Annotated in this window: 56 protein-coding genes and 2 pseudogenes (2 of these 58 cut by a window edge); 28 read left to right on the plus strand and 30 right to left on the minus strand. The window is 62.8% G+C overall.

What is annotated here, in order from left to right; all coding sequences use genetic code 11:
- The 4 genes from ABIB06_RS23970 to ABIB06_RS23985 all read left to right on the plus strand — a co-directional run.
- Window positions 1–726, plus strand: partial view of a hypothetical protein gene (locus tag ABIB06_RS23970; protein ID WP_354125656.1) — the 3' portion only. 15 nt of this gene lie to the left of the window's left edge; 726 of the gene's 741 nt are visible here — the last part of the coding sequence; the start codon falls outside the window, past its left edge; its stop codon occupies window positions 724–726.
- A gap of 436 nt (window positions 727–1,162) precedes the next feature.
- On the plus strand, window positions 1,163–1,444 hold the full coding sequence (locus ABIB06_RS23975) for a hypothetical protein (protein ID WP_354125657.1): 282 nt from the start codon (window positions 1,163–1,165) through the stop codon (window positions 1,442–1,444).
- Complete coding sequence (locus ABIB06_RS23980; protein ID WP_354125658.1) at window positions 1,444–2,175, plus strand: hypothetical protein; 732 nt, start codon at window positions 1,444–1,446, stop codon at window positions 2,173–2,175. The genes ABIB06_RS23975 and ABIB06_RS23980 overlap by 1 nt, the downstream gene beginning before the upstream one ends.
- Window positions 2,176–2,444: 269 nt before the next feature.
- Window positions 2,445–3,371, plus strand: a complete 927-nt coding sequence (locus ABIB06_RS23985) for an ankyrin repeat domain-containing protein (RefSeq protein ID WP_354125659.1) — start codon at window positions 2,445–2,447, stop codon at window positions 3,369–3,371.
- A gap of 32 nt (window positions 3,372–3,403) precedes the next feature.
- On the opposite strand, the gene ABIB06_RS23990 is transcribed toward ABIB06_RS23985, so the two are convergent.
- Both ABIB06_RS23990 and ABIB06_RS23995 read right to left on the minus strand, forming a co-directional pair.
- A complete protein-coding gene (locus tag ABIB06_RS23990) occupies window positions 3,404–5,287 on the minus strand; it encodes an acyltransferase family protein (protein ID WP_354125660.1) in 1,884 nt (627 codons plus the stop codon).
- A 99-nt stretch (window positions 5,288–5,386) separates the two neighbouring features.
- Window positions 5,387–6,352 (minus strand): site-specific integrase, encoded by a 966-nt coding sequence (locus ABIB06_RS23995; protein WP_354125661.1) that lies wholly within the window; start codon window positions 6,350–6,352, stop codon window positions 5,387–5,389.
- Window positions 6,353–6,647: 295 nt separating this feature from the next.
- Here ABIB06_RS23995 and ABIB06_RS24000 point away from each other — a divergent pair, with 295 nt between their 5' ends.
- A complete protein-coding gene (locus ABIB06_RS24000) occupies window positions 6,648–6,797 on the plus strand; it encodes a ribbon-helix-helix domain-containing protein (protein ID WP_354125676.1) in 150 nt (49 codons plus the stop codon).
- A gap of 679 nt (window positions 6,798–7,476) precedes the next feature.
- Here ABIB06_RS24000 and ABIB06_RS24005 read toward each other — a convergent pair.
- From ABIB06_RS24005 to ABIB06_RS24070, 14 genes are all read right to left on the minus strand, one after another.
- On the minus strand, window positions 7,477–7,743 hold the full coding sequence (locus ABIB06_RS24005) for a helix-turn-helix domain-containing protein (RefSeq protein ID WP_354125662.1): 267 nt from the start codon (window positions 7,741–7,743) through the stop codon (window positions 7,477–7,479).
- Window positions 7,744–7,756: 13 nt separating this feature from the next.
- Window positions 7,757–8,203 carry a hypothetical protein gene (locus ABIB06_RS24010; RefSeq protein WP_354125663.1) on the minus strand — a complete coding sequence of 149 codons (447 nt, stop codon included), beginning with the start codon at window positions 8,201–8,203 and terminating at the stop codon, window positions 7,757–7,759.
- A 9-nt stretch (window positions 8,204–8,212) separates the two neighbouring features.
- A complete protein-coding gene (locus ABIB06_RS24015) occupies window positions 8,213–8,416 on the minus strand; it encodes a hypothetical protein (RefSeq protein WP_354125664.1) in 204 nt (67 codons plus the stop codon).
- Window positions 8,417–8,482: 66 nt separating this feature from the next.
- Window positions 8,483–9,589, minus strand: coding sequence for a hypothetical protein (locus ABIB06_RS24020; RefSeq protein ID WP_354125665.1), 1,107 nt, complete (start codon window positions 9,587–9,589; stop codon window positions 8,483–8,485).
- 69 nt (window positions 9,590–9,658) lie between these two features.
- A complete protein-coding gene (locus tag ABIB06_RS24025; RefSeq protein WP_354125666.1) occupies window positions 9,659–10,006 on the minus strand; it encodes a hypothetical protein in 348 nt (115 codons plus the stop codon).
- Window positions 10,003–10,644, minus strand: a complete 642-nt coding sequence (locus ABIB06_RS24030; RefSeq protein WP_354125667.1) for a hypothetical protein — start codon at window positions 10,642–10,644, stop codon at window positions 10,003–10,005. Before ABIB06_RS24030 ends, ABIB06_RS24025 begins: the two co-directional genes overlap by 4 nt.
- Complete coding sequence (locus tag ABIB06_RS24035; RefSeq protein WP_354125668.1) at window positions 10,641–13,502, minus strand: DUF927 domain-containing protein; 2,862 nt, start codon at window positions 13,500–13,502, stop codon at window positions 10,641–10,643. Before ABIB06_RS24035 ends, ABIB06_RS24030 begins: the two co-directional genes overlap by 4 nt.
- Before the next feature lie 2 nt (window positions 13,503–13,504).
- Window positions 13,505–13,735 (minus strand): hypothetical protein, encoded by a 231-nt coding sequence (locus ABIB06_RS24040; protein WP_354125669.1) that lies wholly within the window; start codon window positions 13,733–13,735, stop codon window positions 13,505–13,507.
- The gene (locus tag ABIB06_RS24045) at window positions 13,732–14,013 is read right to left on the minus strand and encodes a winged helix domain-containing protein (protein WP_354125670.1); all 282 of its coding nucleotides are present in this window, start codon (window positions 14,011–14,013) and stop codon (window positions 13,732–13,734) included. Before ABIB06_RS24045 ends, ABIB06_RS24040 begins: the two co-directional genes overlap by 4 nt.
- A 272-nt stretch (window positions 14,014–14,285) precedes the next feature.
- Complete coding sequence (locus tag ABIB06_RS24050) at window positions 14,286–14,531, minus strand: hypothetical protein (RefSeq protein ID WP_354125671.1); 246 nt, start codon at window positions 14,529–14,531, stop codon at window positions 14,286–14,288.
- Window positions 14,532–14,647: 116 nt separating this feature from the next.
- Window positions 14,648–15,340, minus strand: a complete 693-nt coding sequence (locus ABIB06_RS24055) for a hypothetical protein (RefSeq protein ID WP_354125672.1) — start codon at window positions 15,338–15,340, stop codon at window positions 14,648–14,650.
- Between the two features lie 71 nt (window positions 15,341–15,411).
- Window positions 15,412–16,662 carry a tyrosine-type recombinase/integrase gene (locus ABIB06_RS24060; RefSeq protein WP_354125673.1) on the minus strand — a complete coding sequence of 417 codons (1,251 nt, stop codon included), beginning with the start codon at window positions 16,660–16,662 and terminating at the stop codon, window positions 15,412–15,414.
- A gap of 6 nt (window positions 16,663–16,668) precedes the next feature.
- Window positions 16,669–16,875 (minus strand): hypothetical protein, encoded by a 207-nt coding sequence (locus ABIB06_RS24065; protein WP_354125674.1) that lies wholly within the window; start codon window positions 16,873–16,875, stop codon window positions 16,669–16,671.
- 456 nt (window positions 16,876–17,331) lie between these two features.
- Window positions 17,332–18,228, minus strand: coding sequence for a LysR family transcriptional regulator (locus ABIB06_RS24070; protein WP_354051179.1), 897 nt, complete (start codon window positions 18,226–18,228; stop codon window positions 17,332–17,334).
- Between the two features lie 269 nt (window positions 18,229–18,497).
- On the opposite strand from ABIB06_RS24070, the gene ABIB06_RS24075 reads away from it, so the two are divergent.
- The 4 genes and pseudogenes from ABIB06_RS24075 to ABIB06_RS38925 form a co-directional block, all read left to right on the plus strand.
- Window positions 18,498–19,232: an SDR family NAD(P)-dependent oxidoreductase gene (locus ABIB06_RS24075; protein ID WP_354051181.1), complete on the plus strand. Its 735-nt coding sequence runs from the start codon at window positions 18,498–18,500 to the stop codon at window positions 19,230–19,232.
- 50 nt (window positions 19,233–19,282) lie between these two features.
- On the plus strand, window positions 19,283–20,035 hold the full coding sequence (locus tag ABIB06_RS24080) for an SDR family NAD(P)-dependent oxidoreductase (protein ID WP_354051183.1): 753 nt from the start codon (window positions 19,283–19,285) through the stop codon (window positions 20,033–20,035).
- Between the two features lie 32 nt (window positions 20,036–20,067).
- On the plus strand, window positions 20,068–20,667 hold the full coding sequence (locus ABIB06_RS24085) for an NADPH-dependent F420 reductase (RefSeq protein ID WP_354051184.1): 600 nt from the start codon (window positions 20,068–20,070) through the stop codon (window positions 20,665–20,667).
- A 135-nt stretch (window positions 20,668–20,802) separates the two neighbouring features.
- Window positions 20,803–20,880 (plus strand): annotated as a pseudogene (locus ABIB06_RS38925) (class I SAM-dependent methyltransferase); the annotation flags it as partial.
- Between the two features lie 372 nt (window positions 20,881–21,252).
- Here ABIB06_RS38925 and ABIB06_RS24090 read toward each other — a convergent pair.
- Together ABIB06_RS24090 and ABIB06_RS24095 are read right to left on the minus strand one after the other, a co-directional pair.
- A complete protein-coding gene (locus ABIB06_RS24090; protein WP_354051186.1) occupies window positions 21,253–22,275 on the minus strand; it encodes an LLM class flavin-dependent oxidoreductase in 1,023 nt (340 codons plus the stop codon).
- Window positions 22,276–22,401: 126 nt separating this feature from the next.
- Window positions 22,402–22,866 (minus strand): hypothetical protein, encoded by a 465-nt coding sequence (locus ABIB06_RS24095; protein ID WP_354051188.1) that lies wholly within the window; start codon window positions 22,864–22,866, stop codon window positions 22,402–22,404.
- Between the two features lie 460 nt (window positions 22,867–23,326).
- Between ABIB06_RS24095 and ABIB06_RS24100 the strand changes: the two genes are divergently transcribed.
- Window positions 23,327–24,061, plus strand: coding sequence for an outer membrane protein (locus ABIB06_RS24100; RefSeq protein WP_247351408.1), 735 nt, complete (start codon window positions 23,327–23,329; stop codon window positions 24,059–24,061).
- 584 nt (window positions 24,062–24,645) lie between these two features.
- Here ABIB06_RS24100 and ABIB06_RS24105 read toward each other — a convergent pair.
- The 3 genes and pseudogenes from ABIB06_RS24105 to ABIB06_RS24115 all read right to left on the minus strand — a co-directional run.
- Window positions 24,646–25,311 carry a class I SAM-dependent methyltransferase gene (locus ABIB06_RS24105; RefSeq protein ID WP_354051190.1) on the minus strand — a complete coding sequence of 222 codons (666 nt, stop codon included), beginning with the start codon at window positions 25,309–25,311 and terminating at the stop codon, window positions 24,646–24,648.
- Window positions 25,312–25,356: 45 nt separating this feature from the next.
- Entirely contained in the window at window positions 25,357–25,815 is a 459-nt protein-coding gene (locus ABIB06_RS24110) for an Rrf2 family transcriptional regulator (RefSeq protein WP_354051192.1), read from the minus strand.
- A 349-nt stretch (window positions 25,816–26,164) separates the two neighbouring features.
- A pseudogene (locus ABIB06_RS24115) lies at window positions 26,165–27,070 on the minus strand (DUF3362 domain-containing protein); the annotation flags it as partial.
- Window positions 27,071–27,213: 143 nt separating this feature from the next.
- On the opposite strand from ABIB06_RS24115, the gene ABIB06_RS24120 reads away from it, so the two are divergent.
- Entirely contained in the window at window positions 27,214–27,378 is a 165-nt protein-coding gene (locus ABIB06_RS24120; protein WP_247445316.1) for a hypothetical protein, read from the plus strand.
- Between the two features lie 6 nt (window positions 27,379–27,384).
- Here ABIB06_RS24120 and ABIB06_RS24125 read toward each other — a convergent pair whose 3' ends face one another.
- Both ABIB06_RS24125 and ABIB06_RS24130 read right to left on the minus strand, forming a co-directional pair.
- Window positions 27,385–28,050, minus strand: a complete 666-nt coding sequence (locus ABIB06_RS24125) for a GntR family transcriptional regulator (RefSeq protein ID WP_354051195.1) — start codon at window positions 28,048–28,050, stop codon at window positions 27,385–27,387.
- Between the two features lie 8 nt (window positions 28,051–28,058).
- Window positions 28,059–29,471: an FAD-binding oxidoreductase gene (locus ABIB06_RS24130; protein ID WP_354051196.1), complete on the minus strand. Its 1,413-nt coding sequence runs from the start codon at window positions 29,469–29,471 to the stop codon at window positions 28,059–28,061.
- Between the two features lie 180 nt (window positions 29,472–29,651).
- Between ABIB06_RS24130 and ABIB06_RS24135 the strand changes: the two genes are divergently transcribed.
- Complete coding sequence (locus ABIB06_RS24135; protein WP_354051197.1) at window positions 29,652–30,536, plus strand: dihydrodipicolinate synthase family protein; 885 nt, start codon at window positions 29,652–29,654, stop codon at window positions 30,534–30,536.
- Window positions 30,533–30,910: a PepSY domain-containing protein gene (locus tag ABIB06_RS24140; RefSeq protein WP_354051199.1), complete on the plus strand. Its 378-nt coding sequence runs from the start codon at window positions 30,533–30,535 to the stop codon at window positions 30,908–30,910. The genes ABIB06_RS24135 and ABIB06_RS24140 overlap by 4 nt, the downstream gene beginning before the upstream one ends.
- Window positions 30,911–31,017: 107 nt before the next feature.
- Here ABIB06_RS24140 and ABIB06_RS24145 read toward each other — a convergent pair whose 3' ends face one another.
- On the minus strand, window positions 31,018–31,512 hold the full coding sequence (locus tag ABIB06_RS24145; RefSeq protein WP_354051201.1) for a hypothetical protein: 495 nt from the start codon (window positions 31,510–31,512) through the stop codon (window positions 31,018–31,020).
- Between the two features lie 195 nt (window positions 31,513–31,707).
- On the opposite strand from ABIB06_RS24145, the gene ABIB06_RS24150 reads away from it, so the two are divergent.
- From ABIB06_RS24150 to ABIB06_RS24170, 5 genes are all read left to right on the plus strand, one after another.
- A complete protein-coding gene (locus ABIB06_RS24150; RefSeq protein WP_354125675.1) occupies window positions 31,708–32,940 on the plus strand; it encodes a rhodanese-like domain-containing protein in 1,233 nt (410 codons plus the stop codon).
- 258 nt (window positions 32,941–33,198) lie between these two features.
- Window positions 33,199–34,443, plus strand: a complete 1,245-nt coding sequence (gene serA, locus ABIB06_RS24155) for a phosphoglycerate dehydrogenase (RefSeq protein ID WP_354051203.1) — start codon at window positions 33,199–33,201, stop codon at window positions 34,441–34,443.
- Window positions 34,444–34,570: 127 nt separating this feature from the next.
- Complete coding sequence (locus ABIB06_RS24160) at window positions 34,571–35,590, plus strand: patatin-like phospholipase family protein (RefSeq protein ID WP_354069319.1); 1,020 nt, start codon at window positions 34,571–34,573, stop codon at window positions 35,588–35,590.
- A gap of 3 nt (window positions 35,591–35,593) precedes the next feature.
- Window positions 35,594–37,048 carry a GntP family permease gene (locus tag ABIB06_RS24165; RefSeq protein ID WP_354051206.1) on the plus strand — a complete coding sequence of 485 codons (1,455 nt, stop codon included), beginning with the start codon at window positions 35,594–35,596 and terminating at the stop codon, window positions 37,046–37,048.
- Window positions 37,049–37,137: 89 nt separating this feature from the next.
- Entirely contained in the window at window positions 37,138–38,799 is a 1,662-nt protein-coding gene (locus ABIB06_RS24170; RefSeq protein WP_354051208.1) for a tannase/feruloyl esterase family alpha/beta hydrolase, read from the plus strand.
- Window positions 38,800–38,832: 33 nt separating this feature from the next.
- On the opposite strand, the gene ABIB06_RS24175 is transcribed toward ABIB06_RS24170, so the two are convergent.
- From ABIB06_RS24175 to ABIB06_RS24185, 3 genes are all read right to left on the minus strand, one after another.
- Window positions 38,833–40,539: an ATP-dependent Clp protease adaptor ClpS gene (locus ABIB06_RS24175; RefSeq protein ID WP_354051210.1), complete on the minus strand. Its 1,707-nt coding sequence runs from the start codon at window positions 40,537–40,539 to the stop codon at window positions 38,833–38,835.
- Window positions 40,540–40,647: 108 nt separating this feature from the next.
- Window positions 40,648–42,261, minus strand: a complete 1,614-nt coding sequence (locus ABIB06_RS24180) for a DHA2 family efflux MFS transporter permease subunit (RefSeq protein ID WP_354051212.1) — start codon at window positions 42,259–42,261, stop codon at window positions 40,648–40,650.
- The gene (locus tag ABIB06_RS24185; RefSeq protein ID WP_354051214.1) at window positions 42,209–43,456 is read right to left on the minus strand and encodes an HlyD family secretion protein; all 1,248 of its coding nucleotides are present in this window, start codon (window positions 43,454–43,456) and stop codon (window positions 42,209–42,211) included. Before ABIB06_RS24185 ends, ABIB06_RS24180 begins: the two co-directional genes overlap by 53 nt.
- A gap of 141 nt (window positions 43,457–43,597) precedes the next feature.
- Between ABIB06_RS24185 and ABIB06_RS24190 the strand changes: the two genes are divergently transcribed.
- The 7 genes from ABIB06_RS24190 to ABIB06_RS24220 all read left to right on the plus strand — a co-directional run bounded on the left by ABIB06_RS24190 (window position 43,598) and on the right by ABIB06_RS24220 (window position 51,060).
- Window positions 43,598–44,206 (plus strand): TetR/AcrR family transcriptional regulator, encoded by a 609-nt coding sequence (locus tag ABIB06_RS24190; RefSeq protein WP_345946905.1) that lies wholly within the window; start codon window positions 43,598–43,600, stop codon window positions 44,204–44,206.
- Between the two features lie 44 nt (window positions 44,207–44,250).
- Window positions 44,251–44,691, plus strand: coding sequence for a MarR family winged helix-turn-helix transcriptional regulator (locus ABIB06_RS24195; RefSeq protein WP_354051216.1), 441 nt, complete (start codon window positions 44,251–44,253; stop codon window positions 44,689–44,691).
- 11 nt (window positions 44,692–44,702) lie between these two features.
- Window positions 44,703–45,476 carry an enoyl-CoA hydratase gene (locus tag ABIB06_RS24200; protein WP_354051218.1) on the plus strand — a complete coding sequence of 258 codons (774 nt, stop codon included), beginning with the start codon at window positions 44,703–44,705 and terminating at the stop codon, window positions 45,474–45,476.
- Window positions 45,477–45,610: 134 nt separating this feature from the next.
- Window positions 45,611–47,692 carry a methyl-accepting chemotaxis protein gene (locus tag ABIB06_RS24205; protein ID WP_354051220.1) on the plus strand — a complete coding sequence of 694 codons (2,082 nt, stop codon included), beginning with the start codon at window positions 45,611–45,613 and terminating at the stop codon, window positions 47,690–47,692.
- A gap of 124 nt (window positions 47,693–47,816) precedes the next feature.
- Window positions 47,817–48,758: a dihydrodipicolinate synthase family protein gene (locus tag ABIB06_RS24210; RefSeq protein WP_354051222.1), complete on the plus strand. Its 942-nt coding sequence runs from the start codon at window positions 47,817–47,819 to the stop codon at window positions 48,756–48,758.
- A gap of 230 nt (window positions 48,759–48,988) precedes the next feature.
- Window positions 48,989–50,389 (plus strand): selenium-binding protein SBP56-related protein, encoded by a 1,401-nt coding sequence (locus ABIB06_RS24215; protein ID WP_247351367.1) that lies wholly within the window; start codon window positions 48,989–48,991, stop codon window positions 50,387–50,389.
- Between the two features lie 77 nt (window positions 50,390–50,466).
- Window positions 50,467–51,060 (plus strand): hypothetical protein, encoded by a 594-nt coding sequence (locus ABIB06_RS24220; protein ID WP_354051285.1) that lies wholly within the window; start codon window positions 50,467–50,469, stop codon window positions 51,058–51,060.
- Here the strand turns inward: ABIB06_RS24220 and ABIB06_RS24225 are convergent.
- From ABIB06_RS24225 to ABIB06_RS24235, 3 genes are read right to left on the minus strand one after another with little or no spacing between them, the layout of a single operon-like run.
- On the minus strand, window positions 51,038–51,763 hold the full coding sequence (locus ABIB06_RS24225; RefSeq protein WP_354051224.1) for a DUF1045 domain-containing protein: 726 nt from the start codon (window positions 51,761–51,763) through the stop codon (window positions 51,038–51,040). The two genes, ABIB06_RS24220 and ABIB06_RS24225, sit on opposite strands and share 23 nt — an antisense overlap.
- 18 nt (window positions 51,764–51,781) lie before the next feature.
- A complete protein-coding gene (locus ABIB06_RS24230; RefSeq protein ID WP_354069321.1) occupies window positions 51,782–52,975 on the minus strand; it encodes an alpha-D-ribose 1-methylphosphonate 5-triphosphate diphosphatase in 1,194 nt (397 codons plus the stop codon).
- A complete protein-coding gene (locus ABIB06_RS24235) occupies window positions 52,972–53,646 on the minus strand; it encodes a transferase hexapeptide repeat family protein (RefSeq protein WP_354051228.1) in 675 nt (224 codons plus the stop codon). The genes ABIB06_RS24230 and ABIB06_RS24235 overlap by 4 nt, the downstream gene beginning before the upstream one ends.
- 183 nt (window positions 53,647–53,829) lie before the next feature.
- On the opposite strand from ABIB06_RS24235, the gene phnC reads away from it, so the two are divergent.
- The 3 genes from phnC to phnE all read left to right on the plus strand — a co-directional run.
- A complete protein-coding gene (gene phnC, locus ABIB06_RS24240) occupies window positions 53,830–54,639 on the plus strand; it encodes a phosphonate ABC transporter ATP-binding protein (protein ID WP_354051230.1) in 810 nt (269 codons plus the stop codon).
- Window positions 54,640–54,700: 61 nt separating this feature from the next.
- Window positions 54,701–55,636, plus strand: a complete 936-nt coding sequence (phnD, locus tag ABIB06_RS24245) for a phosphonate ABC transporter substrate-binding protein (RefSeq protein ID WP_354051231.1) — start codon at window positions 54,701–54,703, stop codon at window positions 55,634–55,636.
- Between the two features lie 75 nt (window positions 55,637–55,711).
- A protein-coding gene (gene phnE / locus ABIB06_RS24250) for a phosphonate ABC transporter, permease protein PhnE (protein WP_354051233.1) crosses the window boundary here: on the plus strand, window positions 55,712–55,887 show its 5' end (the start). Its footprint extends 709 nt past the window's final position; only the first 176 of its 885 coding nucleotides appear in the window; its start codon is at window positions 55,712–55,714; its stop codon lies beyond the right edge, outside the window.

Below are 55,887 nucleotides of genomic sequence, written 5' to 3' on the forward strand. Positions count from 1 at the left end.
TTAGCTCTTTTCAGAATCGCCAAGGCCTCCACCGTCGCCGCAGCCGTCGCAGCGCCGCCCGTGATTGCGGTTCTCCAGCCGAAAGTCGCGGAAGATCCTGCACTGGTGCGCCTCGGCCAGAAAGTCATGAGGTTGGATACCGTCTGCCAACACCGTAAGCGCGCCAAAGAAGCGGCCCGAAAAGCTTATGATGCCACCGCGCCGGAGTTGCCAGCCGCTCTCTTGGTGACGAGTTACAGCGAGGACTTCGTGCAGTGGGAGCGCGAAACCGACCCTGACGGCGAACCGGTTTACCCTGAGGGCCATTTCCCGCAGCGCCGCTACCACACCAGCAGCTATCTGGCCCAGGAGTTGAGAAGCTGGGTCGATGTCGAGGGCCTCGATGATGAAGAGCGCGGAATGGAGCTCGAAATCTTCGAGTATCTGCAGGATCGATTGCCGATAGCTGATCGGTATGAGCGTGGCATCGAGTCAGCGCTGGAGCGGTCAGACTATCGCAAGGCCTCCGGTGCGCACTTCCTCGCCTGCCACGCGCTCGAAAAACTCGTTGGCCGCATTGCCAAGCTTTCGGCTCTGACGCCGGAAGGTATCACGATCAAGGCGCAGGCCTATGACGCGTGGATTAGGTCTGGAGATGAGCGGGCAAGGCAGTTTGCGTCCATCAGCCTCGGCCCCGGCATTGCCGGGGACATCTGCCGCGTCCTGTCTGAGAAGGACGAAGCATGAGCACCCAAACGACCGCGGATCCACTCAAGGCCGGCGCTCGCTTCGTACCTGTCAATTGGCCGCTTGACGAGGCGATAGAGTTTCATCGGGTAGCCGATGGCCAACACCAAGAATGGTTCGCACTCCAAACCATTCTCTTTGCCGCAACTCCCACCGTCGATGACCTGCGCCGGCAGCTCAACTACGTGTCTGTTCTTCCGCTCGCTGTTTGGGCTTGGCCTGGGCGAGACGCTGAGACGACACGAGAGACGTGGTTACGCGGCATCACACGGTGCCTGACGTGGATTGTCAGTGAGGCCGCGGCGGGGCCCCAGCCGACTCAAGTGCTGTCCGCGTTGAATGAGAAATCCTGATGGCTGAGCGCGTCCACGCGCCGCCGCGATTCAGGATTCGTCTCGGCGAGGCGCAATTCGCGCTTTGAGCGAAGGAAGACCAAATGACAAAGAACAGGCTAACCGACCTGAACGACCATCTCTACGCGCAATTGGAACGGCTTGGAAACGAGGATCTAAGTTCCGAGCAAATCGAAACCGAGGCAAAGCGCAGTAACGCGGTTGTAGCAGTTGCTGACCAGATCCTGCGCCACGCCACGCTGCAGGTTCAGGCCGCAAAGATCCTCTCCGATCACGGTATTGACCCAACGTCGCATCTGCCGCAGGTCGAAGTCAACGCGCTAAACCGCCCGCAATTGCGAACCATCACCGCAACGAGGTCCTAATGCCACACTATGATCCGAAGTGGCGCACGATGGCGCCTGGCATGCCGCAACGGTTGGTGAAGCTATTCGAGCGGCGGATGAAGACGAAGGGTGAGACCATTAAGGACCTTACCGAGCCAAGTCGTGGGACTTATGTTGTTCCGATGTCGCGCTTTCGGGTTCACTGCGGCCTTCAGCCGGTATGGGCAAAGCAGGTAGCGATGCTCAACAAGGTGAACGTCAGTCGCAAAAAACGCGACAATAGCGGAATGAGACAGCGCACGCAGGAGTATTGTTATAAGGGCCTGCATCGCATGATAGGAGACAATCTGATCATCATCAATGCCATCGGACACCGTCGTTGTAGGATATGCGCTGACGCTGCAAGCGCAGGTCGTCCAATGCCACCGCAGAAGGTCGAGGAGATCAAGGCAGCCGCAGTGGCGGGAGCTACGTTTCAACAGATGTGTAATGGTATTCCAGCTGGTGGCGGCAAGCGGGACCGTTCGTTGATCATCACGACGTCGAAGAAATTGCAACGACAGCGGAAGCTCGATCCTGAGTTCGATGCGTTCGTGTCGAAGCACTTCGAGGCCAATGGCTTTATAGGGCAGCTCCTTCGTCACAACAGAGACGCGTCCGAAGAGATGAAGACGGCGCTGCGTCTGATCGGGAAGATCAGGCACAAAGTCAAGGCATCGGGCGCGCAACTGCCTCGCCTTCACGAGCAACGCTCAAGGAGCCGACGATGAGCGTGCGTTTGCGATCACGTTGCTGAACAACATGGGCTCTCTTCCCTTGGAGGGAGCCCGGCCTAGGCGCAGTATCACCGCTGCGAAGCGAGGAAAGACCCGCCGGTTCACGCTGGCGGGCCTATCACTTCGGATTAAAGGAGCGACATCCTTGCCACGAGCTAACGGCATATACACGCTGGAGTGCATTCAATTTTTTGTTCGCCGTAGAGATGAACTAAAATCGGCTGTACCGCACTAACCAAATATTGGTCTTGGGGACGGTAGCCATGAAGCCAATTCAGCGCGGTCCAGCAGAGCAATCAGCGAAACAACCTCCCGATAGGCCCGGCTTCCGGACGGCCGTTATTGTAGCCGCGATCGGTCTGGCCGGAGTTTTGGGGGCCGCGCTCATCAACAATTGGGTATCGATCACTGCCCCAACAAAAGTTGATCGGCCGAAGTCGGCAGAGGCCACATCCATCAACCAAGGTGCGAATTCGGTAAACACTTCCAACAACAACAATTCTACGGTCAACCAAGGTGCGAATTCTACGAACAATTCCAATAACAGCAATTCCACCGTCACCAATATCACTAACACCGAGAAAGTGATGGCTCCGAAAGCCATGTCTTTGACGGCTTGCCTGCCTCAGCTCGCACTCCTTCCTCCTGAGATGCGAGATTCGCTCGAGGAGAGCGCCCTTAAGGATCCTAATTCTCTGGCCATTGCGTTGCAGACCTCGACGATGAACGGAAACGTGGCATGCGTGCAAGGCCTCTTGCAAGCCGGCGCCCCACCTAACGGACGAGGGAGGCCGATGGGTGAACGAACTCGCGAAATGACCCCGTTGGTGGCAGCCATTCAGGCGCGCAGCTTGGATGTGATGAAAGTGCTAATTGCCGGGGGAGCTAACCCAAATCTGAATGCCAACGCTCTTGATGGCTCACCTGGCGATTCGCCGGTTGCCGTGGCGTCACTCATTTCAGTTGATGCCGTGCGGCTGCTACTCGCAAACGGAGCAAACGCAAACTCGCCTAACAAGGGTGGAGATTCTGCACTGCATATTGCGGTACGCAGCGGCGACGCAGAAATGGTTCGGGAGTTGATGAGACACGGCGCGAGAGTTGACGCTAAAGCGGACAATGGCAGAACGCCATTAGACTACGCGAAGGAAAGTCACGCTGAGCTCCTTCCCATACTTACCGCAAAATGAGCATCTGTCTGGGTAACCGATCCCGCAAACACCTATCGGAGAAAGGGTTCAGCGCTCATGGACAGCGGCTGCCCCCAAAGCAGCTTATCGATAACCGCCGCCATTAGAACAATAGACGCGTGGGCAGTGAGGTGCACTGTATCGTTCGAGGTAAGATCGGCAGCCGTTGGTCCAATCCTCGTCAAACATCCCCGATGGTCGCAGAAAGCATCCCAAGCCGAGATGAATTCAGCTCCAACCGGTTCTAGCCTCGACCGCATGGCGGCATCCTGCCAATTCAGGGAAACTCCTATGTTCGATCTCTCTGGGATCAATTCCTGATGTCGTAAATAATACAAAATAGCCTCCTGAGGGAGACCACGACGCCAGACAGGTACCGGACCGAGGACCACTATACGGGCGTGAGTGCGCTGTTTCAGGGCCGCCACAATGCCGGCAATGCCATCGAAGTTTAGACCCCAGTAGGCATGCAGCAGCACAATCTCCGGGTCCATCTTCACCGCGATTTCGAGCACTCGTGCATTGTTTTCACGGCAATTCGCAGGGCCGTTCAGATCGGGCACGCAAGAGCTAGCAGTAAATTGAGCAACGCCAAATTCACGCATCTCTTGGGCGCGGCGCAGTCCTGGCAGGAGAGCGCCGGCAGTCGAATCGCCCCATAGCAAAACCATCGGATGTTTACCGCGATCGACGCACGTTTCCGCGTAATCCGTTCTTTGGCTTAAATCGAGAAGGCATTCACCAACCCGCGAACCAGCACCATCCGTCCGAACGGAAGCTATCGCCCGCACCTGCGGAGGCAACCGCGCCTCGAAACCGTTCCAATGAATCACAATTATGCCAGCGACCGCCATTGCCGCCATGCCTGCGATCAAGCCCCGCGTCTTAAATGGCTGGCCGCTGCCAAACCGGATGGGCAATTCAATCAGCCGATAGGTCGCCCACGCCAGTAACAGGCTGAGACAGATGATCAAGCCCCGCTCGATTTCTGTGAGCGAGTTAGTCTTGATCAGCGCAAAGTAGACGAGCAGCGGCCAATGCCAGAGGTAGTTCGGATAGCTGATCAACCCGATCCGCACCATTGGCCGGCTGGAAAGGATGTAGCGGCAACCCCACGCCCCAGGGGCGGAAAGCATAAGCATCGTGCCGACGACCGGCAGCGCTGCCCTCCAGCCCGGGAATAGAACAGTGCTATCGAATATTGCGACTGCCAGACCGATCAACAATGCGCCCGCTAATGCACGAGCGTCGTGCCATCGCCCTTCTCTCGCCTCACGCCAGCCGAAGGCAAGCGCGGCGCCAGCGAACAGTTCGAAAGCGCGAGTGAAGGGCAGATAGAAGGCGGCGACGGGATGCTGGCTGGTGAGCGCCAAACTCAACGCGAACGAAGCCAAGCCAAGGAGCAATGACGCTCGAAACAGGTTTGCGCCGAGCCGCGCAGATAGCATCAAGGCCAACGGCCAGAAAAGGTAGAACTGCTCCTCGATGCCGAGCGACCACAGATGCAGAAGAGGTTTCTTTGCAGATTCCACATCGAAGTAACCGGACTGCAGCATGAGGGCGATGTTCGCCGAGAAGGCCGCACTAGCGACCGTATCGATGCCTAGTTGCTCGTAGGCGTCGGGAAGCATCCACCCGTAACCAAGGATCAGGACGACCAGGAGCACGACTAAAAGCGCCGGAAATATTCGACGGGCGCGCCTACCGTAAAAGCCGATCAGATCGAAATGACCACGGCGAATATCCCGATCGATAATGCCCGTGATCAGGTAGCCGGATATGACAAAGAAGATATCAACGCCAATAAACCCGCCGGGAAGGATAGAGGGAAAGGCGTGGTATAGGACGACCAGCGAGACCGCGACGGCGCGGAGGCCATCAACGTGTGGTCTATATATATTTTCCTGATTGCCCATGCCCCTGCGCCCAACGGGCGCCTCCAGAAACATCGAGCAATAAAGCGGAACACGAGTAGGCGCAACTTTCGAGCGAGCATTTCGGCGCCAGCGCGTCCTTTAAAGTAGCCCCGCTCCCGCATGTTCCTTGAAAAGCTCTGCCTCCTGGATGTAGCCGCGAAGGGTATCGACAGATTTGTGGCGGCTCACGTCCATCATGCGGAAGATGGACTTGCCGGCCGCCGCCGCCGAAGTCAGGAAGCCGCGGCGCAGTGAGTGGCCCGAAAAAAGCCTTTCATCGAGCCCGGCTCGAGCCGCGTAGGCCTTCACAAGGTTGGCAACCGACCGGTCGGTAAGGCGGTCGACGCTTACCGTCCCCGCCTTGTTGATCGGGCGGAACACCGCGCCCGCTTCAATACCAGCCAGGTCGAGCCATTCGCGTAAGGCGACGACGGGACAGGCCTCGGCGGATCCCCGGGCCACGGCGATGGTGACGCCCTCGGCGTCCTGGTCGGTCTTGGACTTGGCAATGAGCACAAGCAGGCCTTCGGCGGTCTCCTCGATCTGCTCGACGTCGAGCGCGACGAGCTCGGAGCGGCGGAAGGCACCGCCAAACCCCAATAGAAGCAGCGCGCGGTCGCGCTTGCCGGCTATTGTGGCGGGGCACACGGCAACCATGGCTTTGATCCGGGATGTGACAGCCGGCGCCTTCTTTACCTTGGCGGCACCGATGGTGCGCCGGATGCCGCGCAGCGTGGCCTTCACGGCCTCGGAGTCGGTAGGCGTTGGTAGGGATGCCAGTTTGTGTGCGTAACGGATGGCAGCGAGGCGCCGCCCGAGCGTGGAAGCCTTCGCGCCCTCTGCCGCGCCGTGCGCCAGATAGGCCGCCACGGTCTCAGGCAGTGCCGGTAACACGCCTGCTGACTTCCCCTCGCACCAGGCGCCGAATAACCGGAAATCGGTTTCATAGGCCTTACGCGTTGCGGGTGCCTTCTCGGCTTTTGCGTACGCGACGGCGGCAGCAAGTTCGGGAGCAAGGGCGGCCGGGACGTGGGCCGGATCGGCAAGCACAGGAAGCGTGGTCATTTCTTGAGTTCCATTACTTCCGAGAAGAAGAGTTATCGGAACCTATCTGATATCGTGCTATCACGCAAGCACAGAGCTGCCTTTTGATTGTTTGATTTCATTTCAGCGGTTCACCCTGTTGATGCCCTGTATCATCAGGCGATGTCGAGCTAGGCTCGATACCCCCACCCAACCGCGTCAGCAGCCGCCCAGCGGTGTCTTAGCTGGCACACAAGAGCTCAACGCCATGCCCCGCAAGAAAGCCGGCCGTCTTGCGTCCCGGGACCCTGGGGCGTTTAAAGCGCTACTTGTCAGAATGAACCCGGAAGGTTGGCGAGCGCTGAGGATCTTGGCCGCGGAGTCCGATGCGACGTTGAACGCGCTCGCAATCGAGGCCTTCAATGATTTGTTGCGCAAGAGGGGTAAGCGGCCGGTTGTGGCAAACCCGCTGCTCGATGACGATTAGAGAACGGCAGTATTTTATCGCCTACACCGCTGACCCAGCACGGCTTTCAAGAGCTGACTCCCCGGGGGCCGAGCTACCATTTCCTACCATTACACCTTGCCATTTGTTGCCAAGCACCCGGCGCGCGTACTGCGCAGAAATTACGCCAGAGGCGCAGGCACACAGGCGACATCGCCTTTGCCTGTCACTTTATTCACATACTAGAAACAAAGAGAAGCTTCGTTGCACGACGTCTGCTTTTACGACTCTCAATGTGCCAGAGGCGTATTCGTCGAGCGCGGGAATGTTGTCATTACTTGTCATGCCGAGGTTCACATTTGCTCACTCAGATCCTCGCGCGCGCGCGTATTGGTCTCGAAACTACGCCATCGGCGGACGTGGCATTTTTCAAATTGTCAGTGCTCTGGTCGACCTGACATTTCCTGACACGAAAGGCCCATTGCTCTGAACGGGCAGGCCTTTGATTTCCTTTACCAAAGAGATTTTACCCCACCCCCGTCCCGAGCGTGCGGGGATGCTTTCATTTGCTTTAGTTTTGTTCTGATTTGCTCTGGTGGAGGGGCTGGCAAATATCTGCGCGAAAGATCGAGTTTCGGCCATACGATCAACCGGCTAGCATGCTCGGGTTGGCTTTGATTTCGGTTGATTAAATTCAAACCGCCGGTGGCGCTCTACCCGTTCATTTCCGTTCAAGCGCGCCGATCACCGCTTGCGGGTTCAGGTGGATCAATCGAAGCAGAACCAGCGCGGGCCCGGTTGGCTTCCTGCGACCCTGCTCCCAATTGCGAAGCGTCTTCACCGGAACGCCGATGGCGTCCGCGAACGTCTGTTGCGTCTGCCCTATCCCGGAGGACGCGCGAATGGCCTGCACATTGAACATTTGCGGCGCGGGCCTTTTGGGGGATGACATAATTGCGCCGCTGGCGCTCTTGAAATGGTCATCCATGGCTTGATCCCTCTCACGGTTTAAAACCTCGCTTGGCGAAGTCTCTGAAATGGGCATACGGGCTGCACGAGGCTTGCCATGCACATGCGGCACTGCGCGTTTGCTCGAGCCTGGCTTTCGTCAAGCACTCCAAGGTCAGGGCTAAGACGGCCGCGCCCTCTGCACTGGTGGTGAGCCTCGGCAAATTGCTCTTGAGCATCCGAGCGTCAAAATCCGACGCCGCCTTTCGATGGTAGGGGGCGGAGGACGTCAATTCGTCGATGATGGCGCTATAAGTCTCGATGACGCCGGCATTCGCTCGCACCGTGACGCCGCGTTCTGCCAGCCAGGCCCTAACCGCGCTCGGCTCCTCTGACTGAACCAGCCTAGCGAACTCGCGCAGGCGTGCGGGCGACCACGCGGCAAAGGCGACGGGGATTCCATCGCCAAGCTTTAGACGGTTGATCACATCGGCCGGCATCGGTGCGGGTCACTCTTTTTTGGGTTCCACCTCTGCCGCCGGCACCTCGATAATCAGCCGGAAGTTTTCATCCAGGCCGTACGCTTGGGATTGTCCGACCTCTTGGTTCACTTCCGCGTCTCGCCAGACGAAGCTATCGCGGTCCCCCTGCTTTATCTGAAAGCGAGCTATGAATTTTGCGCCGTCCTTAGAGTTTACTGTGAGCGTAATCATGGAAATTCCCCTCTAAAGTTTCAGGCAGAGCGTTGCGACATCGTTGAACGGGTTGCCATCGCGACCTCAAATCTTGATGTAGATTGTGGCTAGGATCGTAGGAGGCACAATCGAGTGCGCGCTGCCATTCGTGTTATTCGAGGTAGAGGATACGGTGCCCGCTGAAACGGTCCCCGTCGATGTGACGTTCCCGTCCGAGTAGGTACCGAAGCCAATGTTCGCGCCACTTGCTAACGAGCTAAACCGATGCGCAATATCGCTGGTGGTCGAAGTCACGCTGATACCGAACGAAGCGTTCTGCGACTGAATGCCGGTCGGCAACTCACTGAGCAACAGGGTATGATATTGCAGCCCACCAACAGCGCCAAGCGTTGTTGGTGCGGCGCCAAAATACGATAATGTAAGACGCCCCGCCGCGCTGTTACCCATGTCATCGAGACCAGCGATCCCGCGGCCCCGCGCATCAGGCAACGTGATGGTTTTGTTTGCCGCCCAATCCGCCGCGCCAGATGTCCCACGACCCCCGCTTACTGCAAGGTTTGCATCCGCGCCCCACAGGTAGACAAATAGCGCCTGCACATCGGAGTTTGCGCGCTCGGCCGCACCCGACGTCGCCGAGCCAATAGTCCTACCGTTCGCCCGGACGAAGCCAGAGAGGATGCCAGTGCCGTAAGCAACCTTCATATCACCAGTGGCGAGGACGGTCGTTGGATCGACAGTGCCGCCGCCGCCGCCGCCGCCAGACGGCCCCACGATGAGGAGCCCATCTTGAACGAGCTTTTGAACTCCATTTCGGTCAGTCAACCTGATCTTGATCGAGCCGTCAGCGCAGAACAATTGCGGGACCCGGCCCGCTGCATCGAGGGTGATCGGGTTCGGCCACGCCAACGTCAGGGCCGCATCCTGATAGCAATTTTGCGGTGCGCCAACGGTGCCCGCCTGGATCAAAAACAACTTTCCGCCGATCAGCGGCTTGGCGAACTCGTCAAGCTGCTGCGTCATCGAGATGCCGGGGATCGTGCCTGCCGCGCGTGCTGGGCCCGAGATGCCTATGAAGCTCACCAGCAGGAGCGAAAAAGTCAGCTTGGCGGCGCTGATCAGCATGGGCGCCGAACCTAGCGCCGCGGTCTCGTCAAGTCGTTCATCAGGAGATGCGAAAATCGATCGTGCCATGCTTGTGCTTCCATCGCGCTAACCTGCGTTGGAGGTTGCTCGATTGAGCGCAACCACGCGATGCGAAGCCTATTGCTTTTGCTCAGTTTGGGATTTTGGTGAAGAATGTGAACTTTGAGCGTCTTGCGGGTTCAAGTTGAAGTGCCTGAAGTAGAGTAAGACGAGCTCGCTTGATCGATCGCCGTACACGTAGGCGGCCAGAGCCGGCATGTCGCCGTCAAGCAGCATCTTCAATGCCACCTTACTCACCCTCCAGACTCCGCCGCCGACGCGCCGCCCGATGCCGTGCCTGATGCACCAATTGCGAATTGTGTTTCCGGACGTGGCCGCCAGGCCGGCCGCCTCTTTGACCGAGATAGCTTCTCTCCGGTCGAACGGGATCAACGTGCGGCAAACCTGATCTTCGGGCGGCCTCATGCCACCACCTCTGTGATCAGGACCGCACCGGCCGTGTCATGGCGTCGGTATGTCAGATGCGCGCCCGTCCTCCGATGGATTGATGCCGACGACGCAGTGATGACTGGCACGCCGCCGCCCTGGATCAGGAAAAGAAAGCCCATCACGTCGAAGCGCGCGGCCGGCGCGAGAGGGTGAACCCCGTACAGGTCGAGGGCTGTCCAGCCTATTGCGTGCGCCGCGTGCCCCCATCGCGAGAGGAAGTTTTCGGCGTCACCGAGGAGCAAATCCCACCGCTCAGGGCTCATCCAATCGGGGCAATTTCGCTGCTCCAGCTCTCCCAAAATCGCATGCCATTCTGCCGGCGCGCCGCCTCGCTCGCCCTCAACTTCAGCCCCTGCAAAATTAGTGGTCCCACTGGTCCCACTGGTCCCACCCTCGTTAAGTGATTGATCGATTGCACATTTGCCGGGACCACTCACTGCGCCGTGATGGGACCAGTCAAAATCAACTGGTCCCACCTCCGTTTCGTGACTGGTCCCAACTTTTTCTTTTGAAATGAACGCGTTGCTTGGGGTGGGACCAGTGGGACCAGTGGGACCAGTATTTTTCAGAAGGTCGAGCACGTGAGAAGTGAAGTCCGGAAAGCTATGCGTCATTCGCCGTCCTCCAGGAGCTGGGAGACGATGTGATAGAGGCGCAACTGACCGTGCCCGGGGACCCGCACATGCTTCGCGCGGCGCGCTGGATCGGGCGCGTCCATGTAGCCCTTCGTCGCCATCGTGGCCGCCAACCGGCGGGCGTCGAGCCCGCGGCAAATCTCTTCCTTCCATGCAGTGGTCGTGACGAAGTAGTCCCAGCCGTCGCCCACCTTCTGGCGATAGCCGGCAACGTCGCGCGGGTGGATGCGAGTATCTTGGTCCGCTTCCCAAGCTGGAATGAATCGGGCCATGCCGTTCGCTAGCAGGAAGGAACGCACCTGCTCCAGGCCGTCCTGAACCTCTGCAGCATCGTGGCCGCCGCGCGCAGCCAGCCAATCGCTGAAACACCTGCCTGCGGCCGCGATGGCCTCGCCCGGCTTCCACGGCACAATGCCCCGCTGCTGGGCCAATTCGCCGCCAACAGCGACCAGCGCGAACCGCTGGGCCACGCGCTCGATTTGGCCGTCTGCGCCCTTCGGAACAAACTGAGTGCTGAAGGCCGCCATGATCGGCGCAATCTGCCGACGAAGATCCTCAATCGCGGGAACGATGGAACCGAGGTAATGCCGAGCGGCAACGCCATAGTGCTGCTGCGTTGCAGTTCGCAGGTGCCGGGCCAGCGCTTCGGCTGTCTCGAACCCGTGCAGGTTCTCGAACATGCCCATCCCGGCGCCGGCATCGGCCGCGATATCGACAATGCGAACCTGCTGACCGGCCGCGATCCGCTTCCCCCGTCCGTCCTCCGCTACCTTGTCGGCCAGGCCGATTTCGCCGGACGAGAGGAACAGGACGCGCCACTTGCTTGCCCTGCGGGCCGATCCGTCGCGCGTGCTTCGCGATTTGCCCGAGCCGTTCGCCAGCATGTAGGCGGCTTCTCCCGCGTCCTTCGCCGCGAGTTGCGAGAGCTCGTCCAGGCAAAGAAGCGTATCCGAATGGCTGAGCGCAACACCTTCCAACCCGTTGGCTGTTGCACGCCACGATCGAACGAACCCATTCGCATCCCCGCCGCCCCAGACGCTCCCCGCGACATGCAGCGCCGTGCTCTTGCCCGTCGATGAGGCGCCTTTGAAATGAAGGCCTCCGCCCTCGGACGAGCACGGGCCTACCAGCGGACCAGCGAACGCCGCGGAGATGGCAAGCACCAGGCGGCTATTGCCGACTGCGTAGCGAGCAACGTTTTGCTGCCAACTCTCGAGCGTGCCGCCCTGACGGAACGAGTGCTCGTGAGCCGTGACGCTCTGCAACAATAATTGGTCGCGCTTGTCGTTCGCAAAGCAGTCATCCGGCAGCACGAATGAATTGCTGTGCCACCCAACACGCTGGGTTGCCCTTGCTCGGTTCGGGCTACGAACCTGAAGCAAGAAGGAGTTGAAGAGACCGCGCGCTGTCTGGCTAGGCGCGATGAAAAAGCCGCCCTCCATGAGCGCGCGGCGGGCTTCTGAGCCATCGCCTGCGAGCGTGGCACGCGGCAGCGCAAATTGGTGCTCGCGGTCGTCGTGGTCCTTCCACCGGAGGAGCACCCCCCAATTGGAGCCGTCACCGTCCCGCGTCTCAGCCACAATGTCGAAGTGACCAGCGATCAGAATTGCGGGTTTGTCCAGATCGTCGGGGTTCTGATGCATGAGGCCGCGGTCGGAGAAGCTATAGCCGAGCGGCAACTGCTTCTTTTGGTCGGCGCGGCCGGCGATACGTTCTTGGTTGGGATGTTCTGCCTCGGGAGAGGCGCCATCGTCCGGCGCGGTCGACGAACATTCATCCGGCATCGCCCTCGCTTTCTGCTCGGGCGGCCAAAGTTCGGTCGCATCAATGAGTGCGGAAATGTCGGCGCTGGTCTTGCCGGCCGCGAGCCAATCCGACACGTCACCGCCTTTAGGAGTATCGGGGAAGTGCAGCACGCGGATACTAGCGGCGATGCCATGGGCGAGCGCCGCCTTTTCTTCTGCGTGCTTCCTGCCGGCGTCATCGTTGTCGGCCGGAATGACAAGGTGGCGCCCGCGCGCATACTCAGCACATCCGGTTGGCAGCCCGTCTCCGGTCCCGCCGAAGGTGAAAGCGCTGAATGACGCCTTCGCCAGAGTGTCCACGTCCTTTTCTCCCTCGGGCCAGAACAGCGGCGCTTCACCGCGGAATGGGTCAGGACCGACGAAGTAGGGCACATTCTCAAAGCCTTCCGGCTTCCGGTACTGCCACCCGGTGCGGCCGTCAGTGTCGGCCACGCGGAAGACGTTGAAAGCGTTGCCGTCCTTGCGAAGGATCTTCAATCGGACCGGCACGCCACCCCGGCAATAGCTGTGCCGGCGCTTTTCGTCGTCGCGAATGCGCGGGCCTTCGTCGCCAGCCGCGACGAAACGAGGCTTGCCGTCCTGATCCGGCTGAGTGCGAGATGGAAACGAGGAAGGAGCGACGCGCGCGCCGTTCGGCTCGGCCGCAACCTTGTCCGTCCTGTTCGGCGCCGAGCGCATGTTGCCGGTCAGCGTTGACGAACCCTCGGCCGGTTTGACGTTCAGCAAGGTTTGCAGATCACGAGCCGCGTCGAGCTTAGACTTACCCTCGAGATAGGCGACTAAATCGATGGCATCGCCGCCCTTATCCCCCGTCGCAAAGTCACTCCAAACACCGTTGTTCATGTTCACTTTGAAGCTGCCAGGTCGGCCGTCCGAACGGGTTGGATTGCGCGATATCCATTCCGCGCCCGATCGGTAACCGCCCGGCAGCAACTTCGGAACGATGAAGTCGAGGGCACCGAGAGCGGCCGAGCTCACCGCGCTAAAGTCCACGCGCTCATGACGTGCGAAGGCGTTATTGATGGCGCCCATGTTTAGAACTTTCCTTTGAATGTTTCGGTGGGCGGCTCGCTGTCCTGCGCATTCTTGCGTGCATCGTCGATTGCCTGGGCGGCATCGGAGGATGATGAAAAGACACCGGGCACGGCGCAGCCGGACGGAAGCGACGCTGAGAAGCGCTTGCGCCCTAGATCATGAATGAAGCCAAGAACTTCGCGACCACAGCAAACAGTGAGTGTTCTGAGGATTAGCGGAGGGGCGCTCATGATGAGCGCTCCACCGGGACAACCTCAACCGCCGTCTCGAGCTTGTAGCGTCCATGGGTGCCTGGGAAGTCACCCGTGTGCGCTTCGTATCCCGTCGAAATGACAAGGCCGGCCTTACGAAGTTTGTAGACGTAGTGGCTCCAGCGCGGCGCGGGGTGGTCGATGGTTGTGAGGCCACGCGGACCTGCATTGACGAGATGACGCAGCGTCCAAGCTTCACGGCCGGCGAAGGTCTGAAGCGAGCCGTCGGGGAGTTTTATCCTGATCTTGTCCGTCATCGCTCGGCCCCCCCTCCGATCCCGGCAAGGGCTGCAATCAGATCGGCATGGCCGAAAGGAAGCGGATATCGCGAAACGAGGTATTGCCCCGCCCTGGTGACGGGCTTGCGGACAACTGCCGTGCGCCAGTCGAAGAGCGGAAGGCCGGAAAGGTCTTGGATTGGGTGAAGCGACTTGCTATGTGTCTGCACTGTTAAGCCTCTCAAAGGCCCGGTGCGCTCGCTGTCCCGCCAGGAAAAGCCGAGCTGCCGGGTTTTCTTTTGGGGATGGGATCAAGCGGCGGTTGCTTCGCGGCCGATGGCCGGAAATGAATGAACCCAGCGGCGCAGCTCGGTGTCTTCGAGCAGAGTCGCCTTGCCGTCCTTACGGGCGGTCAATTCCTTGTCTTTGATGGCTTTGTAAATGCGCGTGCGGCTGCGGCCGGTCGCCGCCGCTGCGGCTTCCGGCGTATAGGCTATGGGCAATTGGATCGCGGAAATTTTGGCTCCGCCGCCAGGGAGTGACTTGCTATCGGTCATCGGTGCATCCTGCTTTTGTCCCGCCGAACCGCGGGGGATGCACCGACACTAGGAAGCCAAGAAATGCGCCGACAATATAGGCGGGTCCACCCGCCTATTTGAAATGCGGCCTAGTTTTAACCGCTCATTTTCGGCCGGCCACGGGGACGGGAAGGAAATTGCTTTCTCAGCCAGCGAGTATCCTGACGGCTGATGCCGTGCGATTTCATCGCCGCCACGTCATCTACAATCGTTGGGATCACGTCATCCAAGGCGTCCCGATAAGCCTTATAGATTTGACGCTTCTTGTCGTTCGCGCCGGCCCCGGTGATCCGCTCTGCCAGCTCCACCTTGCCCCCGGACGACCATGCGGGCGGGAGTGAGCGAGCGAGGAATTCAATATCGGAGGCCTTAAGGAGGATTACCCGGTCCCAAAGGCCGCCCTCTAGGGTAACGGTGCCCTTTAACAGAATGTCGTCACCCTCGTCGCCGCCCCACCCCTCCTTCAAGACGTGTTTCATTTTGCCGCTGTCTTCACAAAAATAGGCGACCGTTTCGCCAGCAAAGAGGCTTTTACGCAACTCAGATAAGGCCTCCATGAAATCGCAATAACGATCGATGGTCCCTTCAGCGCGGTCCGCTTCTTTGACGTGATAGGGCAGGTGATTATAGATAAATGTCGCATTGAGAGACTTGCCGAGCGCGTTCCAAACCTGCCTCTCATCTGACGACATGGCATCGTCCCCCCACCGCTCGGGATCCCGGGTCTTTGCAATTTTCAGTATCGCTTCTTCCGATCCGATGAAGCCTTTCGGGTAGAATCGTGCCATTTGCACTCCGCTAGTGCTCCGCATGGTGACGGCGCGGCAGGCTGGTGCGGACCAGCTTTTCGGGAGCTACCCTAGCCGCGCCGGTTCTTCGGCGCTTCCGCCAAAACCCTGGCTATCTCGCGCGCGTACCGATTGAAGGCAGCGCCCTTTTCCTTCTGACGCTCATACATGTCATAGTGCACGGATCCCACGTCGCGCGCCTTGTGGTTCAAGCATGCATCCCGATCCTCTTTCTTGACGCCAAGAGCTGACATTCGGGTTTCAACGGTCCGGCGCAGGTCGTGAGGGGAGGGCGGATCTTCAATCCACTTGCCGTCCATTGTCTTGGCGAGCCGGGCCATAGCGACCGTTAAGGCGTGCCCGCTGATTGGCTTAGATTTGTCTTTGGATCGCGGAGACGGAAACAGAACTTCCGCTCCATCCGGCAGGAGAGACATAGCCTCCCTCACAACTTCCAGCGCCAGCGGGGAGAGCGGCAAAAAGAAGTCGCGTTTGTTCTTCACCCGCTCGGCGGGGATCGTCCAGCCGGCGGCCTTCGCCTGGTTGAGGTGCGTGAACTCAGCAAGGGCAGCGCCAGCAATCTCAGTCGCCCGGCCGGCAGTCAGGAGCGCGAGCCGGAGGGCCAAACCGGTCCGATGTGATATCGGCTTTTCGACCGCGCTCCGCCAGAACACACGCAGCTCGTCGTCATCTAGAACTCGCTTCCCGGTCTTTTCAGCACCCCGCTTCTTTAGGCGCGACATGGGATTGTCCTCCCGGAGGTCGCAGTCCACGGCAAAGGAGAAGATTTTTGAGATAAGCGAGTGTACGCGGTTTGCGGCGGTCGGGGTGCCGGCAGCAACAATGCCTTCCAGGAGATCGATGCACTCGGCGCGCCGGATCTTTCGATAGTCGCGCTTCCGCCATTTCGACAACACATGCTTGTCGAGGTTCCGGCGGTCCTCGTCGACTGAGCGCGGGCGCTTGTGCCGCGCCGCGTGCTCGACCATGTACCTCTCTGCCAGCACCTCGAAATCACGCGATCCGGCTTCGGCCCTTTCCGTTCGTTTCGCCTCAACAGGGTTGGTGCCGGCAGCTACCTGCTTGCGCATGCTGTCTGCTTCCGTGCGGGCCTTGGAAAGCCCGATGTCCGGATAGTTGCCGATGGTGGCTCTCAACGTTCGCCGGGTGAGAGGATCGCGGAATCGGAACGCCCAGGAGGAGGCCCCACCTTTGGTCACGCGCAGCACGAGGCCGGCGCAGCGCATGTCGGCCACCTCGAGCCGGCCTTCGCTAGGCGGCTCGATCGCGCGGCAATAGGCGTCGGTCAGCACCTTCTTCACAGCGCGCTATACCTTCGCGCGCTTCTGCAGAAGCTCATACCGCTTGCGAACGAAGGCCGCGGGCATCGGCTTTCCGTATTTGACCCGGTAAACCAGTTCGGCTTCTTTTTGAATAGCGGCACGTTGATCGTCGGTCAGCGCGTCAAAATGCTGACCTTTGTTAATCTTAGCGGAAGCCAAGGTCGCTTGAGCTATCGCCCTGTAGTTCATCATGCCGATTGATCCGGTTGAAGCACTGCCGCTATCTGTCTCCCACGTCCCCGAATCTGGGGACACAGCAGGGACGCAAAATCGCGGGATGCAGTGGGACTGAGCGGAACGGAGGGGTACATTTCACGAGAATAAATCGAGAACCGACCCCGTTCAAGCGTTCTGATGCGTCCCCCACCGTTTTGAGCATCAGACTACGAATCTGAGGGTCGGACGTTCGAATCGTTCCGGGCGCGCCATTTGGTACTCATCTCCGAATGCGGTTTGGCCCCGATTGACTGGCCAGCTCGGCTCTCTCCAGCACATCCTTGCTTCCTTTAATGCAGGCTTTCGGAAACGGCTCATGGATCCCTCCGGAGTTTGCGATATCGTCCCGATATAAATCGTATCCGGTTAAATCGGGTGCGATCTAAATGTTGCGACGAAAGGATGCAAGCATCGCCGGCGACCTGCCGGGCGTCAGTCGCGCGATAGGGACAGTCCCGCGAGAAGCGGAGCGTATGCGGCGAGCCTGCGGGATACGAACTCCGTGAAGAGCCGCACGCGCTTCGTCTTGCGGGTCTCCCCGTGTGTGAGAAGCCAGAGCGTTCCGTACATGTGCAGGTCGGTGCCCGGCACCCTCACCAGCAGGGGGTCGGCATCGCCAATGAAGCACGGCAGCGTCGTGATCCCGAGCCCTTGCCGTACTGCAACGATCTGCGCCTCGGCGTCCGTGATCCTGAACGGAACCCCCGTGGTGCGAACCTCACCCTCGCTGGCCCAGTCGGGTATTCCATGAATGCTGATGACGATCCACCGGATGGGATCCGGCGCGCCCGTACGCCACGCGGCTAGTCGATCCCTGGACATGTAGACGCCGCCGAACAGCTCCGGTCCCTTCATGCCGTGAAGATTGAGCGGCAGGGTTTTGCGGTCGTAGACGACGCGGATCGCGACGTCGGCCTCTCGGTTGGTCAGATTTGCCAGCTCGCCGAACGACAGGATTTCCATCTCGATGTCCGGATGCAGACGCGCGAAGTCGGCGAAGTCCGGCATGAGCAGGTGTGTCGCCAGCGGCGGCGCCAGCGTCACCCGCAGAAGCCCGCGCACGCTCTGGTCGCGCCCGAAGACGCGCGTCTCCAGCAGGTGCGACGACGCTTCCATCTGGTCCGCGAACTCGAGGACCTCCTCGCCCGCAGCCGTCAGGCGGTAGCCCGAAGGCAGCTTTTCGAACATTTGGACCCCGAGCCGTTCCTCGAGCTGGGCGATGCGTCGCAGCACGGTCGCGTGATTCACACCGAGGCGCTCGGCGGCAGCCCGCACCGAGCCTCCGCGCGCGACGGCAAGAAAGTAGCGAACGTCATCCCAGTCGATCATGGTGCGATCCCGCACCGCGCGGTGCGCCTTCCAAAGCCCGTATCTAACGTCTCGTACAGCAGTACGGGCGGTCATCATAGCCTATGCCCGCAAGCACCGCCCAATTCCCGAACGGCGGACACCGATCGCCGCGGCCGTCGTCAGTCGTCCGGCCGGATCGATTTCGCACCACCGATGTGCGCGCTTCCGCACTCAACGCCTGACGCCGACGGACCTATGTCGAGGTTCTCGGGGGCAGATGCTGTCCCGACATCACGAAAGGAGAAGTTGTGCGAAAGCTAGACGGTAAGGTTGCAGTTATCACGGGCGGCGCTACCGGCATTGGGCGCGCCGCAGCAAAGCGCTTCATCGAAGAAGGCGCCTTCGTCTTCATCTTCGGCCGCCGACAGGAGGCGCTCGACGCTGCTGTCGCCGCCCTCGGGCCCAATGCCCGCGCGGTGAAGGGCTCGGTCTCGGATGAGGCCGACCTCGACCGACTCTATGCGGCGGTGAAGTCCGAGCGCGGAACCCTCGACATCGTCTTCGCCAATGCAGGCGCGGGAAGCCAGCTTCGGCTCGGCCAGATCACCGCCGCGCACATTGACGAAGCCTTCGACACCAACGTGAAGGGTACGATCTTCACGGTCCAGAAGGCGCTGCCGCTGATGGGTCAGGGCGGTTCGATCATCCTGACCGGATCGAGCGCCGGCACCACGGGCGCCCCGGCAATGAGCGCCTACAGCGCGAGCAAGGCGGCCGTGCGCAACCTCGCGCGGACCTGGGCGGAGGACCTGAAAGGCAGCGGCATCCGGGTCAACGTGCTGTCGCCCGGGGCGACTGCGACCGAACTCGCGAAGGAAGCGCTGGGCGAGGAGGGCCAGAAGGTCTTCGCCTCGATGACTCCGCTCCAGCGCATGGCCGATCCGGCGGAGATCGGGGCCGTGGCTGCCTTTCTCGCATCGTCGGACAGCAGCTTCATGACCGCCAGCGAAGTCGCCGTCGACGGCGGCCTGGCGCAACTCTGACGCCGGCGCGGTCCCGCGGCTGGCCCACACACAACGAAAGATAAAAGATCATGAAAAAACTAGAAGGCAAGATCGCAGTCATCACCGGCGGAAGCAGCGGGATTGGGTTGGCCACAGCCAAGCGCTTCGTGGAAGAAGGTGCGCACGTCGTGATCACCGGGCGACGCGAGAAAGAGCTGAAGGAGGCCACAGCCTTCATCGAGCGGAACGTTACGACGGTCGTGGGCGACGTGTCGCGCTTGGAAGATCTGGACCGGCTCTACGCCGTCGTGAAAGAGAAACATGGTCACATCGACATTCTCTTCGCGAACGCGGGCGCGGGGACGATCGCACCGCTCGCGGTAGCTACCGAGGCGCATTTTGACCAGACCTTCGATGTGAACGTGAAGGGGCTGTTCTTTACGGTGCAGAAGGCGCTTCCCCTCTTCAAAGACGGCGGTTCGATTATCCTGAACTCTTCGGTGTCGAACGTGTTGGGGCTGCCGGGATTTAGCGCCTACGCCGCGAGCAAGGCGGCTGTGCGCAACTTCGCGCGCGCTTGGACGCTGGAGCTGAAAGACCGCAAAATCCGCGTGAATGCGATGAGCCCCGGACCAACCGAGACCCCCGCCCTCGAGACAACGACGGGCCTTACCCCCGAGCAAGCCGAGCAAGCGGCGGGCCAATTTGCTTCACAGATCCCAATGGGTCGCAGGGGCAAGCCAGAGGAAATCGCGGCTGCCGTCATGTTCCTCGCCTCCGATGAAAGCTCTTTCATCACCGGCGTGGATCTCGCCGTCGATGGCGGCATGGCGCAGGTCTGACCCCGGCATCAACACTAGATCGGAGAAACATCATGAGCTACGCAATTATCGGCTTCGGCAATATCGGCCAGGCTCTGGCCAGGGCGTTTGCCCGCAACGGCATCGAAGTATCCGTTGCAACGACGCGCGACCCGGAAAGCTTTGCATCCGTCGCGGCCGCGATCGGACCCACGATCATTCCCAAAAAGCTGGCCGAAGCGGCCAAGGCGGACACAATCTTTTTGGCCGTCCGTTTCGAGTCGCACCAGGAGGTCGCGAAGGCGCTGCCCACCTGGCAGGGGAAGACCATCGTCGATGTGACCAATGCCTACGGCGTGCCCCCTGAGAAACTGGGAGGACAGCCTTCTTCCAAGGCCGTCGCGCAGGCCTTCACTGGCGGTAGACTGGTCAAGGGCTTCAACCATTTGGGCGCTGCCGTCCTCGGCCAAGATCCGGCCGCACATGGTGGCAGGAGAGTCGTGTTCCTGGCGAGCGACGATGACGCTGCCGCCGCGGAGATTGGCGCGCTTGCGGAAAAGCTCGGCTTCGCGCCGATCAAACTCGGCGGGCTTTCGGAAGGAGGACTGCTTGTGCAGGCGCGCGGAAATAGCTGGGGTCAACTGATCTTCAAGGACCTGGTCAAGTTCGACTGATGAACACGACGTCCCCACCGTTGGGGACACGACGCATGGAATCGGATCGAGCGCGATCCGATCCGAGCGAAATGGAGAAATGACTACGGTTCGGGACGGCAGACTGACGAGCATCCGGGAGTACATCGACACGCAGGCCGCATGCGGCCGCTTGCGAAGGAGCCGGGCCGAGAGAACGTCGAAGCCGTCTCGGCGGACCTCGTCGATGGCCCATTTCAGGATCTTGGCAAAGTCGACTTCCGCAACAGCGCCGAGACGAACGCGCCATGTCCGCTTGGCCATGACGGTTCTATTCAGTGGTTCGGGAGATGACCTTCTCCGAGAGGTCATTCAAATAGGTTTGCAGTTCCTCGATACTCCCGAATTCCCTTGAACTCTCCCCGATCCAAGGGCCCGACACCCGCGGTAGCGGCCGGATTTGACGAGCTTGTTGAGAAGTTCTTCAAGGCGCTCCGTCAGCACGACGTTTCCGGTAGGCATCGGGATACTCTCAGGCCGCTCGAAAGTCGGATTCGTCTATGGCATAATATGCCACAGGCCCCTCTTTGGTGATTTTGTTCTGGAAGATTGACGCGCGCGTACGTCTCACCGCCATCCCAGCGCAGGCGCGACCTGTGTCAGGATCGCCTCGATTGAGTGCGCGCAGTAGTCCACGCCGAGCTGGTTCGGCACGGTCAACAGCAACGTGTCGGCTTCGGCAATCGCCTCGTCCTGCCGGAGCTGTTCGATCAGCGCATCCGGCTCGGCGGCATAGCTGCGGCCGAAGATTGCCCGCGTGCGCGGGTCGATGAAGCCGATCTGGTCTTCGCCTTCGCCGCCCCTGCCGAAATAGGCGCGATCGCGATCGTCGAGCAGCGCGAAGATGCTGCGGCTCACCGAGACGCGGGGCTCCCTCGTGTGGCCGGCTTCCTTCCATGCGGCGCGATAGCTACGAATTTGCGCGGCCTGCTGCACGTGAAAAGCTTCGCCGGTCTCGTCGTTCTTCAGCGTCGAGCTCTGCAAGTTCAGGCCGAGCTTGGCCGCCCAGATCGCGGTGGCGTTCGAGCCGGCGCCCCACCAGATCCGCTCGCGCAGGCCTTCCGAATGGGGCTCCAGGCGCAGCAGCCCCGGCGGATTTGGAAACATCGGCTGCGGATTGGGTTTTCCAAATCCTTCGCCGCGCAAGATGTCGAGAAAGACCTCCGCATGTCGCCGGCCCATGTCGGCATCGCTCTCGCCGCCGGCCGGTTGATAGCCGAAATAGCGCCAGCCGTCGATCACCTGCTCGGGCGAGCCGCGGCTGATGCCGAGCTGAAGCCGCCCGCCGGCGATGAGATCGGCGGAGCCTGCGTCCTCCGCCATGTAAAGCGGGTTCTCGTAGCGCATGTCGATCACGGCCGTGCCGATCTCGATCTTGCTGGTCTTCGCGCCGACGGCGGCGAGCAGCGGAAAGGGCGAAGCAAGCTGCCGCGCGAAATGGTGCACGCGGAAATAGGCGCCGTCCGCGCCGAGCTGTTCTGCCGCGACCGCAAGCTCGATCGATTGCAGCAGCGTGTCCGCCGCCGAGTGGGTCTGCGACTGCGGCGAGGGCGTCCAGTGCCCGAAGGAGAGGAATCCGATTTTTTTCATGGAGGCAACATATGGATGACGGCAAGAATTTGCGACACCTCGGCCGGAGGAAAGACGGCGACAAGTGTGGACCCGTAAGCGCCTCCTAGAGGAAGCAGGCACGAGCTTGGACTGCTCGTGGAGTTTTCAGATTTCGCAGCGCGTCAAATTCAAAGCCTTGAGCAAGCCGCCGAACGCCTTGAGCCGACAGGGCTCGGTCTCGCTGGCAGCCTTTGCGCGCTGAACATTGGCGGTCCGCTTGATAACAATTGGCTTTGGCTTCGGCCTGGGAGGTTTGGCGGTCGCGATCGTCTTCGGATCGGGCCGATGACGGACGATCGGTTCCGGCGCGGGCGAGCGGACATGGATGTCTTGCGGAGCACCGGGGTTTTCGACTGAAGCTGCCTCTGTCGGCATCGCGCTGCTCGCAGCGGCAACCTCGAGGCGATCGGCCTTCGCCGACGCGTCATACGAAGCAGAGATGTTTGCGCTCCGCTCGGCAAGCGGCTGGACGGTCACGACGACGCGACGCGGTGGCGCGCTCAGCTCCATTGCCGACAGCACTCCGACACTGAACAGGATCAGAAGGCCCAACAACGCCATTCTCAGCATAATGCGCCTCCGATCCAGGTTCGTGCCGTCGGAAATTCTCCGCGGCAATGAGGCGACTTGTCGACGGCTGCCGACGCGCGAGGAATCATTTGCCGACAGGGTTAACGTCGGCGATGCTCCCGCACGTGCCGAGAATGCTCCCGCTCAGGTGTTGGCAGGCCGAATCTGGTCACAAGAAGGACTGTGAAGCCTGAGCTGAACACCACGAGAGCGATCGTCATGTCTGCTGTTTTTGGGGGGAAGCCTGACGCCGCCTGACGGATTGGCCAACAGCTGCTTTTGACCCAAAGCAGATGTCGGACTGCATTTGCGTCGCCTCGCGATGGCGTTCAAACAACTACCTGATCTTACAAGTGCGAATAGGTTCGCTTTCCTAGGATGTGTGTCCTATTTGCCCTTGCGCGCCCGCTTCATGCGGAGGACAAGCATGCTGAGTTGAAAAAGAAAAATGGGAAGTGTTATGAAGAAGCTCTTGATGACGTCTGCGGCATTGCTCACCATGGTTGCTTCGGCATCGGCCGCTGACCTTTATTCGAAGGCGCCCACCTATGCGGCGCCAGTGTCGAGCTGGACAGGATTCTATGTTGGCGCAAACGGTGGATACGCCGGTGGTGAGTCGGCTCTTGCCATTGATGCCGCTGCGCTCGGCGGCGCGGGGCTTGGCTCTCTGAATCTCAAGAGCAATGGATTTTTCGGCGGCGCTCAGATCGGCTACAACTGGCAGGCCGGGCAGTTCCTGTGGGGTTTTGAAACCGACATTCAGGGCAGTAACATCAACAGCAGTCTCGGCCTCGGCGCTTTTGCCGGCGGAGGTGGCGGTGGTCTGGGTGGCTCGATCGGAACCACCGTAGATTACTTCGGTACGGTCCGCGGACGTGTCGGTGTCATGCCGTGGGAACGCACTGTCGTTTACGCGACGGGCGGTCTTGCCTACGGACAGACCTCCACCAGCTATCTGGTGGACCTAGGCTCGCACACGAAAGTTGGTTGGACTGTTGGCGCCGGCCTCGAATACATGATCGCCCAGAATTGGTCCTTTAAGACCGAATATCTGTACGTCGATCTCGGCAAGGATGATCTGGACCTCAGCGCGCTGGCCGCGCTCGGCGGTGGCGTCGGATTTCCGGGTGGTATTTCGCTCACGGAACAGACCCGCTTTCACACCGTGCGCGCCGGTGTGAACTACCACTTCTAAGCGACAACATTCAGTTGTGGCGAAAGGGATTCCAGTAGTGGAATCCCTTTGTCGTTCTCACGGCCCGGAAGACGTCAAAGCTCTCTTGCGCGGGTACGATGACCATAGTCGCAGTGATCATCTTCCTTATCGCCATTCTCGGGTCAGCGGCCGCCTACAACGCCGGCTTTCGTCGGGGCCACGCCAAAGGCGTGCGGGACAGCGAGTTGCTGCGATGACGGACCACGCCGGCGCGCCCTCGATCGTCATGGACTTCTTCCAATCGCCAACCTGATGCGCAAGATGAAGGGCGCCAGCGTTACGATTGCGGCGGCTGCAACTGACACAACTAAGGCTCCAGGGCGTGTCCGAGTGTCCGACTTCGACGCGCTCCATTCTGACCGTCACGATGAGGACGCCAGCTTTACGCTCTCGACTGCGTGTCGGCTGTTGGCCCTTTGCCGACACGCAGGGGCGAGCTGGCGATGTCCGGTATTGAAGGCAGAACGGACGCGGCCTATGTCGCGGCTCATAGATTGTGACCGCACCCCCGGGTACATCCGGCTTTGCATGATGCTCAGCCGCGTTGGCGAAGCCGGGCCACCTCACGCGTAGGCCACCCAGCCGCGGAAGGTGAACCCGGTGTAGAACAGGGTCGGCTCGGAGAAGCCGGCCTCGCGCAGAATCGCCTCATCCTGCGCGGGCGTGAGGATTTCCAGATGGTTGGTAACGGCGTTCCGCGCGGCCGCGGCCTGCTCGGACTCGACGCCGGAGGAGGCCAGGAACGCAGAGTACCGCGACAGCCATAGCGGGCGCTCCTCATCGCCATCGGGCGCGCTTAAATGGGCGATCACGAAAGCTGCGCGCGGCTTGAGCCGTCGGCGGACCTCCGAGGCGATGCGACGTCGCTCCTCGACGTCGACGAAGTGCAGCGTCAGCAGGCAGCTGGCGCCGTCAAACAATTCCTGCGGAGCATCGTCGATGTAGCCCTGATGAAGGCGCGCGCGCGATGCGAGCGGACCCAGGATTTGCCCGGCAAGCGCCAGCATCGCCGCGGAGGGGTCCACACCGTCGAAACTCCAGCGCGGCTGCGCTTGCGCAAACGTCTTCAATTCGAGGCCGCCGCCGGCGCCGAGCACGAGAATCCGCGCATCCTCACGCGCGCGCTCGGCCAGAAGAATCGCCGCCATGGACAGCATGGCATTGTAGCCCGGGACGAACCGTGGCGGGCCTTCCGTGTATCTCGCCACCGCTTGCGGATCGGAAAACATGTTCTGAACGTCGGTCATGATGTCGTCCTTGCTGAATGGAGCCGATCACGCGCCATGTGCGCTCATGCCCTGAAGCTTTCGGGAGCCGAGGCGTTTGCGCAGATCGTCGCTCAGCATCGCCAGCGTCACCTCGCCAAAGCGCGACAGCAGCAGCGCCTGCGCATCGCCGAATGCCTGATCGAGGGCGGCGTTGACGGCCTGCTCGACGAGACAACCCGGCGCCTCTGTCCGGTTGCCCATGGCCAGAAGCGAGGGACTGCCGAGCGCGGTGTAGACGTCGCGCAGCGTCACCTTCGTGAGGTCGCAAGCCAGCGTCCAGCCGCCGCCATGTCCCTTTTCGGAGCGGACGTAACCGAGGTCCCGAAGGCCCGCCATGATGCGCCGGATCACCACCGGGTTCGTGTCCATGGCCTTTGCTAGGGTCTCGGACGTGAAGGTGCCGGGCTGCTGCGCCATGTGCAGCAGGACGTGCAGCACGCCGGATAATCGACTGTTTCGTTTCATGTAACTTTCTATGTTGCATGATGGCGGCAAGGTCAACCGATTTCGGGAGTGCTGTTCGCGAAGCAAGAGGATGGCCGCTGGCTCTGGTCTCGACGTTGCTACGGCGCTGGTGCGGGGATCGGCGATCTTGGTCGCGACGCCGAGCCGATGCGGCCTGACCCACCGCGCAATGGCAATCTGTCCGATCATGCCATCCTGCGCCTGTTTTGCCCGACGAGGCAAGTTTCGGCAAACGCCTAAGCCATTGATCCCACTCATGCCGGCTACTGTGCATGGGGTTGTTTTCGACATTTTAGTTTTGGAGGGCACGAAAGCTTCAGGCTGAAGCCCGATCGCATCCTGCTTGCCGCTACTTCATCACTCGCAAGCCCTTGGTCGTAAACCGCTGCGCCTTGTCGCCGGGACGAACCGGCCGCCGTGTACCCGCGGCCTTGCCGGTGCCGGGCGGCTGGTGTGCGGGCACGAGCTGGTCGGGGCGGGAGCCGATCAGGTCGGCGCGGCCCATCTCTTTCAGCGCGTCACGGAGCACCGGCCAATTGTCGGGGTCGTGATAGCGCAAAAACGCCTTGTGCAGGCGGCGCTGCCGCAGGCCCTTGATCGCCTCGACCTTATCGCTGCCGCCGCGGCGCACGCCGCGCAGCGGATTGACGCCGGTGTGGTACATCGCGGTTGCGGTCGCCATCGGCGAGGGCAGGAAGGTCTGCACCTGATCGGCGCGATAGTGGTTCTTCTTGAGCCAGAGCGCGAGGTTCATCATGTCCTCGTCGATCGTGCCCGGATGCGCCGCGATGAAATACGGGATCAGGTAATATTTCTTGCCGGCCTGTTCGGCCGCGGCATCGAACATCCGCTTGAACTGGTTGTAGGCGCCGATGCCCGGCTTCATCATCTTGTCGAGCGGGCCGCGCTCGGTATGTTCGGGCGCGATCTTCAGGTAGCCGCCGACGTGATGGGTGACGAGCTCCTTGATGTATTCGGGGCTCTCGACCGCGAGGTCGTAGCGCACGCCGGAGGCGACCATCACCTTCTTGATGCCCTTGGTCTCGCGCACCTTGCGATAAAGCCTGATCAGATCGTCATGCGAGGTGTTGAGGTTCGGACAGATCTCCGGGAAGACGCAGGACGGCCGCCGGCACGCCGCCTCGACCTTCGGGTCCTTGCACGCCATCCGGTACATGTTGGCGGTGGGACCGCCGATGTCGGAGATGACGCCGGTGAAGCCGGGCGTCTTGTCGCGGATTTTTTCGATCTGACGGCGGGCGTGAAGCAAACCGCGGCCTTCGGTTCCAATGGATGTGTTGTGGTTCAATCGCAGGAACCATCCGTCTCAACGAACATTCTGATGCAGGGTTTGCGCCGGGCCCGGTTCGCGCGCGCTCTCTGGCGGATGGGGAACTCGTGAGTACAGTCATAGAGAACTTGCTGTTGCGAAAGCAAAAGCTCGTCGAGCAGCTCGAGAAGGCGCCGTCGGTCGAAGACCGCGACCAAATCGAGCATCAGCTCGAACAGATCAACACCGCGCTGGAATTCCTGGACAGGTCTGGCTCGAAAGGCGCGCGATAGCAGCGCTCAGTCGACCTTCAGCGCTTTGGCGTAGACCAGGCCCGAATTGGTGACGTGCGTGGTCATCAGCGCTGCGAAGGAGGCGAACTCGCCGCGGGAAAACAAGTCGAGCAGCTTGCGATGCTCGTCGAAGGACGTGCGGGTGCGCACGTCGATCGGCGAGGTCAAATTGGTGCGCAGTGCGGCGACGCGGCCGGAGACGAGCTGATAGGATTCGGCGAGATAGCGATTGCCGCAATGGGCGAACAGCCCTTCGTGAAAGGTGGCGTCGGCGCGGCCATAGGCGATATTGTCTTTGGCCGCAATTGCCGGCTCCATCGCCGCGATCGCCTCGCTCATCGTCGCGATCGCACCGTCGCGAGCACAGTGGAAGGCGAGCTCGGCGGCCTTTGGCTCCAGCGCGATGCGGAAGGTGCAGAGCGCGGTGATGTCCTCGGCGCTCGGTGTGAACACGAAACTGCCGACCTGCGGCCGGATCACGACGAGGCCTTGCGCCTGCAGCTGGCCCATCGCCTCGCGCACCGGCGTGCGGCTGACGCCGAAGGAGTTTGCCACCATCTCCTCGGAGATCGCGGCGCCGAGCGCGAACTCGCCGTCGATGATGGCCTGACGCAGCCGCTGCATCACCCGCTGGGACAGCGATTTCGGCGCATCGAGCTTCATCGATCGCATAGGCTCCCTCAGATCACCTTGCCGGGATTGAGCAGATGGTCGGGATCGAGCGCGGCCTTCAGCGTCCGCATCAGCGCGATCTCGGCCTCGCTCCGGGCATGCCCCAGCCACTTCTTCTTCAGCGTGCCGATGCCGTGCTCGGCGGAGACGCTGCCGCCCATCTCGCGCACGAGACCGTAGATGATCGCGTCCATCGCTTCCTTCGGCTGCTGCTCGACGGCAAGGCCGGTCACCCAGGAGACGAGATGCAGATTGCCGTCGCCGATATGGCCGTAATAGACGCTCTCGCATCCCTCGATGCCGTCAGCCAGCGCGGCCTTGCAGCGCGTGACGAACTCGTCCATCCGCGCCACCGCAAGCCCGATGTCGTAGGAGATGTGCGGTCCCAGCACCTGGCCGAACTCGGCGCAGATATCGCGCACGCGCCAGAAGCTTTGCGTCTGCGCCAGCGATTGTGCCACGGCAGCGTCGGCGAGCAGCCCGCGCTCCATCAGCTCTTCGAGCCAGCTCTGGAAGCGCGGCGCGTCGAGGCTCTCGTCGGTGCCCTGGGCTTCGACCAGCACGTAGAGGCCGTGGCCCGCGGCGACCGGCGGCTTGACGCCGGCGCGATTCGTGATCACGTCCCAATAGTCCGACCACATCACCTCGAACGCCGACAGCAGCGGGCCGAGCCCGCTGCGCGCGGCACCGAGCAGCGCGATCACGGCGGCATAATCCTTGAGCGCGCAGAGCGCGGCCATGGTCGAGCGCGGTTTTGGAAACAGCCGCAGCACCACGCGGGTGATGATGCCGAGCGTGCCTTCCGAGCCGATAAACAGATGTTTCAGATCGTAGCCGGCATTGTTCTTCATCAGCTTGTTGAGGCTGGTGATGATGGTGCCGTCGGGCAGCACGACTTCGAGCCCGAGCACCAGCTCGCGCGTCATGCCGTAGCGGATCACGCGATTGCCGCCGGCATTGGTCGAGAGGTTGCCGCCGATCGCGCAGGAGCCGCGCGAGCCGAGGTCGAGCGGAAAGAAAAACCCGGCTTCGTCGGCGGCCTTCTGGATCGTCTCCAGCGGCGTGCCTGATTTCACCGTCATCGTCATCGACGCATGATCGATCTCCTCGATGCCGCTCATGCGCTCCAGCGAGATCGCGACCCAACCTGCTTCCGGCGATGCGCCGCGGCACAGCCCGGTCAATCCGCCCTGCGGCACGAACGGCAGATGCGCCTGCCGGCAGGTCGCGATCGCATCCGCAACGCCTTGCGCGTCGACCGGCCGGATCACCGCGAGCGGCGTTTGCGGCAGGCTCGCGCTCCAGTCGTTGCAATTGCGGGCAGGCACGTCGGCGCCAACAAGCACGGCGGCGGCGCCGAGCTTGTCGCGCAACGCGCCGAGCAAATGGTCGGGCCGCCCAATGGGGGTCACCATGTTCATGCGAGACCTCCTCGGAATCTGGCTGCGTCTCATGCGCGCCGGGATGGCGGAAAAGATTTGCGCCTTTCTTGTATGTAAGGTACAAGATGAAAAGTAAAGCAAAAACAAGGCTCGGGAAGCCCTCCTCAGATCCTTCGAGATCCGAGGCTTGGTCCGAAGCCGCAGCAACAGGTGGGTGTGATGACGGAGGCAATTCGCGGGTTCTGGGTGGCGTCAGCGACGCCGCTGGCAACCGACGGCAGCGTGGACTCCGCAAAGCTCGCCGCTCACGCCAAGCAACTCTTCGGCAAGGGCGTCGATGGCGTCGTGCTGTTCGGCACCACCGGCGAGGGCACCTCCTTCAATGTCACCGAACGCGTCGCGACCATCGAAGCCGTGCTCAAGGCCGGGGTGGCGCCGGAACGAATTGGAATCGGCGGCGGCTTCCCCGCGATCAGCGACAGCATCGCGCTGACGCGCGCCGTGCTCGGTCTCGGCCTGCGCCACGTGCTGTTGTTGCCGCCTTACTTCGACCGTAGCGTCAGCCCTGAAGGCATCGAAGATGCCTTTGCGGCGATCCTCGACGGCGTCGCCGACGATCGCCTGCGTGCCTACCTCTATCATATCCCGCAGATCTCGGGGGTTGCGATCCCGACCAGCGTCGCCGCGAATTTGCGCAAGCGCTACGGCAAGATGGTTGCTGGGCTGAAAGACTCCAGCGGCGACTTCAAGCAGTTCCAGGCATTCCGTGCCGCCGCCCCCGAGCTCGCCATCACCGTCGGCAACGAGGTTGACATCACCCGCGCGATCGCCGCCGGCGGTGCCGGCACCATCTGCGGCATGGCCAACATCGCGCCGGAGCTGGTCAAGGCAATGATCGACGGCAAGGATGTCGAAGCGCGCATGCAGGCCGCCGTCGACATCGTGGTGAAATCCCCATCCTTCCTCACGACGCTGAAAGCCATCCTCGCGGCACAGACGGGCGATGCGAGCTGGCTGCGCGTACGGCCGCCGCTCCGGGCCTTGTCCGACGGCACCGCGCTCAAGCGGAAGCTCGACGAGCTGATGGTTCCCGCCATCGCGTGAGATCGCGCAAAACCGCGAGACGTTGCCGCGAATTAGCGCGCTGGCGACCGACCCGTCCGCCGCGGTGCATGGCCACGAATTCCGCGTCGATGCCGTCACCGGCCAAGCTCGTTTTCGCGGAACGCTACGCCGACAAGGCGTTCGGCGAGAAGATCATCGCGAACTTGCTCGACATCCATCGCGGCGCATTTCTGGGCTGGCCCGGCAAGCTCGCGTTGATGCTCGCGGCTGCGCTGATGCCGCTGTTCGCGGTCACCGGCGTCCTGCCCTATCTGTCGCGCCGCAGGCTGCGGCGCCCGGATGACCCGCCATCCTCATGTCATTTCGCCTGCATGCGCCGTTCGTCGATGACGACGTCGGTGTTGATGGCGTAGACGAAGCAGCCGCCATCTCGGCCGTTCCGCGCGGGATCGCTGTTACATTTCGCCAGCGCAGAGGTTTGAGCGTCCTTCAGGCTGGGATCCCCTGCCGAGATGAACAGCTAGCCCCAGGGATGGATCGCGATCGCCTTGGGCTCCATGGCCTTGTCGTAGTTCTGCACGTCAGGGCGCTGCCGCGTGATCCGCCGGATGATCGGAATCTGCGACAAGTCGTACTTACCTGCATAGTGCAGCCGCGGCATGTCTTTCGACATCAGCTCGCCCTCCACAACGATCTCCTCATTCACAGCCAGCAGAGCGCATGGCTTGCCGTAGCGTAGCTGACACGCTTCAAGCGAACGGTCGCCGGTGACAGACGCGTCTTCATGCTCGCAGGAACGAAAATAGCTTGCACCGACAAGATCTACCGCTTGTCCCTTGTTGGACTTACAGGCGACGTAGTCCTTGATCAGCGTATCGCGAGAGGTACTCAAAGCGGGGGTTGCCGCCGCGATAATCGCAGCCATCGCTCGTTCAAATTGTGATTTTCGCTCTGCATCGGTCAATGTCGCCATCGCCATGCTTGGCAGCACGAGGAAGGTTATCAGGAATTTCATGATTCTCATCTTGCGCCCTCAGCCTGAGGCAGAACTGTAGCCCGTCTGATCCTGCAGAAAAAACGATTCTTTGTGCGGACGACTGGGATTTGCGGCATTGCCAAGCAGGGACAGTATGCCTCGATTGTGCTGGTCAATCGGGCGCCGATCGGCCAAAAACGCTCCTGTCCGTAACCCTCCATGGTTAGCCGCCCCATGACGATCCCGACCGTCACCGCCGCCGATATCCGCCGGGCACTGCTGTTGCGCGAGGAGATCGCGCTGCTCGATCTCAGGCATGAGGCTGGTTTCGCCACCGGTCATCCGCTGTTCGCCGCCAACATGGCCGTGGACCGGATCGCGGTCGAAGCCGAAGTGAAGCTGCCGCGTAAAAATGTGCCGATCGTGCTCTATGATGACGGGGAGGGGCTCGTCGCGCCCGGCGCCGAACGGCTTGCCGCACTCGGCTATACCAATATTTGTGCGCTCGACGGCGGGCTGAAGGCCTGGCGCGCTGCGGGTTATCAAGTATTCGAGGACGTCAACTCCTACTCCAAGGCCTTTGGCGAGCTGGTCGAGTCGCGCAGGCACACGCCCTCGTTCAGTGCCGATGAGGTAGCAAAACTCATCGCGGACAAGGCCAACATCGCCATCCTCGACGTTCGCCGCTTCGACGAATACGCCACCATGAACATTCCGGGCTCGGTCAGCGTGCCCGGCGCGGAGCTGGTGCTGCGGGCGGGCCAGGCCGCGCCTGATGCCGAGACCACCATCATCGTCAATTGCGCCGGCCGCACCCGCTCGATCATCGGCACGCAATCGCTGATCAATGCCAGCGTGCCGAACAAGGTCCGCGCGCTGCGCAATGGCACCATCGGCTGGACCTTGGCGCGGCATACGCTCGACCACGGTGCCGACCGGCGCGGCGCGATCGGCCCATTCGAAAGCGGCCCGGCCAATGCACGCGATGTCGCCTATCGCGCCGGTGTCCGCCATATCGGCGCGCGCGAGATGGCTGCGCTTGTCGCGCAGACCGATCGCACGCTCTATCGCTTCGACGTGCGCGACGCGGAAGAATATGCTGCAGGCCATCTTCCGGGCTTCCGCCACTATCCCGGCGGCCAGCTCGTCCAGGAAACCGATATGGCGGCGCCGGTGCGCGGCGCGCACATTGTTCTGACCGACGACAAGGGCGTCCGCGCCGACATGACGGCGTCCTGGCTCGCGCAGATGGGCTGGGAGGTCTATGTGCGGGAAGGCGGCTATGACGGCGCGCTCGCAATCGGTCCGCCGCGCGTCCTGCCCAAGCCCGACCCCGCCCACCGCTACCGCCGTCCCTATGAAGGCACCGGCGTTGCCGAGCGTGCGATGCAGGCCTATCTCGAATGGGAATACGGCCTGGTCGAACAACTGCGTCTTGACGGAACGCACGGGTTTTACGTGATCTGACGCTGATACCGTCACTCTGAGGTGGCCGCTTCTTAGCGGCCCTCGAAGGGCGACGGCCCGGCTGGGGCCGTTCATCCTTCGAGGCTCCCCACGCGACGCTTTGCGTCGCATGGCTCGCACCTCAGGATGACGGAGATAGTAGTGAGATGCTAAGCAGGTCTATCCCCCCGCCATCTTATCCCCGTATCCCAACCCTATTGTGCTGCGTATCCCCCGCGGTCTATGAGCTGCGGCAAAGCTGTGACCCACGGAGATTTCATGCCAGCCCCAGGCCAAAGCCCTGAGCGGAACGCGAAGGCGCTGCTGCTCGAAGGCGTCAATGACAGCGCTGTGGACCTGTTCAAAAGCGCGGGTTTCACCAATGTCGAGCGCCTGACCAAGGCGCTGGACGGCGAAGATTTGCGGCGGGCGCTCAAGGGCGTGTCGCTGCTCGGCATCCGCTCGCGCACCCAGATCACCGATGAGGTGCTCGCGGCGGCCGACCAGCTTCTCGCCGTCGGCTGCTTCAGCGTCGGCACCAACCAGGTCGATCTGCTGGCGGCGCGCAAGCGCGGCATTCCCGTGTTCAACGCGCCGTTCTCCAACACCCGCAGCGTCGCCGAGCTCGTGATCGGCGAGATCGTGATGCTGCTTCGGCGCATCTTCCCGCGCTCGGTGTCGGCGCATGAGGGCGGCTGGGACAAGTCGGCGACCGGCAGCCGCGAGGTACGCGGCCGCACCCTCGGCATTATCGGTTACGGCAATATCGGCTCGCAGCTCTCGACGCTGGCCGAGGCGATCGGCATGCGCGTGATCTATTTCGACCGCACCGACAAGCTCCGCCACGGCAACACCGAGCCGGTCGAGAAGCTGGAAGAGCTACTGGCGCAGAGCGACGTCGTCAGCCTGCACGTGCCGGAGACGCCGGAGACATCAGGCATGATCGGCGAGAAAGAGCTGCGGGCGATGAAGCCCGGCTCCCTCCTGATCAACAATAGCCGCGGCACCGTCGTCGATCTCGAAGCGCTGGCGGCGGCTCTGCGCGACGGCCATCTCGCTGGCGCCGCCATCGACGTGTTTCCGGTCGAGCCGTCCTCGAATTCGGACCGCTTCAAGAGCCCGGTGCAGGGCCTCGGCAACGTCATCCTCACCCCGCATATCGGCGGCTCGACCGAGGAGGCGCAGGAGCGCATCGGCGGCGAGGTGGCGCGCAAGCTGGTCGATTTTTTCATCACCGGCTCGACCACGGGGGCGGTCAATTTCCCGGAGGTGCAGCTGCATCTGCGTCCCTCCGGCGCGCGCTTCAGCCACGTCCATCGGAACGTGCCCGGCATGCTGCGCCGGCTGAACGAGGTCTTCCTCCAGCGCGACATCAACATCGCCGCGCAATATCTGGAGACCGCCGGCGACCTCGGTTACGTCGTGCTCGACGCCGACCTCGGCGGCCAGGATTCAGGCGCGCTGCTGGAGCAGATCCGCGCCCTCGACGGCACGGTCGGCGCGCGGCTGGTGTTCGAGCACTAGGCTAGGTCGCGGGAGGTCCCACGTTCCAGTTGCATCTCGCAGCAAAAGCTCCCTACAGTACGCCATGGTGTTCGACGACGTGTGACAAATCGCGTCGAATTTGAGTTTCAGTTGCGTGAGTGCCGCCATGGAACGGGACGCCGTACTGATCGATCTCGCGCTTCAAGGCGGCGGTTCGCACGGCGCCTTCGCCTGGGGCGTGCTCGACCGTCTCCTGGAAGAAAAGTGGCTCACCATCGCCGCGATCTCCGGGACATCCGCGGGCGCGATGAATGCGGCCGTGCTGGCGGATGGCTGGATCGCGGGTGGCGCCGAGGGCGCGCGCGACGCGCTCGAAAGATACTGGCGCCGCGTTTCGAAGGCCGCGGCCTTCAGTCCGCTCCAGCGCTCGCCGCTCGACCGGCTGATGGGGCGCTGGACGCTCGACACGTCGCCCTTCTACATCCTCACCGACCTGATGTCGCGGGTGCTGTCGCCCTACGATCTCAATCCGACCGGTTACAATCCGCTGCGCGCAGTGCTGGCCGAGAGCATCGATTTCAAGCGGCTCGCGAGCTCACCCATCAAGCTGTTCATCACCGCGACGCGGGTGCGCACTGGGCGCGGACGCATCTTCCGCAACGCGGAGATCACGGCGGATGTGTTGCTGGCATCGGCCTGCCTGCCGACCATGTTCCGGGCGGTCGAGATCGACGGCGAGCCCTATTGGGACGGCGGCTATGCCGGCAACCCGACGATCACGCCGCTGGTGCGCGAGAGCGATGCGCACGACACCATCCTGGTGCAGATCAATCCGACTGAAACGTTCGAGGAGCCGCGGACGGCTGCGGAGATTCTCAACCGTCTGAACGAGATCTCGTTCAATTCGCCGCTGATGAAGGAGCTGCGCATGATCGCGCTGCTGCGCCAGGCGGCGGACCCCGGCAGCGGCGAGGGCGCGCGCTGGGCAAAGATGCGGACCCACCGCGTCAAGAGCGACATGCTGGCGAAGTTCGGGGCGTCGTCGAAGCTCAACGCGGAATGGGAGTTCGTCTCGATGCTGCGCGCCGAGGGACGTCTGGCGGCGCAGACGTTTCTGGACGAGCACGGCGCCGATATCGGCCAGCGTTCGACCGCCGATCTCGACGTCCTCCTGGCGGAGTGCTGAGGCGTGGGTCTTCTCGGTATTCTCGTCGGGCTCGGTCTGCTCGTCCTGTTTGCCTTCCGCGGCTGGAGCGTCCTGCTGCTCGCGCCGTTCGCTGCGCTCGTCGCGGCGCTGTTCGGGGGCGAGCCGCTGCTCGCGAACCTGACCCAGATCTTCATGGTGAATGCGGCGGGGTTTCTGGCGCAGTTCTTCCCGATCTTCATGCTCGGCGCCGTGTTCGGCAAGTTGATGGACGACAGCGGCGCGGTGAGGGCCGTGGCGGGCTTCATGGCGCAATGCCTCGGCGAGCGACGCGTGATTCTCGCGGTCGTGCTGGCCGGCGCGCTTGTCACCTATGGCGGCGTGAGCCTGTTCGTCGCGTTCTTCGTCATCGTTCCGATGGCCCAGTCGCTGTTCCGCGCGGCCGCGATTCCGCGCCGGCTGATTCCGGCCGCGATCGTGCTCGGGACGTCGACCTTCACCATGTCGGCCCTGCCGGGCACGCCGTCGATCCAGAACGCGATCCCGATGCCGTTCTTCGGCACCACGCCGTTTGCCGCGCCAGGCCTCGGTATCGTCGCGTCCCTCATCATGCTCGGCACAGGCCTGTGGTGGCTGCAGCGAGCCGAGGCTGCGGCCCGCCGTGCCGGAGAAGGTTATGGCGAGGACGTGCGGGGCGCGGCCGAGCACGCCGCCGATGACGAGCTGGTCCGCGAGCGCGCGACGACCGCACGCGAGTTCGATCCGGCCGAGATCCGGCACGGTCGCCGCAGCGACGGGGCTGCTCCGGTGGCGAGCGCCATCCTGCCACTTGCAGTCGTCGTGGCCGTCAATCTCGTGATGTCACTCCTGGTGTTGCCGCGGCTCGATGTGTCGTATCTGAGCGAGCAGCGCTTCGGCGGAATATCGTTGGCCGCGGTCGCCGGCGTATGGTCGGTCAGTGTCGCACTTGGCGCGGCCATCGTCGCGACCATCGTGCTGAACTGGACCCGGCTTCCCTCGTTGCGGCAGACCATGGACGCCGGCGCCAATGCATCGGCCCTGCCCGCACTCAGCGTTGCAAGCCTCGTCGGATTCGGCGCGGTCATCGCGGCGCTGCCGGCTTTCGAAACGGTGCGCGACTGGGTGCTTGCGATCGAAGGCGGTCCGCTGGTCTCGCTCGCGGTCGCGACCAATATTCTCGCTGCGCTGACCGGCTCGGCGTCGGGCGGCCTGACCATCGCGCTCGACGCTCTCGGCCCGACCTATGTCGACCTTGCCGCGCGCACCGGCGTCGACCTCTCGCTGATGCACCGCGTCGCGGTGATCGGCTCGGGGACGCTGGACATCCTGCCGCATAATGGTGCCGTGGTAAGCCTGCTCGCGATTTGTGGCCTGACCCATCGCGACAGCTATTTCGACATCGTGATGGTCGGCATCGTGACGTCGCTGCTGGCGCTGGTGGCCGTGATCGTTTTGGGCGGCGCGTTGGGATCGTTCTGAACGGAATTCTGGCATGAGCGATTGACGGAGGAGCGAAGGTTGCATTCAATGCGGCCAACTGTCGAACGCAACAGGCCGGGGTGGAAACGATGACGCGAGCGAGTGCGAAGCTGTGTGCATTGCTTGTAGGTACGGCAGCTGCGCTGGGCGCAAGCAGCGCGTCGGCAGCGACCATGGCCGAGGATGCAGACACGGTCTGCAAGGGCCTCGTCGGCGGGACCGATGCCGTGAAGATCGATTCCGCAACGTTGCAGGCGCCGTCGCAACTGGCCGTGGCCGAACGCGGCCCGACGCCGTCGGGGCGCGTCACGCCCGCTAATCCCGGCTTCTGCAAGGTGCTCGGCCATATCGATCCCAGCGATCCCAAGGCGCCGCCGATCAAGTTTCAGGTCAACTTACCCGTCGAATGGAACGGCCGTTCGCTGCAATATGGCGGCGGCGGCTTCAACGGCGTGCTGATCACCGGTCTGACGTTGCCGCCGGCCTACCCCTTCGACAAGCCGTCGCCGCTCGCGCGCGGCTTCGTCACCTACGGCACCGACTCCGGCCACGAGTCCAAGCCGGGCGAACCGCCGCAACTGTTCGCGCTCAACGACGAAGCCTTCGAGAATTTCGCCCATCGCGCCTACAAGAAGGTGCGCGATGCCGCCGTCGCACTGATGCAGCGCGCCTACGCCAAAAGGCCTGAGAAAATGTACTTCATGGGTTCGTCCGAAGGCGGCCGCGAAGGCCTGACGATGGCGCAGCGCTATCCCGACGATTTCGACGGCATTTTTGCGCGCGTGCCCGTCATCAATTGGGTCGGGCTGCAGCATGCCGGCACCCGTTCGGGTCTCGCGACCATGGGCGACGGCTGGATCAATCCGAAGCAGGTGAAGCTCGTGGGCGACGCCGTGCGGGCCGCTTGCGACAAGGCCGACGGCTCCGATGACGCGCTGGTGCAGGACCCCGTCGCCTGCAAGGCGGCGTTCAAGGTCGAGACCCTGCGCTGCACCAGCGGTAAGACGGGCGACCAGTGCCTCACCGACGCGCAGATCAAGGCGATCGATACGCTGCATACCACCTACAAATTCCCGTTCGCGCTGGCCAACGGCCTCGACGATTATCCGGGCTGGGGCGTGTCGGGTGAGGACACGCCCGCGGTTGGCCCGACTGGCGGCTGGGTCGCGTGGTGGCTCGGCACGGCACCGCCCGCGCAACCGCCTGCGGCCAATAACGGCATCGCCTGGATCTACGGCGCCGGCGGGATTCAATATGTGTTCGCGCGCGATCCCAAGCTCGACGTGACGACGTACAAGCCCGAACAGCACAAGGCGCGGTTGCTCGAGGTCTCCAGCCTGATGGATTCCACCGATCCCGATCTCAGCCGCTTTCGCAGCCGCGGCGGCCGGCTGATCATGCTCGAGCACATGGCCGACTATGCGCAGAGCCCCTATGCCGGCATCCGTTATTTCGAGAGCGTCGAACGCAAGCTCGGCAAGGCCGAGACGGCCGAATTCGCGCGGCTCTACACCGCGCCCGGGGTCGACCATGTCGGCTCCGGCGCGCCGGCCAATGTCGACATGCTGAGCGCGCTGGTCGACTGGGTCGAGAAGGGCAAGGCGCCCGGCGACCTCGAAGTCGCCGAGCAGAAGGTCGAAGCACCGTCGTTTGCGACGCTTCGCGCGCTGCCGCTGTGCCGCTGGCCGGCCTGGCCGCACTACAAGAGCGGCCCGGTGACGGAGGCGGCAAGCTTCACCTGCGCGCCGTGAGGTCCGGGGACGCCGACCGCGGTTGCGGCGGTCTCATCCCGCCGCCATCGCCTGTGCGCCTCCCAGCAACTGTGCATTCAGCCGCCCGCCGGAAAACAACATGTCGTCGAGAGCCTCGTCGATATCGGCGGAAATGACGGAGTTACCGCCATCGCGCGCGAGGCTCGCCTGCGCCAGCCGTCGCATCAACTCCTTGATGAAGGCACAGCTCGTGCCCTCGCTGCGGCGGGCGGCTTCGCTGATCACTGCGTCCTCGAGTGGCAGCCCCTTGCCGTAGAGCCGGACGAGCTTGCCGCGGCCGGTCTCGTCGGGAAGAGGCACCTCGATCGCCTGATCGATCCGACCTGGACGACCGGCGAGAGCGCCCTCAAGCTGCTGGGGACGGTTGGTGGTCAGCAGGAACAGGATGTCAGCGTCCTGCTTCAAGCCGTCCATTTCGTTGAGGAGCCGGTTGAGCAGCGGTTCCTCGCAGCCGCTCATGCTCTCGCGTTGCCGTGCGATCAGGTCGACGTCTTCGATAACCACCATGGCGGGCTGCAAGAGGCGGGCAAGATTCATATAGGCGCCGAGCAGGCCGATCTGCTCAGCCGTGATGATTAGCGTCGTATGTCCGGGCAGATGGGTCGCAAGATAGCGAATGGTGTGTGTCTTGCCGGTGCCGGGCGGTCCGTAGAGCAAAATGCCCTTGCGGGTCGATTGCCCGAGGTGGCGCAGCATGTCTCGCGTCCCTACGAAGTTCAATACGTTGCGATCGAGTAGTCGCAACGTCTGCTCGGGCAGGATCACCTCGTCACGCCCGACCGAGGGAAGTCTGTGCACTGTGATTCCGCGAGAACGGCCGCGATAGTCGGAATCGACATCGAGCGATAAAATTTTGCCGCGATAGGTGCGCGCGGCCTGCACTGCGTCCTCCAGTGCGGTGAAGCATTGTTGGACAAGTGCTGCTCCCGCGACCCCGGCCGGCACCATGATTTCGATCCGCACGCCGGTCTCGCGGCTATATTCCCGATGAACGGCCAGCAGCACCGCGTAGCGAAGGCCGGATGCAGAGCAAAGCCAGAGACCATTGTCGAGGCACTTGGCCGGTGCCTGCTCGCCAATGTCCACGTCGTTGTACTGAAGTGGTGCAATCGCCACCGCGAAATTATCGTTCTGCATCAGTCGGGCCATGGATACCGTTTCGTGACGATTCTCGGCGATGCCTAGCAACCGGATCGGCGAGGCGAATAGGCGGTCGATGGCAGTCTGGACGTCTGCTCGCATGTGGCCGGGAAACTGGCGGACCGTGGTTACGAGCTGGCTACGCGAGATGTCGGAGAAATGCCAATTCAAAACACCGAACGCATAGTTGAACTCTTCCTCGGGTAGTTCTTGGGATGCGGCTGCTGCAGCGAGCACGCACTCGGCGCACAGCCAGACTGTGCGGTTCGTCAAATGAACTTCCGATTTTGCGGTAGGCTGGTCGCAAAGCCCGCAGCACGGCTTCGCCGTTTCGCTCGTAATCAGGAGAGGATGGCCGGCGAAGGCGATGCGCCGCCGGGCAGACTCCAGTAGTGCGTCCGCAACGGATGGTGGATAAGGACCACAGACAGCGGTCGCGTGCTTCTCGATGCTGGCCATGACGGAGGCTGCCTCGTCCTCCGACTTGCCAAAGATACGGCGCAACAGGTCGACGAAAAACTCGCGCGGAACGTCTCCGTCGTTATGCAGGACGAGTTGAATCGGCACAATTTCGTTCATCAAATGCCCCTTACACAACTTAAAATAGATAAGAACGAAAAGGGAACATAAAAAGAAGCGGCCGTCAAGCCTGATAGCTGCGACAAACTGCGAGTGATGGGCGAGGTCCTAATGCGCCGGCCCGCCAGCCGCCTTCACGCGCCGCGTCAGCAGCACCGCAATCGCGGCGAGCACCAGCACCACGCCGATCACGGCAAACGTGTCGGAATAACCCATCACCAGCGCCTGGCGCTTCACGGTCTTGCCGAGTGCGATGATGGCCTGCTCGCGCGCGGCGTTCGGATCGGGGACGCCGTGCGTCATGAAGTACTCGGTCATCTGCGCGATCCGGGTGCGGACTTCCTCGCGGCCGAGCGTGACCGACTGGCCGATGATGTTGGAGTGGAATTGCTCGCGTTTGGTGATGATGGTGGCGAGCGTCGCCGTGCCGATCGCGCCGCCCAGGTTGCGGAACATGTTGCTGATGCCGGAGGCCGCTGCCGCGTCCTGCGGTGCGATGCCGCCGGTCAAGACCGAGGTCAGCGGCGTCAGCACCATGGCTTGTCCCACGGCGCGCACGATGTTCGGGATCCAGAGCTGGTCGCCGGCATAGTCCGGGGACATCGCCGTGTTCATGAAGCAGCTGTAGGCGAAGATCAGAAGCCCGGTGATCGCGATATAACGCGTGTCGAAGCGCCGCATCAGTTTCGGGATCAGCGGGATCAGCACGAGTTGGGGCAGGCCGGTCCATGCCAGCACATTGCCGATCTGCTCGGCATTGTAGCCCTGCGCCTGGCCGAGATAGGCGGGCAGCATGTAGACCGAGCCGAACAACGCGAAGCCAACCATGGTCATGGCAACGGTACCGAAGCCAAAATTGCGTTGGGTCAGCAGGCGCAACCGGATCAGCGGCTTCTCGATCGTGAGCTCGATCGTGATGAACAGCGTGAGGCTGACGGCCGCGATCACCGCCAGCTTGATGATGAAGGGTGAGGAAAACCAGTCGTCCTTGTTGCCTTCCTCGAGCACGGCTTGTAGCGCCGACAGACCGATCGCCATGGTGACGATGCCGGCCCAGTCACCATCCTTCAGAAGGCCGAGCTGCATCTTCTGCCGCTCCAGCGTCAGATAGAGCGCGCTCACCATGACAGCGGTCGGGATCACGTTGACGAAGAAGATGGTGCGCCAGCCGTAGTTTTCCGTGAAATAGCCGCCGATGGTCGGACCGATCGCCGGCGCAAAGGTGACCGACAGCGCGAAGATCGCGAGCCCGACGGGCTGCTGCGGCTTCGGCAGCTTGGTCAGCACCAGCGTGAACGCCATCGGGATCAGCACGCCGCCGGCAAAGCCCTGCAAGCCGCGCATCGCGATCATCGACGGCAGATCGTGGGTGAAGGCACAGGCGACGGAGAACGCCGCAAACAGTACCGCGCTCGCCAGCATGTAGCGGCGGAACGAGAACACGCGGCTCAGATAGTCGGTCAGCGGGATCACGATGATCTCGCCGATCAGATAAGACGTCGAGATCCAGGAGCCGTTGTCGGCGCCGGTGCCGATGCCGCCCTCGATGTTGAGCAGCGAGGCGTTGGTGATCTGGATGTTCAGGATCGCCATGAACGAGCCGATCATGGCGGCAAGCACGGCGATCCAGGTCGCGGCACTCGCACGGTTGGGATCGGCGACCGGGCGATCAGACGTCGCGGCCGGTGTTGCTTGCGTCGAAAGTGAGAGGCTGTTTGACATGGCACGACCCTCCGGAGACGAGCTTCGCTTTGGGCGCGGCGGCCGGATTGGCGGTCGGCGCGGTCGAACGTGTTGCGATGGTCGGGATCACGGACATGCCGGGCCGGAGCGCAATTGCGGGCCCGTGCCGGGCGTCGAGCGCGATCTTGACGGGGATACGCTGCACCACCTTGGTGAAGTTGCCGGTGGCGTTGTCGGGCGGCAGCAGCGCGAACTCCTGGCCACTTGCGGGTGCGATGGAATCGACGTGACCGTGCACGACTTGGCCCGGGAACATGTCGATCTCGATATCGACGGCCTGTCCGGATTTCACGTTGGTGAGCTGCGTCTCCTTGAAGTTGGCGACGACATATGTGCCCTCGGCCGGCACGATCGACATCAATTGCGTTCCGGCCTGCACGTATTGGCCGACGCGCAAGCTGCGATTGCCGACCACGCCTTCAATAGGCGAGACGATCGTGGTGTAGCCGAGATTGAGCTCGGCCTGGCGCTGGAGCGCGTCTGCGCGGACGGCCGCGGCCTTGGCCTGCAGGATCTCGGCCTTCAGGAGATCGACCTGCTTCAAAGCGGAGGTGAGATTGGCGATATCGCGCTGGATCGCCGCATCGGCGCCGGCGTCGCGCGCCTGCGCCTGCTGCGCGTTCTGCACGCTGCCAAAGCCCGTCGCCGCGAGATCGGTGTAGCGCTTGTTCTCCTGCTTGGCGAAAAGTTTCGCGGCATTGTCGACATCGATGGTCGCTCTCGCCGCTGCGATCACGGCCTGCTGCACGTCGAGCTGCGCTTCCTTGCTCGTCACTGTTGCATTGGCGGCAGCGACGTCGGCCTTGGCCTGGTCGAGTGCGACCTTGAAGTCGCGGTCGTCGATCCTCGCGAGTACCTGGCCGGCCTTCACATGCTCGTTATCGCCAATCAGGACGCGGTCGAGATAGCCGCTGACCTTCGGCGCGATGGTCGTGCTGTCGGCCTTCACATAGGCGTCATCGGTGGAGACAAGGAAGCGGCCGACCGTCCAATAGTCGTAGCCGTACCAGCTTGCGCCGGCTAGCGCGGCAGCCGCCGCACCTGCCAGCAACAGCTTGCGAAGGTTCAGCTTTCTTGTGCGGGCGGGGGATTGCGTGGCGGGCAGAATGCCCTCCAATGCATCGCCTGGAATCACGACGGCTTCGGACTTGGACGGGTTGGTGTGCACGGTCATGGCCGGCTCCCTGAATTAGGAAACTTGACGATTTCCAAAATAGAACTAGCTTTGGGACTGTCAATGGAATGACAGGCATCATTCAAAAGCATGGCTCAGGCAAAACCATCAAGTGAATGCCGCCCGCGCGGGCGGCCGCAATTGCGCAGCGACGAGGAGACGAAGCAGATCGTCTTCGAGGCCGCGCGCCACGCCTTCGCCGTCGACGGCTATGCCGCGACCAGCACCGAAGAGCTGGCGCGTGGCGCCGGCATCTCGACCAAGACACTCTATCGGCTGTTTCCGGGCAAGGCCGTGCTGTTCGAGGCGATGTGCGCGGACCGGCTCGAGCGGTTGCTCTCTGCCGTCGATCTCCAGGCCAGCGACGAAGTCGACATTGAAGTCGGCCTGCGCGCCGCGCTGCTGGCCTGCGCCGATCTTGCGCTCGATCCAGAGGTCGTGGCGTTGCAGCGCATGGTGCTTCAGGAATCGGCCGCTTTCCCCGAACTCGCCGCCAATTTCTACAGGAACGGCATTTCGCGAACCGCCGCTGCGCTCGCGCGCTGGCTCCGGGTCCAGGTCAAGAAGAAGCTCATCGCGCTCGACGACGTCGACGAGGCCGCCGGCATGCTGATCGGCATGGTCGCATCGGCGCCGCAACGCGCGGCGATCTATGGCGGCCTGCCTCTGCCGTCACGCAAGCAGATCGAGCGTCGGGTGCAGACCTGTGCGGTTCTGTTCCTCGGCGGCTGCCGCGCAGCGGCGGCCTAGCAAGTCCTTTTGACAACTCAGTCGGCCTCGGCTATCTACTTCGCATGCGAACTAAAGCGGCCGGCGCGAGGCATCATCGGCTGATCTACCTGCTGAGCGCCGCGCAGCGGCGCTTGCAGCGCTGGATGGCGGCGCAGCCTTCGAGCGAGGTGACGCCGGCGCAGGCGGGACTGTTGTTCATCCTCGGCAAGCAGGACGGCGTGCTGATGGGCGAGGCGGGCGCGGCGCTCGATCTGGGGCCGGCCGGCATTTCCGGCCTCGTCGACCGCACGGCAGCTGCAAAACTGATCGAGCGGCGCGCCGATCGCGAGGACGGGCGCGCCTGGCGCGTCTGGCTGACGCCGAAGGGCCGCACAGCGCTCGCACAGGCGAAGGCCAACGCGGCAGAGGTCAACGCGGCGTTGACGGACGGATTTACCAGCGCGGAGATCGACATCGTCGCGCGCTGGCTGACGAGCATTCAAGAGAAATTTCCAAGAGAATAAAGGAGAGACCCATGACAGAGCACGTCCGGATCGAGAACAACGGCGGAATCCTCACGCTCACGCTGGCGCGCCCCGACAAGAAGAACGCGCTGACGGATGCGATGTACGGCAAGCTCGCCGATGCAATCGAATCCGCCGAGTTCGATCCGTCGGCCCGCGTGATCTTGATCCGCGGCGAGGGCGACATGTTCACCGCCGGCAACGACGTCGGCGAATTCGCCGCGGTCGCAGCGGGCAAGTCGGAAGGAAGCCGCAACGTCGTGCGCTTCATCCAGTCGCTGGCGCGCTGCACCCGGCCGCTGGTTGCCGCGGTGCAGGGCCGCGCCGTCGGCGTCGGCACCACGATGCTGCTGCATTGCGACCTCGTCGTGCTCGCCGACAACGCGCAATTGTCGACGCCCTTCGTCAGCCTTGCGCTGGTGCCGGAAGCAGCCTCCAGCCTGCTGATGCCGGCGCGCATCGGCCACGCGCGCGCTTACGAGATGTTCGCGCTCGGCGAGACGGTGCCGGCCAAATCCGCGCTGGAATGGGGGCTCGCCAACCGCGCGGTGCCGCTCGACAAGCTCGATGCCGAGGCGCTCGCGCTGGCGCAGCGTCTTGCCCGTCAGCCGGCCGGCGCCCTCACCGCCACCAAGAAGCTGATGCGCAATGGCGAGGCGCTGGTCGCGCAGATGAACGCCGAGGGCGAGCAGTTCGGACTGCGTCTGCGCACCGCCGAGGCGCGCGAGGCCTTCACCGCTTTCGCCGAGCGCCGCCCGCCGGATTTCACCAAGGTCGTCGTGTGATATCCGGGGCTGCATGAAGGTTCGTCGGGCCGGAAGCTCACGGCAATTCGATTAAAACCTTAACGAAACATTGGCATGTCGCGGGGCAAGGTGGCGCTCGAAAGAATAGGCCCCCGACCCAGGCCCCCGACACCATGGCAATGTTCAAGAAATCGGTAAGTTCGCTCCTCCTGACGTTGATGGCCCTGCTGGCTGCCGGTGCGCTGGCCTCCACGGCGATCCAGATGGTCGGGGCGTTCGGCCGCTACAGCGACAGTCTCGAAACCGCGCGGCTAGCCGCCGCCGACAAGGCGATCTTCCATGGCGTGCTGGCGCTGCGCAACAATCGCGGCGATGCGCAGAGCGCGATCCTCGGCGAGGACGACCCGCGGGCAAAACTCGAGGTGGCGGAGAAGGCCGAGCAGGGCGGGTATGACGCCATCGGCGCCGCGCTCGCCACAGTCGACTTCGCCCGCCGCGACGAACTCGCGGGCACATTGAAGCAGCGCTGGAGCGACGCCGCGCCGCAATTCCAGCTGTTCTACGACGAGGCCAAGCGTCCGCGCGCGGAGCGCAAGATCGAGCGGACCAGTTCCTGGTACGATGCCGTCACCAAAGTCATCGATACGGCGAACCTCGCCTCCACCGCGGTGTCGAACCGCGCCTGGACGGACGATCCCTACATCGCGCGCATGATCCAGGTCCGCCGCTTCGCCTGGCAGGTGCGCGACCGCTATGGAATCCATTGTTCGTCCCTTCGATCCAACGTCAACAGCAGCAAGGCGCTCGACGACGCGCAGAAGCGGTCAGTGGCGCAGTGGGATGGCACGATCGCCTCCGGCTGGGCGGGCATGGGCGAGTTGCTGGCTGCGCCCGGCGTGACGGCGGAACTGGTTACGGCAGCGACGGACGCGAAGGCCAAGACCGATGGCGTCCTGAAGCAGATCGGCGAGCTCACCAAGAATTTCGACGGCAGCGGCAAGCCCGCGCTTCCCGCCTCGGAATGGAATACGCTGTGCCAGTCACCCTTCCCGTCCATCGTCGCGGTGGCGAACAAGGCGCTCGACCAGTCGATCGCGCGGGCGGAGACGGTGCAGGCCAAGGCGCTCACCAATCTCGTCGTGCAGTCGCTCGCGTTCCTGCTCGCTCTGGCGGTGACCCTGGCCGGCGTGTACGTGGTGCGCAACCGCCTGATGCGCCCGGTGCGCGCCATCCTGGACGCCATCGCCAGGATCAGCGCCCGCGACTACGCCACGCCCGTTCCGCAATCCAGACATCCCGACGAGTTCGGCACCATGGCGGCCGCGCTCGAAAGCCTGCGCGAGAGTGCGGCGACCGCGGAACGCCTGGGCCTGGAACGCGAATCGCAGCAGGCGCTCCAGCTCGCCCGCTCCGGCACCGTCGATGCGGCCTGCCGCAGCTTCGACGACACCGTGCAAGCCGTCATTCACAGCGTTGCGGCGTCGACGAAAGAACTCGATGCCACCGCGACCGACGTGCGCTCGCTGGTTTCGGAATCGAGCAGCCAGACCGCGGCGGTCTCCTCCTCCGCCGAGCAGGCCACCAACAATCTCGAGACCATCGCAGCCGCGACCGAGGAACTTTCCGCGTCCGTCGGCGAGATCTCCGCGCAGGTGCAGGCCAGCGCCCGCGAGGCCCGCGAAGCCGTGTCGCAGGCAGCACAGACCAATGCGACGGTCGAGATCCTCGATCAGACCGCTAGCCGCATCGGCGAGGTCGTGAAGATGATCAACGCCATCGCAGGGCAGACCAACCTCCTGGCGTTGAACGCCACCATCGAAGCCGCGCGTGCGGGTGAGGCCGGTCGCGGCTTCGCCGTGGTCGCCGGCGAGGTCAAGAGTCTCGCCTCGCAGACGGCGACGGCGACGGAGGAAATCTCCCGCCAGGTCGCGGAGATCCAGGGCGCGACCGGCCAGGCGGTCACTGCCATCCGCGCGATCGGAGGCGCCATCAGCGGCATCGACGAGAAGATGACGGCGATTGCCGCCGCGGTCGAACAGCAGCGCGCCGCCACCACCGAGATCTCGCGCAACTTCCAGCAGGCCGCGCAGGGAACCCGCGAGGTCACCGATACCATCGGCAGCGTCGCCAGGCTCAACCAGGAGACCGGCAATGCCGGCTCGGTGCTGTCGGTGTCCGTGAAGAAGATGTCGGCCGACGCCGATCGTCTCCGCGTGGCGGTCGAGGGCTTTTTGGGTGCGGTGAAGACCGCGTAGCTTCGACAATCCTCTATCCCCACGTCGCGCAATCGGCATTGCCGCCGCTGCGCGCGGCGGGTACATCTGTGACGCTGCGTCAGCGCCGCGGCAGATGTCGAGAAGATCAGGGATGGAGAGTTCGATGCCGGTCACGCAACACCACAAGGCCCAGCGCCCTTATCGCGGCGTGTTCCCGGTTGCACCCACCATCTTCGACGAGCGCGGCGAGCTCGACCTTGACGGACAGCGCCGCTGCATCGATTTCATGATCGATGCCGGCTCGAATGGTCTGTGCATCCTCGCCAATTTTTCCGAGCAGTTCGTGCTTACCGATGCCGAGCGCGAGACCGTGATGCATGCGGTGATGGAGCATGTCGCGGGCCGCGTTCCCGTGATCGTCACCACCACGCATTTCAGCTCGGCCGTCTGCGCCGCGCGCAGCCGACAGGCCGAGGCGGCCGGTGCCGCCATGGTGATGGTCATGCCGCCCTATCACGGTGCAACCTTCCGCGTGCCCGAGAAAGGCGTCGTCGAATTCTTCAAGGTGCTGTCCGGCGCGATCAACATTCCGATCATGATCCAGGATGCGCCCGTTGCCGGCACGCCGCTGTCGGTCGAGCTGCTGGCGCGGCTGGCGCGCGATTTCGCCAACATCCGCTATTTCAAGATCGAGGTGCCGGGCGCTGCTTCTAAGCTCCGCAGCCTGATCGAGGCAGGCGGCAGCGCGATCGAGGGGCCCTGGGACGGCGAGGAGGCGATCACGCTGCTCGCCGATCTCGATGCCGGCGCCACCGGCGCGATGACCGGCGGCGGCTATCCTGACGGCATCCGCCAGATCATCGATCCCTATTTCGCCGGCAAGCGTGAAGAGGCGAAAGCCGCCTATGAACGCTGGCTGCCGCTGATCAACTACGAAAACCGCCAATGCGGCCTGATCGCCTGCAAGGCGATGATGCAGGCCGGCGGCGTGATCAAGTCGGACACGGTGCGGCATCCGTTGCAACCGTTGCATCCGGCGACGCGGGCAGGGCTGCTGGAGTTGGCCAAGGAGCGTGATGCGCTGGCATTGCGGTGGGGGAAGTAGCCTCCGCCGTCGTCCCGGACAAGCGCGCCCAGCCTGATCCCGCCAGCTGCCATCTGGCTGAAGGCGTCGAATTAACGCGGTTCGCGTGGTTTCCCGCAAGCCGGCGATGACATATTGTACGCTCGCCAACCAGGCCCGCGGAGCATCTCAAGACATCGCGCAACAGCTCTTCATTATGCCGCTATTCCGAGCCAGGCTGGAGCGAGCCGACGAAACAGGGAGGCAGTGCCATGACGATGAGGCCGGATCCCACCTTTCACGCATCGCCCAAGCTTGCGATGGAAGCACCTGCGGAGAACTTTGCCTACACGTTGCTGCTCAGTCCGGATTTCTCGAAACCGGATGCTCTCGCGGTCATCGACGTCAAGCCGGGATCGCCGACCTACAGCCAAATCGTCCACACCGTGACGATGCCCAACAAGGGCGATGAGTTTCATCACTTCGGCTGGAATGCCTGCTCCTCCGCCTTGTCACCGCTCGCCGGGCATGCCTTCATCGAGCGGCGCTATCTCATCATCCCCGGGATACGCTCGTCGCGGATCTATATCATCGATACCAAGCCCGATCCGACCAAGGCCAAAATCCACAAGATCATCGAGCCTGAGGAAGTCTTCAAAAAGACCGGCTACTCGCGGCCGCATACCATCCATTGCGGGCCGGACGGCATCTATGTGAGCACGCTGGGTGGCGGGGGCAAAGACGGCACCAACGGGCCTCCAGGCGTCTTCATCATGGATTGCGAGACGTTCGAGGTCCTCGGACGATGGGAGATCGACCGCGGTCCGCAGACGCTGCACTATGATTTCTGGTGGAACCTGCCGCGCGATTACATGGTGACGAGTGAATGGGCGTTGCCGCCGCAGTTCGAGAACGGGATTGTCCCGGAAGATCTGCTCGCGAACAAATATGGCCACCGTCTCCACTTCTGGGATCTTCGCGCCCGTCGCAATGTGCAGACCATCGACCTCGGCGCCAATCATCAGATGGCGCTGGAGGTACGGCCGGCGCACGATCCGGTTCGCGAATACGGCTTCGTGGGCGTTGTGGTCGACACCACGAATCTCGAAGCCTCGATCTGGACCTGGTGGCGCGAAGGCGGAAAATTCCATGCCGAGAAGACGGCGACGATCCCGCCCGAGCCCGCGCCAAAAGAGAAGCTCCCGCCGCTGCTCCAGGGCTTTGGCGCCGTACCGCCGCTGGTCACCGACATCGACCTGTCGATGGATGACCGGTTTCTCTATGTCTCGTGCTGGGGCACGGGTGAAATGCGCCAGTACGACGTGAGCGATCCGCGAAAGCCGAAGCTTGCGGGCTCGGTTCACATCGGCGGCGTCGCGCGCCGCACCCCCCATCCGAACGGCAAGGCATTTGCAGCCGGTCCGCAGATGGTCGAGATCAGCCGCGACGGCAGGCGCGTATACTGGACCAATTCGCTCTATTCCACCTGGGATGACCAGTTCTATCCCGATGGCGTTCCGGGTGTGGAAGTCATGGCCAATGTCGGTCGCAATGGCGGCCTCGAGCTCGACAAGGACTACTTCGTGAGCTTCCCCGACGGATATCGTGCGCACCAGATCAGGCTGGAAGGCGGCGATTGTTCGACGGACTCGTTTTGCTACCCGTCGGCCTAGATTGGGCACACGCGAGCCTCGGCTGGCTGTGGCTCGCTCTTGTTGCGAGCGGTCTCTATCACGGGGTCAATCCGGGAATGGGCTGGCCGCTCGCCGTTTCGGCCGGGCTCATGGACAAGAGCCCGCGCGCGCTCTTTCGCGCGTTGTGGGCTCTGGCGGCCGGACATCTCCTGGCAACATTTCTCGTGCTGCTGCCATTCGCGTTCCTGCTCGTGCTGGCCGAGTGGCAGCGTCCGATCCAGCTCGGCGCGAGCCTTCTCGTCATTGGTTTCGGCGTTTATCGGCTGGTCGAGCGGCGCCATCCGCGCACGCTGGCACGAATTCCGCCAACGCAATTGGCGCTCTGGTCATTTGCCGTCGCCATTGCCCACGGCGCCGCCTTGATGCTTGTGCCGATCTATCTCGGGCTCTGCCAGGCCTTCGAACTCGATGCCGGCCACGAGGCCGCCGGCGCGCTGATCAAGGCAAGCCTCGGGATGGCGGTGCTGGTGTCTTTGGTGCACGTTGCCGCCATGGTCGGCGCCGGCGGATGTCTGGCGTGGCTGGTCTACCGCCATCTGGGATTGAAGTTCGTCTCGCGAAGCTGGTTCAATCTGGATGTCATCTGGGCGACCAGCCTCATTCTGGTTGGCGTTGTGGCCCTCGCCTTCAATCTCGCGAGCTGGCACTGACGCTTGACTGCGTCAAAGCCCACTCGCCGATGATGCGGAAGCGATCCTTGGCGTCACCCTGCCTGAACAGCGCGATGCGATTGATCGCTAGCGTGTTGAGACCGAGCGCAGCAAACCTTGCCCGCAGCATCTTCAAAATCGGCCCGCGGCGCTCCGCGTTGAGCCGCCCCGTCAGCGTCATGTGGAAGCGGAATTCCTCCATCACGTAGGGATAGCCCCAGCGATCGAGATAGTCGCGCTGCCGCTCGTTGAGCTTCTCGGGCTTCCGCCGCCCGCGATCTTCCGCCGTCAGGGCCGGACGGAATGAATCGAACTCGCGGACGCAATCGGCGGCGAGCTCTTGAAGCGCATCGACCGGCTCGGCCGGAATGACCGCAATAAAACCACTGATGGAATCGACGATCGGGCGGATCACCGGGATCGTCCGCGCCTCGCAGGCGAAGGCCGCGCAGGCCGTCGAAAGCTCCGCTTCGGTCGTGCCGGGCGCGAGCGCCATCGGCGCCTTCAGCGTGCCGTGAAAGCCGTATTTGCGGGGATCTGCGGTGATGTCGCGCCAATCGGGCGCGGCATGCAGTGTGTCGCTAGGAAACGGCAATTCGTTGCCGGTATGGGCATCGTAGCCGAGCAGTTCGGCGCCGAAGCGGGAGAGGGCGCTGTTGCTGCTTGCGGCAAAATAGATTGCGTAGCGGGAAAGACCTGTCATCGCCTCAGCATAACCGGTTTAGGCCGCAACGACAGCCTCGCGCGGCGTTGCCACTGCTGCGAGCAGCCGCTTCGCATCGGTGAGATGCACGAGCTTGCCGCCCGCGATGACGGCCACGAGACGCGGTCGCAGCGGAACGCTGTCGTCGACCAGCAGAATGTCGGCGCGCCGTCCTTCCGCGAGCACGCCGCGATCGGCAAGGCCGGTCGCGCGCGCGGGTGCGGCGGAGACCAGGTTCCAGGCCTCGGTCAGCGGCAGCACGCCATCTGCGGCGAGGCGAAACGCAGCGAGCAGCTGCGCGGGATAATAATAGTCGGAGACCAGCACCGAGCAGAGCCTCTTGGCGATCATGTCGGATGCCTTGGTCCAGCCCGTGTGGCTGCCGCCGCGCACGACGTTCGGCGCGCCGTAGACGATGGCATCGCCGTGACTGGCTGCCTCCCGCGCCGTCTCCTCGTTGATCGGAAATTCCGAGATCGCCACCCCCATGGCGCGAAAGCCCCGGCGCATCGCCGGCGTCGCATCGTCATGCGAAAGCATCCGCACCTCGGCGGCGCGGGCAGTCGCGGCAAGCCGCGACACGGAAGCCGGGACCTCGCTGGCGCGCGAAAGCACGTGTCCCACCAGCCGGTCGAATTCCTCGCCCGACAGGCCGGTACGCTCCACCATGCGGTTGCGCTTGCGGGGCTTGGCCATGTCCCCGACCGTGCCGTCCATGTGGTCGTTGAAGGCGAACAGGTCGACGCGACCTTTGGCGAGCCATTGGCTCATCTCCTGCTCGGCATCGAGATTGTAGGTCTCGTGGCGCAGGTGGATGCGGGTGTCGGCCGCGAATTGCGGGCGCTGCCGTTCGATCGCTTCCATCAGGCCGCGCGCATTGTCGGCGCAGCGCAGGCCCGGCTCCCACGAACAGGTCGTGGCGTGAAACACCGTGGTGATGCCGTTGCTGATGGCCTGGCGGTCGCTGTCGGCGAGCGCCACGTCGATCGGAAAGTCGACACCGGCACGCGGCATCATCTGCCGCTCGAAGGCATCGCCATGCAGATCGACGATGCCGGGCAGCACCAGCAGGTCGCGCGCGTCGATCGCAAGCCGCGTCCGGCCGCGAGAAGCGTCGAGCTGCGCAATGTCCGTTCCGGATATGAGAAGTGAAGTCTCGACGAGCTCGGAGCCGATCAAGGTCCGGCCGCCCTCAAGGAAAATGTCTGTCACGCGACCGCGCTTTGTTTGCTGCTGCCAAGAGGACTGTTGAGAGAACTTGCCCGTGCTTCATATGTCGAGAGGAAATCTTCAATCCCGAGCTTGCGAAAATCGGGCGATGCTTCACGCAATTTGTCGTGATCCCAATCCCACCAGGCGAGGCCGGCGAGCCGTCCGGCGACGTCTTCCGAAAACCGGCGACGGACGATGCGCGCCGGATTGCCGGCGACAATGGTGTAGGCCGGCACGTCCTTGGTGACGATGGCGCCGGCCGCGATCACCGCGCCGGTGCCGATGTTGCGGCCCGGCAGCACGATCGCGCCATGGCCGATCCAGACGTCATGGCCGATATGGACGTGATGCTGGCGCCGCCAGTCGAAGAATTCCGTGTCGTCGCTCTCGCCTTCGAAGTAGGCGCTCGAACGATAAGTGAAGTGCGCCTGCGTGGCGCGGTGCATCGGGTGATTGCCCGGATTGATCCGTGTCATCGCCGCGATCGAGCAGAATTTTCCGATGGTGGTGTAGGTGATCTGGGCGTCGTTCACGACATAGGAGTAATCGCCCATCGTCACGTCGTGCAAAATCGTGCGCGCGCCGACCTCGGTGTAGGCCCCAAGCTTGGTGTCGTGCAACCTCGCCGAGGGATCGATGGTCGGCTGGACCGAAAGAGCTTTGGCGGCCATGTTGCATCCGAACGAGAGGGCGGGCGTTTCTCTTCGAGCGGCTTGATGACAATGTCATGACGACGCGATGACAGGGGATGAACAGGCGATGAGGTGTGTAGGATCGCCGCACCGCAACGCGCGTGTCACACAAGTGTCAAGCGCCGGCGTTAGCGGTGGGCCCCAGCTACTCTGGAGCCCTGCATGCTGGTGGTTGAAGGTCTGACGTGTCGCTTCGGCGTGAAAGCCGCGGTGGACGACGCTTCGTTTCAAGTTTCCCCCGGCGGCTTCGTCGGCGTGATCGGACGATCCGGCGCCGGCAAGTCGACCCTGCTGCGGACCATCAACCGCCTGGCGACGCCGGCGCAGGGCCGCATCCTGTTCGACGGCATCGACGTCACGGCGCTGCGCGGCAAGGCGTTGCGGCAGTGGCGGGCACGTTCCGCGATGATCTTCCAGCAGTTCAACCTGGTCGGCCGGCTCGACGTGCTCACCAACGTGCTGATGGGGCGACTCGCGACGATGCCGACCTGGCGCTCCCTGACGCAGACCTGGCCCGAGCAGGACAAGGCGCTGGCGATGTCCGCGCTCGAGCAGTTCGACATCGCCTCGCTCGCGGCCCAGCGTGCCGACCAGCTCTCCGGGGGCCAGCAGCAACGCGTGGCGATCGCCCGCGCGCTGGTGCAGCAGCCCGACATCATCCTCGCCGACGAGCCGATCGCCTCGCTCGACCCGCGCAACACCAAGATCGTGATGGATGCGCTGCTGCGCATCAACAAGCATTTCGGCATCACCGTGCTCTGCAATCTTCACTCGCTCGATCTGGCGCGCAGCTATTGCGACCGTCTGATCGGCATGGCGCAGGGCCGCGTGGTGTTCGACGGCGCGCCGGCTGAGTTGACCGATTACGTTGCGCGCGAGCTCTACGATCTCGAAGCCGCCGAAATCATGGGCGGCATGCCCGTGCCGGCGCCCCAGGGCGTTCCGGCACTTGGAACGGCGGCCGCCGCCTGAGCCGCGCCTGTTTTGTTTTGAGTTTTTGCGTCAACCGACCCCAACCGATGAAGAGGCTATCATGATCACTCGTAGACTAGTTCTCGCCGGCGCCGCCGCGCTCGCGTTCACGACCTCAGCCTCCGCCGACGACTGGAAAGCCAAATATCCCGAACTGACCTTCGCGGTCATTCCGGCGGAAAACGCCTCGGGCGTTACCGAGCGCTGGGCGCCGTTCATGAACTATCTCTCCAACGAACTGGGCGTGAAGGTCACGCTGCGCATCGCCAACGACTACGCCGCCGTCATCGAAGGCCAGCGCGCCGGCAACATCCATATCGCGAGCTATGGCTCGGCCTCGTTCGCACGCGCCCGCCTGACCGGCGTCAAGACCGACGCCTTCGCCAACGACATCAACGCCGACGGCTCGACCGGCTACTACTCCGTGTTCTTCGTCAAGGCGAGCAGCCCCTACAAGAGCGTCGATCAGCTCAAGGGCAAGAATCTCGGCCTCGTCGATCCGAACTCGACCTCCGGCAACAACGTGCCGCGCTTCGAGCTTGACAAGATGGGCATCGCGGACGCCGACACCTATTTCGGCAAGGTCGTCTTCACCGGCAGCCATGAGAATGCGATCCTGGCGCTCGCGCAGGGCACCGTCGACGTTGCGGCCAACCAGTGGACCAGCGATGACGATTCGACGCTGGCGCAGATGCTGACCAAGGGCATGTTGAAGAATGCCGACGGTTCGCCGATGAAGAAGGACGATTTCCGCATCATCCACAAGTCGGCGCCGATCATCAACGGCCCCTACGCCTACAATTCGGACCTGCCGGAAGAGGCGAAGGCGGCCATCGCAAAGGCGTTCTTCGACGCGCCCGCCAAGGACAAGGCGGCCTTCGATCGCCTCCAGGATGGCCAGAAGAAGGGTTTTCATCCCGCCACCACCAAGGACTGGGATGGCACGATCGAGCTGATCAAGTTCGTCGATGCACTGCGTAAGAAGAAGGCGTCCTGATTTCAGGACGATGGCATTGGAGTCGGGTCGATGGACCCGGCTCTTTCTCTTTGATCGACCATTTTTCCTGGCCAGATGACCGTCGCGGTTTCGATCCTCCCCGAGCAGCAGCTCGCCGTGCTCAACGCCGCCTATCGCCAGGCGGTCGCGCGCAAGCGGCTCCGACTCCTGTTTGGAGCCGTGATCTTCGCCGCAGCACTGTTTCTCGCCGCGATCGGCGCGGAAGTGAACCTGCGCACCCTCATCGCCCA

This window comes from Bradyrhizobium sp. LB8.2, assembly GCF_040548035.1.
Classification (GTDB): Bacteria; Pseudomonadota; Alphaproteobacteria; order Rhizobiales; family Xanthobacteraceae; genus Bradyrhizobium.

Coding starts and splice junctions, on each gene's coding strand:
- ABIB06_RS24065 (WP_354125674.1), bottom strand. CDS start 16,875: ATGATGAACTACAGGGCGATAGCTCAAGCGACCTTGGCTTCCGCTAAG.
- ABIB06_RS24035 (WP_354125668.1), bottom strand. CDS start 13,502: ATGGGCGCCATCAATAACGCCTTCGCACGTCATGAGCGCGTGGACTTT.
- ABIB06_RS24080 (WP_354051183.1), top strand. CDS start 19,283: ATGAAAAAACTAGAAGGCAAGATCGCAGTCATCACCGGCGGAAGCAGC.
- ABIB06_RS23985 (WP_354125659.1), top strand. CDS start 2,445: ATGAAGCCAATTCAGCGCGGTCCAGCAGAGCAATCAGCGAAACAACCT.
- ABIB06_RS24015 (WP_354125664.1), bottom strand. CDS start 8,416: ATGATTACGCTCACAGTAAACTCTAAGGACGGCGCAAAATTCATAGCT.
- ABIB06_RS24095 (WP_354051188.1), bottom strand. CDS start 22,866: ATGCTGAGAATGGCGTTGTTGGGCCTTCTGATCCTGTTCAGTGTCGGA.
- ABIB06_RS24050 (WP_354125671.1), bottom strand. CDS start 14,531: ATGACCGATAGCAAGTCACTCCCTGGCGGCGGAGCCAAAATTTCCGCG.
- ABIB06_RS24235 (WP_354051228.1), bottom strand. CDS start 53,646: ATGGCCGCCAAAGCTCTTTCGGTCCAGCCGACCATCGATCCCTCGGCG.
- ABIB06_RS24145 (WP_354051201.1), bottom strand. CDS start 31,512: ATGAAATTCCTGATAACCTTCCTCGTGCTGCCAAGCATGGCGATGGCG.
- ABIB06_RS24200 (WP_354051218.1), top strand. CDS start 44,703: ATGACAGAGCACGTCCGGATCGAGAACAACGGCGGAATCCTCACGCTC.
- ABIB06_RS24215 (WP_247351367.1), top strand. CDS start 48,989: ATGACGATGAGGCCGGATCCCACCTTTCACGCATCGCCCAAGCTTGCG.
- ABIB06_RS24025 (WP_354125666.1), bottom strand. CDS start 10,006: ATGAGGCCGCCCGAAGATCAGGTTTGCCGCACGTTGATCCCGTTCGAC.
- ABIB06_RS24030 (WP_354125667.1), bottom strand. CDS start 10,644: ATGACGCATAGCTTTCCGGACTTCACTTCTCACGTGCTCGACCTTCTG.
- ABIB06_RS24070 (WP_354051179.1), bottom strand. CDS start 18,228: ATGATCGACTGGGATGACGTTCGCTACTTTCTTGCCGTCGCGCGCGGA.
- ABIB06_RS24105 (WP_354051190.1), bottom strand. CDS start 25,311: ATGTTTTCCGATCCGCAAGCGGTGGCGAGATACACGGAAGGCCCGCCA.
- ABIB06_RS24090 (WP_354051186.1), bottom strand. CDS start 22,275: ATGAAAAAAATCGGATTCCTCTCCTTCGGGCACTGGACGCCCTCGCCG.
- ABIB06_RS24170 (WP_354051208.1), top strand. CDS start 37,138: ATGACGCGAGCGAGTGCGAAGCTGTGTGCATTGCTTGTAGGTACGGCA.
- ABIB06_RS23995 (WP_354125661.1), bottom strand. CDS start 6,352: ATGACCACGCTTCCTGTGCTTGCCGATCCGGCCCACGTCCCGGCCGCC.
- ABIB06_RS24195 (WP_354051216.1), top strand. CDS start 44,251: ATGCGAACTAAAGCGGCCGGCGCGAGGCATCATCGGCTGATCTACCTG.
- phnD (WP_354051231.1), top strand. CDS start 54,701: ATGATCACTCGTAGACTAGTTCTCGCCGGCGCCGCCGCGCTCGCGTTC.
- serA (WP_354051203.1), top strand. CDS start 33,199: ATGCCAGCCCCAGGCCAAAGCCCTGAGCGGAACGCGAAGGCGCTGCTG.
- ABIB06_RS24205 (WP_354051220.1), top strand. CDS start 45,611: ATGGCAATGTTCAAGAAATCGGTAAGTTCGCTCCTCCTGACGTTGATG.
- ABIB06_RS24210 (WP_354051222.1), top strand. CDS start 47,817: ATGCCGGTCACGCAACACCACAAGGCCCAGCGCCCTTATCGCGGCGTG.
- ABIB06_RS24110 (WP_354051192.1), bottom strand. CDS start 25,815: ATGAAACGAAACAGTCGATTATCCGGCGTGCTGCACGTCCTGCTGCAC.
- phnC (WP_354051230.1), top strand. CDS start 53,830: ATGCTGGTGGTTGAAGGTCTGACGTGTCGCTTCGGCGTGAAAGCCGCG.
- ABIB06_RS23980 (WP_354125658.1), top strand. CDS start 1,444: ATGCCACACTATGATCCGAAGTGGCGCACGATGGCGCCTGGCATGCCG.
- ABIB06_RS24045 (WP_354125670.1), bottom strand. CDS start 14,013: ATGACGGACAAGATCAGGATAAAACTCCCCGACGGCTCGCTTCAGACC.
- ABIB06_RS24000 (WP_354125676.1), top strand. CDS start 6,648: ATGAACCCGGAAGGTTGGCGAGCGCTGAGGATCTTGGCCGCGGAGTCC.
- ABIB06_RS24220 (WP_354051285.1), top strand. CDS start 50,467: ATGGGCTGGCCGCTCGCCGTTTCGGCCGGGCTCATGGACAAGAGCCCG.
- ABIB06_RS23990 (WP_354125660.1), bottom strand. CDS start 5,287: ATGGGCAATCAGGAAAATATATATAGACCACACGTTGATGGCCTCCGC.
- ABIB06_RS24185 (WP_354051214.1), bottom strand. CDS start 43,456: ATGACCGTGCACACCAACCCGTCCAAGTCCGAAGCCGTCGTGATTCCA.
- ABIB06_RS24160 (WP_354069319.1), top strand. CDS start 34,571: ATGGAACGGGACGCCGTACTGATCGATCTCGCGCTTCAAGGCGGCGGT.
- ABIB06_RS24005 (WP_354125662.1), bottom strand. CDS start 7,743: ATGGATGACCATTTCAAGAGCGCCAGCGGCGCAATTATGTCATCCCCC.
- ABIB06_RS24100 (WP_247351408.1), top strand. CDS start 23,327: ATGAAGAAGCTCTTGATGACGTCTGCGGCATTGCTCACCATGGTTGCT.
- ABIB06_RS24085 (WP_354051184.1), top strand. CDS start 20,068: ATGAGCTACGCAATTATCGGCTTCGGCAATATCGGCCAGGCTCTGGCC.
- ABIB06_RS24130 (WP_354051196.1), bottom strand. CDS start 29,471: ATGAACATGGTGACCCCCATTGGGCGGCCCGACCATTTGCTCGGCGCG.
- ABIB06_RS24010 (WP_354125663.1), bottom strand. CDS start 8,203: ATGCCGGCCGATGTGATCAACCGTCTAAAGCTTGGCGATGGAATCCCC.
- ABIB06_RS24225 (WP_354051224.1), bottom strand. CDS start 51,763: ATGACAGGTCTTTCCCGCTACGCAATCTATTTTGCCGCAAGCAGCAAC.
- ABIB06_RS23975 (WP_354125657.1), top strand. CDS start 1,163: ATGACAAAGAACAGGCTAACCGACCTGAACGACCATCTCTACGCGCAA.
- ABIB06_RS24125 (WP_354051195.1), bottom strand. CDS start 28,050: ATGCGATCGATGAAGCTCGATGCGCCGAAATCGCTGTCCCAGCGGGTG.
- ABIB06_RS24175 (WP_354051210.1), bottom strand. CDS start 40,539: ATGAACGAAATTGTGCCGATTCAACTCGTCCTGCATAACGACGGAGAC.
- ABIB06_RS24055 (WP_354125672.1), bottom strand. CDS start 15,340: ATGGCACGATTCTACCCGAAAGGCTTCATCGGATCGGAAGAAGCGATA.
- ABIB06_RS24135 (WP_354051197.1), top strand. CDS start 29,652: ATGACGGAGGCAATTCGCGGGTTCTGGGTGGCGTCAGCGACGCCGCTG.
- ABIB06_RS24040 (WP_354125669.1), bottom strand. CDS start 13,735: ATGAGCGCCCCTCCGCTAATCCTCAGAACACTCACTGTTTGCTGTGGT.
- ABIB06_RS24180 (WP_354051212.1), bottom strand. CDS start 42,261: ATGTCAAACAGCCTCTCACTTTCGACGCAAGCAACACCGGCCGCGACG.
- ABIB06_RS24020 (WP_354125665.1), bottom strand. CDS start 9,589: ATGGCACGATCGATTTTCGCATCTCCTGATGAACGACTTGACGAGACC.
- ABIB06_RS24150 (WP_354125675.1), top strand. CDS start 31,708: ATGACGATCCCGACCGTCACCGCCGCCGATATCCGCCGGGCACTGCTG.